The sequence below is a fragment of the Chryseobacterium gossypii genome (assembly GCF_041361455.1).
GTDB classification, from domain to species: domain Bacteria; phylum Bacteroidota; class Bacteroidia; order Flavobacteriales; family Weeksellaceae; genus Chryseobacterium; species Chryseobacterium gossypii.
This window is the reverse complement of sequence record NZ_JBGCUR010000008.1, coordinates 1-57,671: the sequence shown is the minus strand read 5'-3', so window position 1 is coordinate 57,671 and position 57,671 is coordinate 1. Positions and strand designations below refer to the sequence as shown.

Below are 57,671 nucleotides of genomic sequence, written 5' to 3'. Positions count from 1 at the left end.
TTAACATGAATGGAAAGGCTTTCTGCATAATCGTTCGGGGTTTTCAGCTTCAAGTAGGCTTCAGGACTGTCAATGGGGAACTGTCTTTCCAGCAATTCCATGAATAGTGCGGCAATTCTTTGTGAAGCATTCTGATAGGGCTCAAAAGTCTCCGCGGGCTGCATTTTCATGGTTTCATGGATCAGAAGATACAGATAGGTCCGGAGCATGTCATACTTATGGATATAATCTGACTGAATCTCAGTCATCATTTTCATAAAAATTCCGGAAATCACTTCCTGCTGGATGTCATCTACAAAGAACACCGGAGTTCCGCCGATTTTAAAAAGCATTGAATCCTGAAGATTCCCCATGCGGCTCCCGTTTTGCAGAAACTGATCCGTAAAAAGGCAGAACCATCCTTTCTGGTTTTCATTCACAGATTCCCAGGAATAGGGGATCATGGGATTTGAAAACAACAACGCAGGTCTGTCCACATAGATCCATTTATTGGCATAATGAAGCTTTCCCTCCCCTATAATCAGCGAAATCTTATAATAATCCCTTCTGCTGTATGGGGTAACGGCAGAACAGTTGTCACGGGAAAAAACATTAAAATGGCCTACCCCGGGGGTTTTGATGCATTGTAATCCTTCTCTCAGAGCATTACGTTTATAAAATTCATTTATTGTTTCACTTGATTCCATAATTCAAAATTATAAAATTCAAACATAATATCATTCAATAAATAACAATAATAGATAAAAAAGTGGCTGGCCTTGCGGCCAGCCACTCCGAAGATTGAATATATAGTTGATAATTGGTCTAATGGCGGTGTTCCTTTCCGTGATTTACCTTATAAACCTTGGATTTTTTATATTTTTTGTCGTTGTTTTTATTCCTGTTATAGTAAGCTACAGGATTCTGGCCTTTATAATATTTATTTTTAAATTTTAAATATTTTTCTCTTCCCAAGATCCTTTCAAGCTCCACATATCGGTCGGTTCGCCATCTGTCCGGATTATGAGCATATACCCTGTTCCAGGAATCATAATCACGGTATCTGTCGTTAAGGGCATAAATCTGATTGGCCTGTGCAGTTGAAAGCAAAAGATCTGCCACTACGGTCTGCCAATTGATATCGGTAATGCTCCTTCTGTAATCATTGTAATATTCTGACTGTGCATAGCTCATACTAAATGCGCTAACAAGCATGGTCACTAATAATATTTTTTTCATTGTATGCTCTTTTAAGATTCGTTGGAATATCAGAGTCAATTTGAATGCCAAATTGATTACCCTATTCCCAAACTTTGTTAAAAGCCCGTAACAGGCTGGAAATCTTTAAAATTATTTTTATATTTATAATCCAGATCTATTGTAATGGAGATCATTATTATCATCATATTGCTTATTCTGCTTAACGGTTTTTTCTCAATGTCTGAGATGGCTCTGGTCTCATCAAAAAGTTTCAGGCTTGAAAGTGAAAGAAGAAAAGGAAATCCCAATGCAAAAAAAGCGATGGAGCTTTCCGAGAATCCTAATAAGTTTCTTTCGACCGTACAGATCGGAATAACCTTAATCGGTATTCTTCTTGGGATCTTTTCCGGAGACCAGCTGACAGCCGGTCTGGCCGGCCATATTTCCAAGATCGAAGTGATATCCGAGTATTCAAAAGCGATCGCTTCTTTCATCATTGTAGTAATCATCACGTTCCTGTCCATTATTTTCGGTGAACTGATCCCTAAAAGGCTGGGCCTGAGGTTTCCTGAAAAGATAGCCATGTATATTGCCAGGCCCATGTACTGGCTCTCGGTCCTGGCATCTCCTTTTGTATGGCTTTTGACCGCTACCAATGAAGGAATACTAAAGCTGTTCGGAATAAAACACGGAGAAAAAGAGATCGTAACCGAAGAGGAAATAAAATCCATCATCAAAGAAGGCAAGGAAGAGGGAGTGATTGAGGCCAAGGAGCATGATGTCTTAAGAAACGCTTTTGAGCTTACGGACAGGAGGGTAAGCTCTATGGCAACCCACCGGTCGAAAATCATTTATGTGGATGCTGATGACAGCTATACCGCCGTAAAGGAAAAGATCAGAAACAGCTCCTTTTCCACTTACCCCGTTACCGACGGGAACAATCTTGACAATATCATCGGAATTGTAAAAATGCGGGATTTGTTTGATCTTGACCAGCATCATTTTAATCTGAGGGAGCATTTGCGGAAAGCTATTTTTGTAAGTGAAAATTCTTTTGTTTACCCTTTGATGGAAAGTTTTCAGAACAACAAATCGCATATTGCGGTGGTCATAGATGAATACGGCACTACCAAAGGGATCATCACACTGAACGACATTCTGAATGATCTGGTAGGAAATATTCCCGATGATTTCAACACGGAGCCTGATATCATCAAAAGGGATGACAGCTCCTGGCTGGTTGACGGCAAATGCTCCATTCACCACTTTAAAAAGTACTTCAATCTGGAAATCTCTGAAGAAATTGAAAAACGGTACATCAGTGTTTCAGGCCTTTTCATTCATGAGAGAGATGTTGTGCCCCAGACAGGGGATAAAGTAAAAATAGGAGATCTGATCCTTGAAATTGTGGATAAAGACGGGAACCGGATCGATAAAATCATAGTGACCCGGGAAAGGGATGAAAACGGAACCGGATCCGTTTAATTTTTAATGCACGTTCCTGATCCCCGGAAACAGTAAAAAATTATCAGTATTCCTGAAAGTTACACTTTATATCATTATAATTTGTAATTTTAAGATGGGAAAATTCTCGACTATTTTTTAATCAACCAAATCTCAATATCATGGAAAATATAAAATTTGAAATATCTCCATACCAGGATGAGTTGCAGATACTAATTGATGGAAAAAAAGCCGGTTATATGTCCATAGAGGTTGACGGAAGGCAATTAATCGTATATTATACGAAACTCGATAAAGAGCATGAAGGCCACGGATACGCCAAAATGCTTCTTGATGAGCTGGTACGCTATGCAGAAGAAAAAGACCTGCTCGTAGATCCGGAATGTGATTTTGTAAGACAGCAGTTTGAAAATCATCCCGCAAGGTACAGGAATATCTGGCACGCTTAGTATCATTAATTTTTCCACCAGTTCCCGAACCGGCTATCCGTCTTATTCAGATCTACAGGTTCCCCGATCATGGGTGTAAGAATATTAAGATCCCTGCCTTTTCCGAGGCTTGTTACCTTTTCCAATGGCTCGTTCCAGGCATGAAGAGCGAGAGCGAATTTTGAGGAATGGACCGGGATAATATTTTTTGCCCGGACATCTATACTGGCCTGGATAACGTCTTCCGGAAGGGCATGAATGTACCTCCACGCCTGATTATACTGCCCGTTCTCAATAATAGCGAAATCAAAAGGTCCATATTGGTCACCTATCATCTTAAAGTGGGAATCATAGCCGCTGTCCCCTCCCAGAAATATTTTTTTCGTAGGGGTTTGTAACACATAAGAGGTCCAGAGTGTTCCGTTTCTTCTGATTTTTCTGCCTGAAAAATGTCGAGCCGGGGTATAAACAATGGTAATATCATTTTTCAGGTGAATTGCTGCTCCCCATTCTTCTTCGATCAGCTGGTCTTCGCGGTAGCCCCACCTTTCGAGATGGGCTCCTACTCCCAACGGTAAAATTACTTTTCCTACTTTGCCTTTAAGAGCCTTTACCGTAGGATAGTCCAGATGGTCATAATGATCATGGGTTATTATAAGATAATCCAGGGTGGGAATGTCTTCAGGTTTAAAGATATCTGCCCCTTTAAAAGCCTTATTAAAAAATTTAAAGGGAGAACCATACCCGCTTAAGACCGGATCTACCAGAAACGAAATCCCGTCAGTCTGAATATAATACGAAGAGTGCCCCATCCAGACAAAAACATCCTGATCTTTCGGAATGCTTTTCAGGTTGGTATGTATGGAAGGTATATTTCCGGGAGGCTTTAGCAGGGGATCTTTTTTACCAAAAAAGAAGTCAAATACTACTTTTGACATGCTATAACCTTCAGCAATTGCAGGTGTATAACTGATGTTTTGAAATTGCTTCCCTTTATAATGGCTGGACCGCCTCATACGCTCCAGTCTTTTTCCTTTTGGCTCCGCACCGAAAACTTCCATACCGGTAATGATATAATAGCCAAGGATCCCCAAAATAGCTATCGTAATAATAAAGTAGATCATTTGCATTTCTGTAAATAGGCTTCAAATGTATTAACTTTTACGATAAAAACCGAAATCTAAATAATCCAACTGGTATTTTTTTAACTAAAATTATAATGCCTTCTGAATAATTTATTATTACTTTCATCACGGATAATTATAAACTTTATAATTTAGCATTTTTAAATTCACAACTTGAAAAATTATTATTTTTTATTATTATTCATCTTATCATTAGTCTCGTGTACCTCGATCAGGCAACATAACGAGCAGAGATCCTCCTGTATACCTCCTGAAAAGCTGAAGCAGGATATTGATTATGCTTATGCCAAGCTGAAAGAAATGCATCCAAACTTGTACTGGTATATCTCCAGGAAAGATCTGGACCATAAATTCGACAGCCTTAAGCAAACGATTAACAGCCCGCTTACCCCTCTTGAATTTTATTTTAAACTACAACCGGTAATTGCTTCTATCCGGGAGGGCCATCTCGCTTTAAGAATCCCGAGGAGAAAATTCACAAAAAAGGAGATCAAGTCATTTGAGCACAAAAAGGGGATGTTCAGCCGTTTTGAATATTATGTCGAAGGAGATCATTTATATATCATTGAAAATAAAGATCATATTGAGAATATAAATCCCGGCACGGAAGTTTTATCCATTAATGATGTTCCTGTTTCAGAATACATCCGGAAATACCGCAGATTGATCAGCAGCGACGGCTTCAACACCACATTCCAACCTTATTTCCTGAAGGATATGTTCTTTAATTTCTATACCGCAGAGAGCGGTTTTGCAGACAGCGCCAAGATTGAAACCGTCTATAATGGAATGAAAAAGACCTATACCTTAAAGAGGGAATGTAAATCTGAAAATGATATCAAAAAAGATAAGAAACAGGAAAAAAGGACATTGGAAAAAAAGGTAAAGGATTACGTTGCCTACACCGATTCCTATAACCGGAATTTCAAATTCCTGGATAAAGACAGCAGTGTAGCCTATCTGCAGGTGAAAAGCTTTTCACGCGATTATTCTAATAAATTTTATAAGGAAGCTTTCGCCAGGATAAAAAAGGCAGGATCTTCTTATCTCATCATAGATGTACGAAACAACTATGGCGGCTCGCTGTATGAAATCAACAAACTGTATTCTTACCTCGTTTCGGAGCCTTACGTCCTGATCAAACCCTCTCAGCTCACCTCCAGAGTTACCCCGCTGAAAACCAACTATTTCAGAAAAAGCAATCCCCTGCAATATGTCTTTAAAAGCCTTACTTTCCCTACCTATTTCCTGGCCCAGACCTTCAGCACCTATAAAAAGGACGGAAAGGTCTATTACAGAATGAAAGCCGATAAGCCTACAAAGCCAAATAAAAACGCTTTTCACGGAAAGGTCTTTGTACTGATTAATGGCGGAAGCTTTTCGGCGTCTTCAATCATCACGGCTAAGCTGAAAAACGATAAAAGGGCTATTCTTGTTGGCGAGGAAACGGGAGGAGCCAATAACGGAACTGTAGCCGGGTTCTACTCTTACCAGAAGCTGCCTAACTCAAAAATAAGCCTGCCTATCGGGTTACTCCTCGTTCAGCCTAATATTACTTTTTCAAATACACAGAAGGGAGTTATTCCGGATGTGAATATTCCCGAAAGTATGCTGGACATCACGAATAAAAAAGATCCGCAGCTGGATTGGATCATGGCTGAGATTAAAAGGGAAAAAGAAATCTCCAAAGACCATAACAACCTTTAATCTGATATGTGAAAACCTGACAAGAAATCTCATCAGGTTTCAATTTTTTGTTTTTTTTAGCTCCACTATTTCTTGAATCGTATTTCCGAAATAATATTTATATAGCTAATAAAAAATAAATGTTATAAAGCTTTTGTTCAAAAAATAAAATAACCGGAAGAAAAGTTCTCTTCCGGTTATTATGATTCGTGTATTTCACTTTTACTCTACCACTATTTTTTTAGATACAGTAGTTTCTTCAGAACTAATCTTTAATAAATAAACTCCTTTTTGAATATTATCAATATAGATTTTGTTTTTCCCTTTATTAAGCTTTCTTTACCTTTTACCAATCTTCCTGAAGTATCATATATTTCAACAGTAGCATTATTTCTATCATTTTCTATTGTCAATATTCCGTTTTTAACAGGGTTCGGATATACTTTAAACTGATCATGACTAACGGTGGTACTTTCTTGTGTTGATAGTATACCATTCCCAATTCCCACAGCATACCAAGCATTTAGATTCTGTGCCTGTTCATTACTTGTTGCCCCATAAAGATCCGTAACAGCTTGTTGGGTAGCATTGTAAGCATCCATATAAGTGGTATTCGGAGTCATGTAATTCATAAAGGCTCTATAGATGATTTTTTCAGCTTTTTCAATGGTAATCCCTGAAACATTGTAGGCATTTCCAATATCATTAGTTCCTGAGCCCCCTTGTGAAAGGAGATAGAACCATAATTTCCCACTCCGCTATTAATATGAACCCCTCCGTTATCGTTAGCTTCGGTGTATGGGCCTGCCGTATCAGCCCAATATGTTCCCTGATAGGTGTCCGGCTGAGGACTTCCAACTAAAGAGTGAGCGCTATTAGGATCAGACATACTTCTCATCAGAAAAACAATTGCGGTATTCAGCGCTGTTCTGTACAGCCATGTTGAGAAATCACTTCTCTTTTGAAAGTCATCGTATGACTTCCAGGCCTGGTAAATGATCTCCTGGTAAAGATCATTCTGATCATCCTTATTATTTATATACATTTTAGAGATCTTAAAAACCACACCTTTGCGCTTTTCAATTTTCTCCAAAAATTCCTTTTCTGATGAAGACATGGTACAGAAAGCTTGCAGCTTTTGAAACTGCTAATAATACAAAATATTCAATTTCCAGGTACCAAAATTAGAAATTCCCTAAAAAACACAGACATTTTTTAAGGAATTTTATTTTATGTTAAATGTAAAAGTTAAAAAACTAAAATAATCGGTACTTAGAAACTCAAATCGTGATCTATGACAAGGTTTAAATAAATGAAAACAATATTTCTAATTCTGCTTATTATAGTTTAGTGAGCTTAGAGGTTTCGGCGGGCTTTCAGCCCGCCGAAACCTATTTCGTAAAATCTTCCAGAAGATTTTCGATTTGATTAATATATTTTCCGTAAAACTTTTTGAACCACCAGCTCCCGACAAGATACAATAATGACAGCCCAAGCAAAAGTGTTCCAATGAGAATAACAGCTATTTCAAAATTTCCAAAAGGTTTTGGCCGTGGAATAAATTCCAAAACGATAATCAGCTCACAAATCAGGAAAGGCACAAAGCTTACATAAAATGATATGTAATATTGCTTATTCAGGTTCAACTGATGAAGCAGGTCTTTAAGGGCATCATAGGTTTTAAGCATGGGGCTTCCCATATCTTTATACAGCTTAAAAAACTTGCTGAAGAAAAACAGCGTCACCACTACCATAGAGGTAATCAGCATGGTTATATAAAACTTAAACTTAAAAGGTGCCGCACATACTCCGATCAGGATAAACGCAAAAATTAATATTACTATCGTCGACCATAATTCCATCCGCATGTTTTTCCGTATTTTTTCCAGCGGAAGATTGATTTTATTTTTCTGCTCTATATTTATTTCAGGTGTTTCTTCAAAAAAATCATCTTCACTCCAGGTATTTTTCAGTTCATCTATATTCATTGCTGCTGTTTTTTATTATTGTTATTTTGAGCTCAGGATGTCTTTCAGCTTATTTTTGGCGCGGTTCATTTTCACTCTTACGTTTCCTTCGGAGATCCCCATCTGTTCTGCAATTTCCTTTCCTGAAAAATCTTCCAGGTAGTAAAAAATAAAAGCTTTGTCAATGGGATTCAGCTGATGAATAGCCTTATACATCTTTGTTAATTTTTCTTCTTTTTCATGGTCATATTCTTCCTGGGCAATTTTATAATCCTGAAAGCTTTCATTACCGATAAAGCTTCTTTTCTTTTCAGATTTTAAAAACACAATGGCCGTATTCAGGGCAATTCTGTACAGCCAGGTGGAAAATTCACTTTGCCCTTTAAAGCCCGGATAAGCTTTCCATACCTGATATGTGATCTCCTGGAAGAGATCATCCCGGTCGTCTTTATTATCCATGTACATTTTAGAAATCTTGAAAATGATTCCTTTATGCTTTTCAATTTTATCTAAAAATTCCTGTTCCGTTGAGACCATGGTATTGCACTCTAAAGAGTTAGTTAAGTTTCTGAAAAATTGTTACAGTATTATTGAAATTTATTTTATACTTTTGTTTTAACATAAAGACTAAGATTTTTAATTAATTTCAATATATACATTAAAATTTTTAATATTTAATTGATATATGCTGAAAAATATACAAACTTTCTCTAGCGCTTCAACTTATTTTACAGATTGTACTTCAAAATCTAAATAAACTTCTTTTTTATGAAAAAAAATGCTTTTTTCATCGCTTTGGCGATAAGTCTGAATTGTTCCTGGATAAATGCTCAAACCGGCAACGTAGGAATTAATACCACATCTCCGGGAAGCAGCCTTACTGTGAATGGATCATTTGCCGCAAAGTATAAAACGGTGACTACCAGCGGCTCAGTAGATGCCAGTGACTATTATATTGCATATAACGGTACTGGCAACGGGACTTTAACTTTACCTACGGCAATAGGTGGGGATGGAAACTTTGCCGGTCGTACCTATCATTTTAAAAATACAGGAACCGGAATTCTTACAATAGCAGCCGGTGGAAGTGAACTGATAGACAACCAGAACGGCTCCGGTGTTTCTTCCATTGATATCCCTTCAGGTTATTATGCATTCCTTGTTAATAAAGGAACGCTTTCAGGAACAACATGGGAGCTTGTGCTGTTTTCAAGCTCAAACAGCATGCCAGCGGTTACGCAAACCTACCTCTTTTCTTCAGCCCAACAGAATGCGGTTAAACAGAACTGTACTGCTACAACAGGAGCAGCATGGGTTAAAACAGAGATCAAATATCCACAGGGTATGGCCATAAATACAGCAAACGGACTAGATCTTTTAACGGGAAGGTTTACAGCACCTACAGCAGGTTATTATATGATATATGGCTCCGCTCAGTTTGATAACTCTGAGGTTCCGGGAGCTCCAGCTTTTGCATGGTGTGTACTGTATCTTGTGAAGAACTTCGCAACAACTCCCAATGATCAGTTGGTGCAGAATTTCCATACCAATCCGGGAATTTTTGCGTCAGGAATTGTTTCTGCAGTGGTTCATTTGAACGCTGGTGAAACTGTGAGCATGGCTTCAGCAGCACAGCTAAACAATCTGGGCACTCAATATCAGGTGACCGCTACTTCTATCTACGGATATAAAATAGCGAATTGATCTCTGTAATTTGTCTTTAGAAATCATAGCAGATTTTTAGTTTAAATATTTAAATTCATATCTTAAATACAAACTAAAATCTGCTATTTTATTTTTCAGTTTCTTATCGAACTCATACTAAGAGGCTGTTTATTTTCCTGTTTTGAAGAGAATATTTTCTCTTACGCTCTTTCAGATTCAGTGTTTTCTTTATATATTGCCATTGGCTTTCAGTTAAATCAGTTGGATACATTTTCTTTTTTTTCAAATATCCAACCTCTGAAAGCTTTAACAAAATTCTCACTAAAATTTAAACAGGCTTTTAATTATGAATAATCAAAGTAAGCTACAACCGGATAATACCGCCGTCAGAACCGCTTTATGGAGAGCTTTACACGTTCAGGCAGATTCAGCCCCGTATATTCTTCAGGATGAGGTTGGATTAGAACTTATCTCACCTGAAAAGGGCTGGCAGGAACGCCCCGATATGAAATATACAAAAAGGCTAAGGGCTTCTGTTGTCGCCCGCTCCCGCTTTATTGAAGACCTGATCATCAGGGAAAGCCGGAAAGGAACACGGCAGTATGTTATTCTCGGAGCCGGGCTGGACACTTTTGCGCAACGCAGACCTGATATTGCTTCCCAACTCCAGGTTCTTTGAAATAGATCGCCGGAAACCCTGGCCTGGAAACAGAAACGGCTTACGGAAACAGGATTGGGACATCCTGATTATCTACATTTTGTCTCTGTGGACTTTGAGGTTTCCTTCTGGTGGGATGAACTGCTGAAAGCCGGGTTTGACCTTAATAAGCCTGCTGTGATTGCCTGTACAGGCGTTACATTATATCTTACCAGGGAAGCTATTGCCACCACTTTAAAACAAATGGCAACACTAGCCCCGGGTTCAAAGCTTGCTATGTCTTTCTACCTGCCCATAGAGCTGCTTGATGAAGAAGACCAGCCTATGCAACAAATTGCTGAAAAAGGCGCCCGTGAAGCGGGAACACCGTTCGTAAGCTTTTTTACTTCGGCTGAAGTGCTGGCATTGGCTCACGAAGCAGGGTTTGGACAGGCGGAAACAATTTCCACCAAAGATATGAAGTCACTTTATTTTTCAGACAGGGCCGATGGATTGGTACCGGCAAGCGGTGAAGTTTTTTTACTGGCCGGGACATAGCATCATAAGCACTTCTTCTGCTTATTTTAAACATTTGATTACTTTCTGCTTTTAGGAAGAACAGCAGCAGGTACTTTAAAAACAGCAGCCAGTACCATAATCAAGCATATAATATTAATCAGTACGGCTATTGTAAAAGCGGTATGATAATGCTGTAGCAAAGGCTTTTCCCCAAGAAAATAATAAAAGGCACCTCCTACTGCTACAATCCCAATGATCGCTGCAATCTGCTGAAAGGTATTATAGACTCCGGAGGCGTTTCCAACCAGCTTTTCAGACATTCCTGAAAGGGCAATATTGGCAAGAGAAGGGATTACAGAGCCCACTCCAACTCCATGGAAAAACAGCAGTACATAAAACAGGTAAACCCCAGTACGGCTATTGAAAAAAATAATCTGAAGAATTAAAATCAGTACAATAAGGCATAACCCTGCCATCAGGGCTTTTTTCCCATATTTCAAGATGAGTTTTACCGAAAAAGCTGAAGCCAGTATAAATCCTAAACCTTGAAATACAATTACTTCACCTGCTTTTAGAGGGCTCATCTTTAATCCGTCCTGAAAAAACAGGGACAGGATATAGAAATAAGAATCCAGCATGATAAAAAAGAAAGAAACGGCAATAATCCCCAGATTGAAATTTTCATAATAAAACAATTCAAGATCAATAAGATATGTTTTTTTATTTTTTAATTTAAATTGCTGATTTTTTATAAAGTAAATCAAAATACAGATTGAAATAATAACCAATACTATATTCCGAACTGAAAAACCTTCTTTCTCAGAAGCTGTAAGAGCATATGTTATACTGAAAAGCCCAGCTGATAATAAAAGAACGCCTTCCATATCAAAAGATTTCTTTGTACCCGCTTTAGATTCTTCCAGTTTCCAAAGACTGAAAAAAACGGCGGCCAGGCATATAGGAATATTAATCAAAAAAATAAACCGCCACGCTTCATCAAAAACCGTCATTGATGAAAAATACCCGCCCAGAAACTGCCCCAGAATTGTTCCGGCTCCAATGGTTATTCCATACCAGCCCATTGCTTTAGTACGCTGTTCATGCTGGGGAAACAGAATCTGAATCATTGAAAGTACCTGAGGAGCCATCAGCGCCGCACTTATTCCCTGCACCAGTCTTGATACCAACAACTGAACTGCTCCTTGTGAAATCCCACAGGTTATGGAACTTATCATAAAAAATACCAATCCGAGAATGAAGATTTTTTTCCTTCCGTATATATCCCCTAAACGCCCGCCCGTAATAAGAAAAGAAGCAAACCCGATAAGATAGGCTGCTATCATCAATTGCATTTCTCCATTAGAAGCATGAATATCACGCTGTATGGAAGGTATGGATACATTGATGATAAAAATATCCATGATCGTCAGAAGCTGTCCAGATAATATAACAAATAGTTTCAGATAGTTATGTTTCATTTTTATATAGATATATCTATTTATAAATTCACAAAAAAAATTAAGGTAATAAACCCTGGATTATTTTTTTTATTTGGTCAAAGGAATCATCTTTTTTACTAATGGTGGAGGTTACCACAGCACCTTCTATCAGTAAAAATATATTTTCGGTAATTATCTCAGGATCCGGAAGCTGGTGTAGCTCACCGTATTCTTTTACAATAGTATTAATAACTGCTTTCTGCTTGTCCTTATGATTTTTGGCAAAACCTGATACTGCTGTATTTCCATCCCCTGTTTCAGAGACAATTTTAATGAAATGGCAGCCTGCAAACTTTGAAGACTGCTGAAGTTTCTTACGGTAATCAATGATTGCAGATATCTTTTCCCTGGGATCTGATATATGAGCAATACTTTTTTCAAAACCTTCGAACCAATCCTGTTCTTCCTTGATTAAATATGCCTGAAGAAGGTCATTTTTGGATGCAAAATGATTATACAGTGAACCAATAGCAATATCAGCTTCTGCAATAATCTGATTGATTCCGGTAGAATTATATCCCTGCTTATAAAATAATTCCGAAGCTACCCTAATGATTCTGTCGCGTACTTTTTCCTTTTTCATTCTGAAAATTTTATCAAAGTTAAACAAAAAATAGAGAAGTCTATCTATTTTTGATACTTTTTAATTTATGAGGCTGTTTAAATTTTCTTCAATAAAAGTTTTATAGCGGATAAGCTGACCATATTTTCAGATGTTTCCATTAAGAGCTCATAGTTTCTGCAAAACCTTCTATCGTTATCAAAACAGGAAAATCAATCCATATTTTATAAACCGGTTTAAATTCTGTTTTTCGACCATCAGACCGCATAACGACTTGTATGAGATCCCAAATTTTCTTTTTACCGCTTCTATTATTTCTCCTCTATAACCATCATTTAGCAAGGGTAACCTTTTACAGGACTTAGAAAATAAGACAAGGTTCTCAGTAGCAAATCTACAGCCTTACTGTCATGGATACTACTGGCCACTGTGACCATGACAGCTAAAAAGGAATCCTTCTTATCTACTACTACATGACCAGGCAGCATACGCCATTGGCTTTCAGTTAAATCAGTTGGATACATTGTCTTTTTTTTCAAATATCCAACCCCTGAAAGCCTTTAACAAAATTTCCCACTAAAATTTAAACAGGCTCTAAGTGATAAAAATCCGGCAGGATTCCGTCGGCAACATTATTTAAATTAAAAAATATAGTCTGTGCTCAGGAAATTAGAATCATGGTCACGGACAATTGTATTCAACAGATTTTTATTGGACTCCGTTAATTTCGAAGCCACCAGGGAACGGATTGAGAACGAACGAAGGGCATCAAAAACAGAAAGCGTTCCTTCTGCACTATCCTTTCTTCCGGTAAACGGAAAGACATCCGGCCCTCTCTGTGCCTGGCAATTGATGTTGACACGGCTCACAAGGTTTACGAACGGATCTATCAGCTTTGAAACTTCCAAAGGATCTTCACTGAAAATGCTTACCTGCATGCCATGATCAGCATTTACCTGATAATCGATGGGCTCATCAATATTTTCAAAAGGCACCACAGGAATTACGGGCCCGAACTGCTCTTCATGATACAGCTTCATATCATTGTTTACAGGATAAACCACCGCGGGGAATACAAAAGATCCTTCCGTATACCCTCCGTTTTCATTCAGTACTTTCGCGCCTTTTGCCAATGCATCATCAATACATTCTTTGAGGTAAGGAGGCTTATTTACTTCGGGAAGCGGGGTGATCTTCACATCTTTTTCCCATGGAAGGCCTGCCTTCATGGCAGAAACAGCAGCCGATAACTTTTGGGTAAATTCTTCGGCAACATCCTTTTGAACGAATATCAGCTTAAGTGCCGTACAACGCTGGCCGTTAAAAGAAAGCGAGCCCAGGATACATTCGCTCACCGCTATATCCAGATTGGCATTTTTAGTAACAATAGCGGCATTTTTGGCATCCAGGCTCAGAATGGCTCTCAGCCTGTTAACTTTAGGATGCAGCTTCTTCAATCCGTTGGCCACTTTACTGGATCCTATAAAGGCCAGCACATTCACTTTTCCGCTTTCCATTATCGGTGTAATGATTTCCGAACCTTTTCCATACAGGGTATTCACTGTTCCTTTCGGAAATGCTTCCTTAAATGCACTCAATAAAGGATAATGAGCCAGCACTCCATGCTTGGGCAGCTTGAACAAAATGGTATTCCCCATGATCAGGGCAGGGATCAGCGTGGTGAAGATCTCATTCAAAGGATAGTTGAACGGCCCCATGCTTAGCACCACTCCCAGCGGAGCCCTTCTGATCTGGGCAATAGTACCTTCCGCCTGCTGAAAACGTGAGGACTCACGATCCAGATCTTTTAAAGCATCAATGGTTTGGTTGATATAATCTACCGTACGGTCAAATTCCTTGGTGGAATCGGCCAGTGTTTTCCCGATCTCCCACATCAGCAGTTTAATGACCAGATCACGTTGCCGGATCATCAGGTACACAAATTTCTGCATACATTTGATACGTTCTTCCACAGACATGGTAGGCCATTCTCCGAGTCCGTTGTCGTATGCTTTAACACAGGCATCGAGAACCTTCATTGCTTCTTCGGGGCCGATATTCGGGATGCTTCCCAATAGTTTTCTTTCCAGACCATTCTCTGTCGGGATGCAGACCGGTGAATAGATATTCTGTACTTCTCCGTTCCACTCTACCAGTTCACCGTTCAGCAGGTAAACTCTCTGATGGATTTCGGGAACCTTGTATTCTTCGGGGATGTCATTTTCGCTTTTAAATATTTCCTGGAAGGGCTTTGCTGAATTCATAGAACCTTGTTTATTTTTAATGTTAAAATTGATTTTAAAGAATAAAGGTAGAGGTTAAAATTGATTTCCGGAACAGTCTGTCAATAGATTTGCTCTATTTAAAAGCTATTTAAATTTGTTAAACTTTATAATTCAGATTGAATAATAAATGCTTCTTAATTAAAATTAATCCCGGTTACCGGAAAAAAGAATAATTTTACTGAAAATAAAATTCATGTATTCAAAATTAATTTTCAGCACACTGATCTTTTTTTCAGCTTTTGTTTTCGCACAAAACTCCGAAACGGCCAATACGGTTTTAATGGGAGGAAAACCGGTACATACTTATGCTAAGCTGCCGCCGGTAAATAAGCCTGCTCCGAAATTCTCCCTTACGGATGTTACCATGAAAGAGCAGACTTTAGATTCTTACAAAGGAAAATTTCTGATTCTTAATATCTTCCCGAGTGTGGATACGGGAGTTTGTTCGGCTTCTGTACGCCACTTCAATGAAGATGCAGCCAATATTCCGAATACTGTTGTTCTTTGCATTTCCAAAGATTTGCCTTTTGCCCAGAAAAGATTCTGCGGTGCGGAAGGCATCAAGAATGTAGTGATGCTTTCGGACTTCCGTTCAGATTTCGGGAAAACTTATGGTGTGGAAATCACGGATTCTGCAATGAAAGGCCTTTTGAGCAGAGCCGTTGTGGTGATTGATCCTTCCGGAAAGATTGTTTATGAAGAGCAGGTGGATGATATTTCCCATGAGCCTGATTATGAAGCGGCGATTAAAGCTGTTAAAAATTAGCCTTTACTATTTTTAAACGTAATGCTTCACCGCTGTCATACGGGCTTACGAAGCATACTATCCGAAGCCCGGAAAGAATCATTAAAGGGTGATAAAAACGGACAATTAATATTTTTTTTGAGTAATATTTTGCATATTTGTAGAAAATACGGTCATGCAAAAAGAAAAACTACGTAACGTAAGAAAAAGAAAAGGCATCACACAACAGCAGATTGCAGATATCATCGCTACCGATGTTTCTAACTACAGCAGAAAAGAAAGCGGAGATGTAGCCATCCGAAAAGAAGAATGGGAAAAAATCGCCCAATTTCTGGAAGTTCCCGTAGAAGAAATTTATGAAGAAGAGGAGGTTAAACAAATTAATAACTTTGATAATATTACATCCAGCAATAGTTTTGGTGTAAATAATGGTATTTTACATTTTCATGTCCCTGAATATCTTTTGGAAAGCCAAAGAGAATATATAGAGCTTCTGAAAAAAGAAAACCAAAGGTTGCAGGAGGAATTGAATGCGTATAAAAATAAATAGAAAAGCTGCATAACCTTTCGTGAAATTAGCAATAAAGTTGTCATTCCGCCGAATCTGAACACGGTTGAGATGCTTTATGCTTGACAAGCTTTATGTCTATTAAATAAAAAAACTCAGCATGATGCTGAGTTTTTATTGTTTTTAAGACTTTTTAAAGATTATTTTAGATGAAGTTTGATTGTGGTTTTCCGTAAGTGTGAGTAATTTTATTTTTATACATTTGGAAAAACTATAACTAGAAGTTACATGAATAGAAATTCTACTTGTTATTTAATAAAGAAAACTAAATCAATAACATTTACTGAAAAAATAAATCTATTTTCAATACTTGATTTTATCAGTGCTATAAGATATTCAATAAAATTAGAATATAAAGAACTTACAATTGATTTTAGAAAAGTAAAAAAAGTATTTCCTAATGGAATGCTGCCAATTATTTGTACTATAGATAAATTACGAGATTCAGGCATTAAATTTTATATAAAATTACCAATAAATGATGAGGTTAGAAGAATGTTTAGAAGTGTTAATTGGGCATTTTATTTGGCTCCTGAACAATATGATAAATCAGAATCGATTTATGATAGACACTTGGTAACGCGAAGATTTGAAAATGCACAAGAGCAGAAGAGTGTAGTTGATGATTTTATGGATGTTGTATTAAGAAATCTTCAAGTTCCAAAAGATATATTATCCGGGTTAGAGTGGTCAATAAATGAAATCACAGACAATGTTTTAAATCATTCAAACTCAAAATTTGGTGGGTATATACAAGCAAGCACGCAAACAAAAGAAAGAAAAGTTGTTTTTGCAGTTGCAGATTCAGGAAGAGGAATTCTAGCATCAATGAAAGAAGGATATCCTGACTTGCGAACTGATTTAGATGCAATTGGAGAAGCTATTAAGTTTGGAGTTACAAGAAATCCAGAATTTGGTCAGGGTAATGGTTTAGCTGGTACGTTAAGAGTGACAACACAAACAAAAGGATCTATAGAAATTTTAAGTGGCTATGGTCGTTTAAAAGTAACAGATATAGAAACAACGAGAAGAAAAAATAGATTTATTTACAATGGAACAATGGTTAGTGGAGAAATTAATCTTGTTGATGATTTCTCTATTTCAAAAGCTTTAGATTTTGATGGTACTGGTAAGGAATATATTCCAAGTAATATAATTGATTATAAATATGAAGATCCAAATAAAGACATTTTAAGATTAATAATGAAGGAAGAAACTACAGGGTTTGGTTCAAGAAAGTCTGGTTTACAAATCCGAACAAAGTTAAAAAACTTAATGGATGCAAAAAAAGGACTTCCATTAATTATTAATTGGGAAGGTGTTCCTGTTATCTCAAGTAGTTTTGCTGATGAAATGATTGGTAAATTATTTTTAGAAATGGGCGCAATGTCATTTTCGTCTATTATTCGTAATATTAATATGGAACCTTTAATTACAAATTTATTGGATAAAGCTGTATCTCAAAGATTGACTCAAGCAATTGATGAATAAATAAAAATACCTGTCTCACAGAAGTTTTTTATCTATCTAAAAAGTTTTAAAACAAACTGTCATCCGCAAATTTGGCAAGCGTATTTCACATATATATATATATATTTAGGACAATCGTAAAAAGAACATTTGTATAAGTTACCAAAATTTGGTAACTTTGAATACAGTAATTAAAAATCCAATATAATGGGACGAAATACATCGGTTTCTCTGGGAGATTATTTTGAGAATTTTGTAGACAGTAAAGTCTCTGAAGGGAGATTCAAGAATGCAAGCGAGGTTATTCGTGCCGGGTTAAGACTTTTAGAGGAAGAGGAAAACAAAATCCGGTTTCTAAAGAATGCTATTCAGGAAGGCATTGATTCCGGTTTTGCAAAAGATTTTACGCCTCAAAAACATCTTGAGGCTTTAAAAGCCAAAATGAATGGCTAAGTATTTTTTCACTAATAAGGCAGTTGAAGACTTAGCTAAAATCTATGAATACACCTACGAATTCTGGTCAGAAAACCAAGCCGATAAGTACTATCTGGAAATAATAAGCTTCTGTGAAATGTTGTCTGAGAATCCCCATATCGGAAAAAACTATCCTGAAATAGATTCAAATATCTGGGGATTTCTGGCTCATAAGCATATTATATTCTACAGAATTATAAGCCCGGTTGAAATTGAGATTACAAGGATTCTCGGAGCAGAAACAGATTTAAAAAATAGAATAAGAGAATAAAAAAAACCTGCCTCACAGCAGGTTTTTTCATATCTAAAAAGCTTTAAAACAAACTCTCATCCACAAAATTCGGCAGCGTCACTTTCAGCTTCGGTTCCACTTCCATCGCTCTTTTAATGGCGAAAATAGCCCCTTCATTTCTTGCCCAGCTTCTTCTGGAGATTCCGTTGTTCACATCCCAGAACAGCATAGATTTCAGTCTTCTGTCTGCATCATCACTTCCATCCAGTAGCATTCCGAAACCACCATTGATCACTTCTCCCCAGCCTACTCCGCCACCATTGTGGATGGAAACCCAGGTTGCCCCGCGGAAGCTGTCCCCGATCACGTTATGAATCGCCATATCGGCTGTAAACCTTGAACCGTCATAAATATTGGAAGTTTCCCTGTACGGCGAATCGGTCCCGGAAACATCATGGTGGTCCCTTCCCAATACCACCGGCCCGATTTCTCCGTTCCTGATGGCTTTGTTGAAAGCTTCGGCAATTTTCATTCTTCCTTCCGCATCTGCATATAAGATCCTTGCCTGTGAACCCACCACCAGCTTATTTTCCTGCGCCCCTTTGATCCACTGGATATTGTCTTTCATCTGCTGCTGGATCTCCTCCGGCGAATTTCGCTGGATTTCCTCTAAAACAGCACATGCGATATCATCCGTTCTCTGCAGGTCCTCCGGCTTCCCGCTGGTACACACCCAACGGAACGGCCCGAAGCCATAATCAAAGCACATAGGCCCCATGATATCCTGAACATAGCTTGGGTATCTGAACTCCCTACCGAGCTCAGGATTTTCCGCCATTACATCTGCTCCGGCCCTTGAGGCTTCCAGCAGAAAAGCGTTTCCGTAATCAAAAAAATAGGTTCCTTTTTCCGTATGCTTATTGATGGCTGCAGCATGTCTTCTCAGACTTTCCTGAACTTTTTCCCTGAACAGCTCAGGGTCTTCCGCCATCATACGATTGGATTCCTCAAAACTCTGCCCTACAGGGTAGTATCCTCCCGCCCATGGATTATGCAGAGACGTCTGGTCTGAACCGATATCAATCTTTAAATTTTCCTGATCAAATTTCTCCCAGACCTCTACCACATTCCCAAGATAAGCCAGAGAGACTGTTTCTTTATTTTGCAGGGCCGTTTTTACCCTTTCCACCAGCTGATCCAGGTTTTCATGGATTTCATTCACCCACTTCTGGTCATGCCGGATCTTGGTGATCTTCGGATTCACTTCCGCGCAAACGGTAACACAGCCTGCAATATTCCCTGCTTTCGGCTGGGCGCCGCTCATTCCGCCTAACCCTGATGTTACGAAAAGTCCGCCTTTCGGTTCTTTTTTGATTTTCCTGAAAGCATTCAGAACCGTGATGGTAGTTCCATGAACAATCCCCTGAGGGCCGATGTACATATAGCTTCCTGCTGTCATCTGCCCGTATTGCGTTACGCCTAATGCGTTGAATTTTTCCCAGTCATCAGGCTTTGAATAGTTCGGGATCATCATTCCGTTCGTTACCACTACTCTTGGTGCATCTTTGTGGGACGGAAACAACCCCATCGGATGTCCTGAATACATCACCAGCGTCTGCTCATCCGTCATTTCAGACAGATACTTCATGGTCAGCAGGTACTGTGCCCAGTTTTGGAAAACCGCTCCATTTCCTCCATAGGTGATCAGCTCATGCGGGTGTTGGGCCACTGCATAATCGAGATTATTCTGGATCATCAGCATAATGGCTTTTGCCTGTTCAGATCTTCCCGGATAGTCGGAGATCGGTCTTGCCTTCATCTCATAATCCGGACGGAAGCGGTACATATAAATTCTTCCGTAATCTTCAAGCTCCTGCTTAAATTCAGGCAATAATTCCGCATGGAATTTCGGGTCAAAATAACGTAAAGCGTTTTTTAATGCCAGCTTTTTCTCTTCTTCACCTAAAATCTCCTTACGCTTCGGCGCATGATTGATGTTGGTATCATATGGTTTCGGTTGTGGTAATTTGCTTGGAATACCTTGTTGTATCTGTTCCTGGAATGTCATTTCTAATTTAAAAATTTAACTCAATTCAAAGTCTTAAAGATATTCAAATTGGAAAATATAATGCAAACAAAAAAAAATCCTCCGGTAAGAGAATTTTTTACAAGGCAAGATGCTTAAGACTAATCGATCAGATCCGTGTTCTCTTCTTCATGATCATCTTCATTATCACTGAGGCTCCAATAGTTGTTTTCTTCATCCTCGGTCCCTATTTCTTCCATTTCATCATCATCTTCCGTTCCGGGAATATCCAGGCCTTTATCTATTTTATCGTCTTCGATAATCTCTTCTTCAACAGGCCTTCCGTCTCCATCCAAAGGAATATGCTTTTCCTGTTCAAAAATATCCTCATTAGGGCTGTATTCTCTTTGCTCCAGTCTTCTGTCCTGTTCTTGCGGGCTGTTTTCGGGTATCATAATTATTGGTATTTGATGTTTAAGTGATCTGATCAAAAATAATTCCAACCTGGTCACAAAATTAAAAGATCAAAAACCTCACTCCTGAAAAGAAGTGAGGTTCTTCTAACTTTAATATTAAAAATTATCAATTCTTTCCGTTCTTATGGTCTTTGTTTTTCTCCCAGGCCTCGGAAGCCATTTCCTGGATTTCCTCCCAGACATCTTTTGCAGATTTCTGCGCCTGAGCCATGAACCCCTGTTTGGTAGCCTCCTGGTTCCTGCTTTTCATATCATTGATATAATCCTTCACCTGCTGGGAATAGCTCTCTACACTATAACCAGGGTTATTATGAAGGTTTTTCTGAATATTACTGAAATCGTGTGATACTTTAAACCTATTCGTATCCATAATAATAAAGTTTAAATATTAAGTATGGAAAATGCTTCAATTATCATTCCGAAGCTCACTTAAAATGTATTAAAAATCAGAATGATTTGCTTAATGAAAACTTAAAATACGCGGATGTAATATCCGAAGGTCATTGATTGGTATTTCCCAGCATGGGAACAAATTTATAGGCCCCAAATTCCTCCTTTTCAAATTCGGTCTGGGAAATCTTCGTAAACCTGTATAAAACCTGTTCATCAGCAGGGCCCAGCGGGATAACCATTTTGCCACCCACTTTCAGCTGCTTTAATAATTCGGTCGGTAAAACCGACGCCCCGCAGGTCACAATGATCTTATCGAAGGGAGCAAATGTAGGAAGTCCGGCAAAACCGTCCCCAAAGCTCTGAAATTTCGGGTATAAATGAAGCTCCCTGAATTTTTTCTTTGAGAAATCAAACAGATCCTTTTGCCTTTCAACCGTATATACCTGTGCCTTCATTGCCAGAAGAACAGCAGTCTGGTAGCCGCAGCCTGTACCAATCTCAAGAACTTTTTCCCCGGGCTGCACCTGTAAAAGCTCCGTCTGCTCTGCTACCGTTGAGGGATGGGAGATGGTCTGGTGGGCCAGGATGGGGAAAGCCCGGTCTTCATAAGCGAAATCTTCAAAAATGCTTTCTATAAACAGGTGTCTCGGAACCTCATTCATTGCCGAAAGTACATTTTCATCAGAGATCCCTATCCTTTGCCGGAGATAATCAACCAAAATCTTTCTTTTTCCTTTATGTACAAACAAATCCTGCATGTCACAAAAATAACAAATTAGCTGTTAGATTTTAAATGTTAAATAAAAGAATTATCCACAAAAATCCGACTTCAGCATTTAAAATCTAACATCTTTCTTATCTTTACAAAAATTAAAAAACTATGTTGAAAGCAGGTTTGGTAGGGGCCGGACATCTGGGAAAAATACATTTAAGGCTTCTGGATCAGTCAGATAAATATGAATTGGTAGGTTTCTACGATAAGGATGCAGAAAACGGCAAAAAACTGGAAGCTGAATTTGGCTATAAATATTTTAAGAATTTTGATGATCTGCTGGACCGGATCGATATGCTGGATATTGTAACGCCCACCGTTTATCATTACGATTTTGCACTAAAAGCCATTGAAAAAGGGCTGCATTTCTTTATTGAAAAACCGGTGACCCAAACATTGCAACAGGCTGAAGAGATTCTTTATAAATGCCGTGAAAACAATATAAAAGCGCAGGTAGGGCATGTTGAGAGATACAACCCGGCGTTCATTGCCACAAAAGAATATATCAAAGACCCGATGTTCATTGAGATTCACAGGCTGGCAGAGTTTAACCCGCGGGGAACCGATGTCTCTGTAGTGCTCGATCTGATGATTCATGATCTTGATATCCTGCTGAGTATCGTAAAGTCTAAAGTAAAAAACATTCATGCAAGCGGTGTTTGTGTTGTCAGCAAAACCCCGGATATCGCCAATGCCAGAATTGAATTTGAAAACGGCTGCGTTGCCAATCTTACCACCTCCAGGATTTCTATGAAAGCTATGAGGAAAAGCCGTTTCTTCCAGAAAGACGCCTATATCTCCGTTGACTTCCTTGAGAAAAAAGCCGAGGTCATCAGAATGAAAGAGGCTCCGGAAAATCCTACTCCTTTTGACATAATCATTGAAAACGCCGAAGGAGAGAAAAACCAGATCCTGTTTGAATATCCGGATATTCGGCCTAATAACGCAATTCTGGACGAATTAAATTCTTTTGCCGATGCCATTACGGAAAACAAAACTGTGGAAGTTTCGCTGGAAGACGGAACGGAGGCCCTGAAAGTTGCCCTGGAAATCATGACACTGATCAGTTAATTTAAAGCCGGTCTGCTAAGCTTATAAACCCTATTTCTGCTGTGACAGCTGAAACAGAAACGGCTGCCACAGTAAGAAAGACAGGAGGATCTGATCTAATCATCCCATACCAGATTGTTTCTGATGATCTTTAAAATTTCATTGGCTTCTGATCCATTTTCTATAAAACGAAATTAAAGATTTAACAACAGAAAGTGGCTACAGAAACAAAAAAAGCAATATATTTGGAAACAATTCAATAACAGTTGAAAGAATTTATTTTATATATAAATGGGTTTCCACCCCAAACCAACGGCATCAATGTGAATGAACTGCACATGGATACCACCGTCAGCTACAATTAATCCCTAAAAAATAATCATTTATAATCCAAACAACTATGAAAAGAGCCATTCTATTATCCGCTTTTTTATTGTCTCAATTTGGGACATCACAGCTTTTAAAAACCAGTGGTCAGAAAATTGTTAACGATAAAGGCGAAAATATCCAGCTAAGAGGACTCGGTTTGGGAGGATGGATGCTGCAGGAAGGCTATATGCTGAAAACAGCAGATTTTGCCGGCCCACAATATAAGATCAAACAGAAAATTGCAGAACTGATTGGTGAAGACGGGATGAATGAGTTTTATAAAGCTTACCTGAAAAATGGGATCACCAGGCAGGACATTGACTTTCTAGCCAAATCTGGTTTTAATTCCATAAGGTTGCCGATGCATTATAACCTTTATACTTTGCCTATCGAAAAAGAGCCGGTGAAAGGCCAGAATACCTGGCTGGAAGAAGGCTTCAAAATGACGGATGACCTCCTGAAATGGTGTGCAGCCAATAAGATGTACCTGATCCTGGATCTGCATGCGGCACCAGGCGGACAGGGAAATGATGTCAATATTTCGGATAATGACAAGTCCAAGCCTTCGCTTTGGGAAAGTGAGGAAAATCAGAAAAAAACTGTTGCACTCTGGAGAAAGCTTGCGGAACGGTACAAAGATGAGCCGTGGATCGGCGGGTATGATCTGATCAATGAGCCGAACATTAATTTCACAGGAAAGAATCCAAACGGTACGGACGAAACATCCAACGCACCGCTCTGGAAATTACAGAAAGAGATTACGGAAGCCATCCGGCAAGTGGATAAAAAACACATCATCATTATCGAAGGCAACGGCTGGGGAAATAATTATAACGGGCTGATCCCTCTCTGGGATAATAATATGGTATTCAGCTTCCATAAATACTGGAATTATAATAATGATGAGACCTTGAAGTTTGCCCTGGACCTGAGGCAGCAACACAATGTCCCTATCTGGCTGGGTGAGACGGGAGAAAATTCCAATGTATGGTTTACGGAACTGATCCAGCTCCTGAATAAGCATAACATAGGATATGCTTTCTGGCCAATGAAAAAGATAGACAATATTGCAGGAATCGCGAATGTAAAAATCACTCCGGAATACCAGAAGCTGCTGGATTACTGGAAAAACGGGGGTGAAAAACCATCCAGGGAATTTGCCTACCGGGCCCTGATGAAAATTGCAGACAACTATAAATTCAACAATGTTGAAATTAAAAACGATGTGATCGATGCCATGTTCAGGCAGGTAACGGATGATTCTACAAAGCCATTCAGGAACCACCAGGCCCCGGGAAGGATATTTGCCACCGAATATGATCTGGGAAGAATGGGCTCTGCTTATGAAGATAAAGATTATATCAACCTTTGGGTAAGCGACCCTAAAAAAAGGTCTGAATGGAATTCCGGAAACCAGATGAGAAATGACGGCGTGGATATCTATACATGTAATGATAATATTACCAACCGGTATTATGTAGGAAAAACCGAAGCCGGTGAATGGCTCCAGTATACCATAAACTCAAAAGCTGATAAAAGCTATGTTTTCGATGTCAGGTATGCAGGTACCGAAGCTTCACGAATAAGGATAGAGGATGCTTCAGGAAAGCAGCTGGCCAATGTTCAGCTGGCAGCCACGGGAGGAAATGAAAACTGGAAAACTACTGCTGTGAAAGGAGTTCACTTAAAAAAAGGTGAGAACAAGATCAGGATCTTTTTTGAAAATGGCGGTATCAATCTAAATTATTTTGAATTAAAATAATAAATATCTTAAATTGCAAATCCCTTTTAAAGCTTAAAAGGGATTTATTTTTAATCTTACGTCATGAAAAAATTAGGGTTGGTTTTCATTTTTATTTCCGCGTTGCTGTGCGCACAAAATTCTGTTCTGGAGCAAAAAATCAATTCCGTTATCAGAGGTAAGAAAGCTACGGTGGGCGTTTCTGTCCTGGGATTTGAGGATCAGACGGCCTACCATAAGAACGGTGACAAAAAACTGCCGATGCAAAGTGTTTTCAAATTTCATATTGCCTGTGCCGTTCTGGATCTTGCAGACCGGGGGAAGCTTTCTTTAGATCAGAAGATCCCACTCAGGAAATCCGATCTGCTGGAAAACACATGGTCTCCGCTCCGGGACCAGTATCCTGACGGCAATACAGAGATCCCGTTGAGTGAGATCATTGATTTTACGGTAGCCCGGAGTGATAACAATGGATGTGATATATTATTAAGGCTAATCGGAGGTCCCTCAGCCGTCCAGAATTTCATGGATTCTAAAGGGGTGAAAGGTTTCCAGATAAAATTTAATGAAGAAGACATGCACAAAGACTGGAATGCCCAGTATGAAAACTACAGCACAACGAAGTCGGCAACTGATGTACTGAAGAAATTTTATGACGGAAAACTGCTTTCCCGGGAGTCTACCGATTATCTGATGAAAGTGATGCTGGGAACCAAAACAGGAACCAACAAAATCACAGAACAGCTGCCAAAAGGCACTCCGGTAGCCCACAAGACCGGATCTTCAGGCAAAAATAAGGAAGGGCTCACAGGGGCGGAAAATGATATGGGGATCATCACCTTACCTGATGGCAGGCATTATGCATTAGCCATACTCGTAAGTAATTCTACGGAAACAGATGCCGTAAACTGCAAAATGATCTCTGATATTTCCAGAATGGTCTGGGAGTATTTTAATAAATAAAATTTAAAGCTTAATTTTAAACACCATAAAAAAACAACTGATATGAAAAAAATAGCCGTACTGTTGAGCCTGTTTAGTTTCACATTATTTTTCTCGCAAGAGAGTCAGAATTATGTGCGGATAAGTTATTCGAGTATTTGTTGCGGAACTCCCTCTGCGGAGCCTGTAATGAGTTACCTGGACCAGTTCCAGAAGAAAAACAGGATCAGGTCATTTGAAGTATACAGGGAAAGCGGTTTGGGAAGAGAAGGTGAATTCAACCTGTATATCGGGACAGACAAGCTTTCAAAGAGACAGAAAAGTAATTTTATCAAAGGGCTCAAAGATGCCGTTTCTTCCCAGAATGCCAAAAGGAACCGAAAGAATGCCGGCACTGTAAATTTTGATGAAACCGTAGTGGTGACCAAAGCAGATTTAAGTAATGTAAAAAATCTAACTGTCTATAAAAATAATTTAATTAAATAAGGAAAAATGATCAAGAACATTGTAGTTATCGGAGCAGGAACCATGGGAAATGGTATCGCCCATACTTTTGCACAAAGCGGATTTAAAGTAAACCTTGTAGATGTGTCCCAGGAAGCTTTGGACAGGGGTTTAAAAACCATTACCACCAATCTTGACAGAATAATTGCAAAGGGAAACCTTACTGAAGAACAGAAAGCAGAGACTTTAGGAAATATTACCACTTTCACCGCACTTAAAGATGCCGTAACGGCGGCTGACCTGATTGTAGAAGCGGCTACTGAAAACCAGGAGCTGAAACTCAAAATCTTCAGCCAGATGGATGAATTTTCACCTGAAAGCTGCATCCTGGCCACCAATACCTCTTCCATCTCCATTACCCGCATTGCTTCAGCCACAAAAAGGCCGGACAAGGTGATTGGTATGCACTTCATGAATCCGGTACCTATTATGAAGCTTGTGGAGATCATCAAAGGATATTCCACCTCTAAAGAAACTTTTGATGCTATTTATGAGATGAGCAAAACATTAGGGAAAGTTCCTGTGGAAGTCAATGATTATCCGGGATTTGTAGCCAACAGGATCCTGATGCCTATGATCAACGAATCTATTGAGACCCTTTACAACGGTGTTGCCGGAGTAGAAGAAATAGATACGGTAATGAAACTGGGAATGGCCCATCCAATGGGGCCGCTTCAGCTGGCAGATTTCATCGGTCTGGATGTTTGCCTGGCGATCCTGAATGTAATGTACGACGGCTTCAAGAATCCTAAATACGCACCGAACCCGCTGTTAGTGAATATGGTAATGGCAGGTAAACTGGGAGTAAAATCAGGAGAAGGCTTTTATGACTACTCTGAAAGTAAAAAAGCGGAGAAGGTATCAAAAATGTTTATGAAATAAAAAATGTACAGTCATGAGGCGTGATCTATACATTGGGTGACCAGTATGTAGCCATTCCTTACCGGCACAGCCTTAATGAAAATTAAAGAAAAATATATCAGGATATCATTGGTCATCATTACGGTAATGATGACCATTTTACGTTTTTTACTGAACGAAAAAGGAAGGGTGACCCCGGATTCCATCCGGTACATGAGGTTTGCCCATGGACTTCCTGTTATTGATAATACCACTACTCCGCTCGGCTATCCTGTTGCCATCAGGCTTCTTACTTATTTGGGTCCGGATGAGTTCTGGAGCAGCAAGATCATCGGTATCTGTTCTTTTTTCATGATCATCTTTTGGGCCCGGAAAAGGAACTTTTATTACAGAGAATCTATCGTGACCGGTGCCTTATTCAGTTTTTTGTCTATATTTTCAGCCACTTTAAGCGAAGCGCTCATTCTTCCGTTTGTTTTTTTCTTCTTTTATATCGCAGCTCTGGTGATCAGGGAAGATCTAAAAGGCCGGAAGGCTTTCCTATACCTTTCCCTTATTTTAATCCTGTTGTACAATATAAGGTACAGTGCGCTATTCTTCATAGGTGCTGCCGGGCTTTTCGGGCTTTTACACGTCAGGAAGAAATATTCCCTTGTACTGCTATTTTCAGCAGCAACCGCAGGCCTGTATGTAGTTGCATATAAATTATTCTTCATCGACCATTTTAATGAAGATTATATCAGGAATGCCCTGGAAACCGGATTGCATCCTACATCACAATTACTGACAGAACTGTTCCAGGCCTTATGCACTACCTTCAATCCTTTTATTCATATGGCCAGCCCCGGTGGCGGAATGATCAATTATGCTATTTACGGCTTAGGGCTTTTTAATATTATCCTGATGGTTTTCACGTTTATCCGATACAGGCTCTCAGATTCTGAATCCTTCTTTGTATTTACGGGAGTGGCCGGCATATTGTGTATGTTTTTTATTCAGTACTTCTACTCTCTTGATCCTTTGGATTACAGATTGCTGGCACCTTTCAGCTTCCCTTTATGGCTGGTATATTTCAGGAAACTTTTCTTTCTTTTTAAGGCGAAGGTCTATATTATCGCGGCTTTAAGTTTATTATCCGGCCTATGCTTCACCTGGCTGTCAAAAGGAAGCTATCTTGAAAACAGAAAACGGATCACCCGGTTCTTAAAATCTGAGAACCTGGACAAGGCGGCGCTGAAGTTTTATTGGGAGCCTTCAGGTGATTCTGATAAAATGCAGGTTTCCGAGCTGGTAAGCACCGTAAATCCACAGATAATTTTCACCAGGAACCCAAAAGACACTTTACAGAAAACGACGCTTACCGGCTACAAAGTTTTGCAAAAAATTAAAATCGACAAGAACAAATATCAATAATTTTATTATCTTTGATTAAAGTTAAAACATTAAAAAAATGAAATTACCAAAGTTTTTATTAGCAGATAATTCGGAATTTCCAGAAGATCTATTCGTTGTTCACACTGAATATCCAAGATTTATCTTAAATGTGGAAGAGGAAGAAGTTGAGTGGCTGGATGATCTTGAAGGTGACGATGAAGAAACGATGGCAGATGAAGCTACTAAAGTGGTAGAGGCCGCATTCAAATGGTGTGACGAAGAGCTGGCTAAATACGACGAGGAAGATGAAGATTAAATAACAAACCAATATAAAAAAGGAACTCAGCTGAGTTCCTTTATTTTTTATTCCGCCTTATTGAATTTCAATAACAGGAGATTGTCTTTATACAGCTCCAGGGTATTTCCGGAAATCACGTATTTGTTCGCCTTTTCCATCATATCCATAAAGTTTTTTTCCACTCCCATATTATCACACATCATTTTTGTAGACCCCATCTGTCCTGCTGAAAAGCTCCCTGTGGATGCATCTATTTTCGCAGTCCCGAAATAATTGTTGCACCCCGCATTTCCGTTGATTTTATCTCCCTCAATCGTCAGTGTAGGCACTTTACCTTTTACATTATCTGCGAGGGTCCATTTGGTATTTGCCAATGAAGGCTGTGATTTTCCGACCTTAGAAACAGAGCCCGTTGCACCGCACGAGGCCAGTACAACTGCTGCACATATACTTAGGAAAAGATTTTTCATTTTTAATTTTTTTTATCTACCAAATGTACGGAAATTATATTATTTATCATGGTACTGCCTGCATCAAAAAAATCATTTTCCACGGTAAGACGCCCGGTATCACGGTTTTTACGGATTTTCAGGAAATTGCAGCAGGGATCTCTAAAATAAAGCAGGATAAGAGCTTCCGTTCTTATCCTGCTTTCTAAATTATTTATTGCTTAATTATGACCTTAATTCCGCATTGAATTCCTTCTGGAAAGATTTGATAAGGGAATCCATTGCTTCGGTTATTTCCTTCTCTTCCAGCGTTTTCTCCTCATTGAGAAGCTCAAAGCTCATGGCATAGGACTTCTTCCCTTCAGGAAGATTTTTCCCCTCGTATACATCAAATAAATTAATGCTTTTGATAAACGGGGATTTATTTTTCCTGGCCGTCTGATACAGATCCTGGTAATTAACGTTTTTATCGATCAGCAAGGCCAGATCTCGTCTGGTTTTATTGAATTTAGGGATATCCCTAAATTTCAGCTCATTTCCGGAACGTAATTCCTGAGCCAGTTCCAGCTCAATCTCAGCATAAAAACACTCCTGCTCTATATCGAAATCTTTCAGCAGGGCAGGTGAAACCTTTCCTATTTTCACCAGGGTTTTCCCATTTACCTCATAAGCCAGCACATCAGAGAATCTTTCGTCAGATATTGCAACCTCTTTATAATCGACAGCTAATTTTTCCAGCAATACTTTCACATATCCTTTCAGATTATAGAAGCTGGTAGCTGATTTCGGCTGTAACCAGTTTTCCGCAACATCTCTTCCGGACACAAGGATCGCCAGCTGCTTCCTCTCTTCATAGCGGTCTTTTTTATGGTAAATTTTACCAAATTCAAAAAATTTGATGTCCTGGTTTTTCCTGTTGATATTATAGATTGCATTCTGAAGGAGACCTTCCAAGAGGGATTTTCTCATGAAGGCAAGGTCGCTGCTCAGGGGATTTAACAGTTTTACGGCCCCGGTCTCGTCTTTTACCGAAGTGAGTGAATTGTTCATCACCTCATTGAAACCTAAGCCCTGTAAGGTTCTTGCCCAGCTGTTTTCCAATTCGTCCTGATCATTGGCATTTAATTTTACAGGAGTGAAAGAGATCTTTTGTGGCGCATCAATCTTGTTATACCCGTAAATCCTCAGGATTTCTTCAATAACGTCAATTTCCCGCGTCACATCGGCCCTGTATGCAGGAACAGAGATCTCAAAACCATTCTGGATCTCGTTTAATACCTGGATATCAAGGGCTTTTAAAATTTCTTTCACCTTCTCTCTGTGAATCTTGGTCCCCAGGATTTGCTCAATTCTGGAGAATCTTATGATCACATAATTATCTTCTATTTTCTTTGGGTATTCCTCCAGCAACTCGCCTACCAATTTTCCGCCGGCCAATTCCTGGATCATCTTAATCGCATGTGTGATCGCCGTTCTGGTAATATTCGGATCCACACCTCTTTCAAATCTGAAGGAGGCATCGGTATTCAGCCCATGGTACTTGGCCGCTTTTCTTATGGCCACAGGGTTAAAATAAGCGCTTTCCAGGAAGATGGTGGTTGTTTCATCAGACACTCCGGAATGGGCACCGCCGAAAACTCCGGCAATACACATTGGGGTATCCTTCCCGTCCTTGATCATAAGCTCTGACCCGTTCAGGATTCTTTCAACCCCATCAAGAGTCATGAATTTGGTCCCTTGTTTTACAACGCCCACCTTCACTTTTTTATCTGCAATCTTGTCGGCATCAAAAGCATGAAGCGGCTGGCCATAGCCATGAAGAATATAGTTTGTAATATCTACGATATTGTTGATAGGGCTTAGTCCGATAGCTTTCAGCCTGTCTTTCAGCCATGCCGGGGATTCGGCTACCTTTACCTCTTCCATTACGGCTCCTATATATCTGGGGCATAGTTCTGCGTCTTCAACCTCCAGGGTAAAGCTGTGTGCCCCTTCATTATTCAAAGATTGTGAAGATATTTTCTCAAATTCGGATTTCTGCTTATTGGTTGACAGGTAGGCATATAGATCTCTTGCAACACCGTAATGAGACATGGCATCCGTTCTGTTCGGGGTTAAACCGATCTCAAAGATTTCATCGTTCGTCAATTCAAAATAATCTGCAAACTTCTTCCCTACTTCATATTTTGTCTCATCCAAAACCATAATTCCGCCATGATCATCACTAAGGCCCAGCTCATCTTCTGCACAGATCATTCCCTGTGAAACCTCGCCCCTGATCTTTGCCTCCTTGATCTCAAAGAAGTTTCCGGTCTTATCATAAATTTTAGTTCCCACCACAGCTACCGGAACAGTTTGCCCTGCTTCCACATTCGGAGCCCCGCAAACTATATGCAATACTTTACCATTTCCTATATCTACAGTGGTTTTCTTTAATTTATCCGCATTGGGGTGTTTTTCGCAGGTCAGTACTTTACCTACAATAATCCCTTCCAGGCTACCTTTTATGCTTTCAAATTTTTCTATCCCTTCAACTTCAAGACCTATGTCCGTAAGGAATTCACCGATTCTTTCAGTCTTCAATTCCGTTTTGATATAGTCTTTCAGCCAGTTATTTGATATTTTCATTTATTGAATTTTGAAAATTTATTTGAATTTTTGAGTCTACAAATGTCGTATTTTTTTAAGAAATACAGAAATTTAGGAGTGACTTTAAGACATCTTCCCTTCAACAGACCGGTTCAAAATGATCTATTTTAGGATTCGCACCGATGAAGGTTTTAAATTTCATGCCTCCTCATAAGCCTACTAAATAAAAAGAGGCTTTGAAAATCAAAACCTCTCTATTTTTTATTGTAATATTATAATCCGATGACCGGCATTGATAACATTAAAATATTCTCGTTTTCTTCCAGACCGTCAAGAGGTTCAATGATTCCCGGTCTGTTGGGCTGGGACATCTTCATGGTAATGTCATCAGAACCCAGGATCGTAAGCATTTCGGTCAGAAACTTAGAACTGAATCCGATATTGATATCTTCCCCGTTGTAATCGCAAGGGATCTGCATATCTGCTTTGTTTGCATACTCAGTATCCTCTGCATGAAGGTGAAGAATATTCCCGGAAAGCTTAAACCGTACCTGATTGGTAGATTTATTGGACATGATAGATGCTCTCTTGATCGCTCCCAGTAAAAGGTTTCTGTTGATCGTCAGTACATTCGGGTTCTCTTTCGGGATCACCGCTGTATAGTTCGGATATTTTCCATCGATCAGCCTGCAGATCCATACATGCTTGCCAAAGGTAAATTTGGCCATGTTCTCATTAAAATCGATCGTAACGTCGTCATTAGAACTGGCCAGTATATTTTTGAAGATATTCAAAGGTTTTTTAGGCATGATGAATTCCATTGGTTCGGCATTCATCAGGTCTGTTCTTTTGTAAACCACCAATCTGTGGGAATCTGTAGAAACGAAATTAGTTTCATTTTCTCCAAACTGGAACAGCACTCCCGTCATCACCGGGCGCAGAGAGTCGTTACTGGTTGCAAAAAGGGTATTGGTAAGCGCTTCAGACAGCACTCCTGCGGGCATGGTAACGCTCTGGGAGGCATCAAATTCAGGCAATTCAGGATAGTCATCAGCATTATCCAAAGCTACCGCAAAGTTATCTTTTTCATCTAAAATCTCAAGCTGGCTCCCGGTTCCTTCCGCATTATCCTTTACAGAAAAGGTCAAAGGCTGTTCACCATAAGTTTTGATAAAATCTTGAAAAATTTTAGCAGGAACAGCAAATTTGCCTGAGTCCTCCGACTTTACTTCCAGGGAAGTCACAAGAGTCGTCTCTCCATCAGATGCTGTAATGGTAACATTATTTTCATTTAACTCAAAAAGATAGTTTTCTAAAATAGGTCTCGATTGAGAGCTTGATATTACGCCACTTACAGTTTGCAAAGCCTTCTGCAGTTCACCACTTGAAATAATAAATTTCATAGATTTAAAAATAAGTTTTTACAAATATAATAAATAGATACAAGAAAGAAAAAAATAATCCCCAGTAGTTTTTAACAAACATCATCTGTCTGTTTCAAAATCCGGCATCTCCAAAATCCGGTGATCGTCTGCCGTCAAAATACTTTTATATATTTGCAAAAAAACATCATGCGAAAACCTCCTGTTTATAAAAGTTTCCGGAACGCTTTCCGGGGCGTTTTCCTGATGGCCAGAAATGAAAGGAATTTTCAGATTGAGCTTCTCGCCCTTTTTACCAATTTCTTTTTAATTTTTTACCTGAATCTTTCGCTCACAGACGCAGCTCTCATCCTTATTGTTTCCTTCGGGGTATTAAGTGCCGAAATCTTTAATACCGCTATTGAAAAGGTCTGTGACATCATTCAGCCTGAATTTGACAGGAGGATCGGTTTTATCAAGGATATTTCCGCAGGGGCCGTCCTGCTCATGGCCGTTGTCTCAGTTGCCGCAGGGATTTTGGTGTATGGTAAATATCTTCTTCCACAGCCATAAGATTTCCGCAAGCACAGTCTGATATGCCTGCCGGATCTTATGTATGCATTTCATTTATCCGGATTCAAGACTGTTTTTTGGTCCAAATACCTGCAGAATAAAAAGTAAGCCATAAGGAACAGCTGAAACCATTCAAAATCCAGCTTAAACCGTGTCATTGCCGCCTGCCCTATCATATAAGGAACCGTAAAATTAATGAACAGCATGATGGAAAAAACAAACAACCCCCAGTTTCTTTTCCTGTAAAGATACCCAAGGGATAAGACGGAAAAAAGGTTAAGAATCACTACATAGATCTTGCGCCCCAGTACTATTGCCAGGGAATCGTCATAAAAATACCTGGAGGGTACATACCATAGCATCAAGGCATTGGCAGCCGCCTTTTTGACGGCAATGCAGGGATCCTTTTTTATAATGTCCCGGACCTCTTTTTCATAGATCTTTTCCATTGTAAACTCATCTGTTTTGGTTCTCATCCTCCGGATTTCTGTTCCTTTCTGCAATGATATTTTCTGTAATGGTTTAAAGATCTGCACTTCATGGAAATACCCAAAGTGTATATTCTGCCAGACAGGAGTCTTAGAGATTATGACTCTGTCAAAAACCAGATAATTACGGATGACCCACGGGGAATATAAAATCCCTGTAAGCCCTGCCATAAGGATCAGTTGCTTTAATGTAACCTTCCTGAAAAGAAGCAGGGAAAATATAAGGAGCAGGGAAAAGGGTACAGCAACGACCTGACTCAGGAACAGCATTGCTGCGCTTGCAGCAAGCAATATGATCCTGATAGGGGAATATCCCTTCTTCCAGATCAGAAAAAAGCAGTATAGGAAAGTTAAAAAGATGAAAATAAAAACATTGGTGATCTCAAGTGTATTGGAGTATAAAAAATAGGCCGGTGAAAAAATAAACAAATAGCCGGTAATGATCCCTATTTTCTTTTTATCAAATATTCCGGTGATAAGGATGAACATCAGTGGTATGAAAAAATAAATGATATGCTGTGAAATAATGACAGCTGCTTTTGCATTTTCTCCAAAAAAGTATATAAAGAACGCTAAAAAGAACGGATATAAAGGGAGCTTGTATGCCGTAGGCCCCACATTGATAAATTCGGCATAGGTACCGTATTTTACCAGATTGTTGGCAATATCCCAGTCCTCAAACGTGAGTCCGTTAAAACCACTTTTATAGGAGTAGCCTATTTTTGCGATAAAAACCAATAAGTTAAAAAAGATAAAAACCCTGTATTGTAGTAAGAAGTCGATTATTTTTTTCATAATGGGATCCTAATAAATCTTTCATCAGCATCATCAAGCCTGCTTTATTTCAATTGGCCATATTTCAATCCAGAATAAGTGTAATATTTTTATGTGATTCCATGATCTCAACCAAAATATCGAACAGCGTCTGACCTTCTCCTGAAATAAGCTCATCCAGCTTTTGTGCCACCAGCTCCACATTAAAGGGCTTTCCCTGCCTGATCTTGTTTTCATAAAATTCACGGGTGGCCTGCAGGCCCAGATCTTCTTTTGATTTCCGGTGATTTCTCCAGATGATTTCTATCTCCTCTCCGTTTTCAAATACTCCGAAGCCTCCGTAAAGGATGTCATTAAAGCCGTCTAAAGTGCCGACCTTCCAGCCGGCATCCTTCATCAGGATTCGGGAAATCTCTTCATAAAAACCCTGCAAATCTGAAAAATGACCGCCATGGATAGCGATCATTTTCCTGTTGTCTTTATTTGAAGTATTCAACACCGTTTCTGAATATATTGTGGTAATTCACTGTCGGTATATTTTTCATAAGGCCTTCTGCAAAACGTTCCGGATGACCCATTCTACCAAAGATTTTTCCGCATGGGCTGGTGACTCCTTCTATTCCGAACAATGAATTATTCGGGTTGAATGGCATCCCATGGGCGATATTTCCATCGAAGTCGATATACTGGGTCGCTATCTGCCCATTCTCATACAGCTTCCTGATCTCCGCTTCCGAAGCCATAAAACGGCCTTCACCGTGGGAGATCGGAATAGTGAATACCTGATCTTTCATACCTTTTAACCAAGGTGACTCGTCATTTACAACTTTCACATTCACCATCTGGGAAATATGTCTTCTGATCGCATTGTGGGCTAAGGTTGGCGAGTTTTCATCCAGATCTTTGATCCTTCCGTAAGGCAGCAATCCTGATTTCACCAAAGCCTGGAAACCATTGCAGATACCTATGATCATGCCGTCCCTGTCCAATAATTCGTGAACGGCATTCTTCATCTTTTCGTTTTTCAAAACGTTTACGATAAATTTTGCGGAACCATCCGGCTCGTCCCCTGCCGAGAAGCCCCCTGAGAAAGCCAGGATCTGGGACGTTCTGATCTCTTCCACCCACGCATCAATGCTTTCTTCCAATAATTGGTGATTGATATTTTTCAAAGGCAGGCTGCTGATGACAGCGCCTTCTTTTTGGAATGCGTTCAACGTTTCATACTCACAGTTGGTTCCCGGGAATACCGGCGCGAATACTTTTGGCTTAGCAATTCCGTGTTTTTTTATAGTAATATTTCTTGGGTTGACTGAGTTTAACTTCTCATCAATTTCAACCGTAATTTTTTCTTTTTCAACCGTCGGGAAAAGGTTTTCAAAAGTGCCTGTGTTTGCTTCTAAAAGCTTGCTGATCATTATCGGCTGATTATTGATCGTTAAAACTTCATCTGCCACTACGGTACCGATCAACTGAAGATCCGCAGAGCTTAATTCTTCTTTGGACTCGATGATTAAGCTACCGATATTTTTCGTTAATAAAACCTTTTCATCAACCGTAATTTCAGCACCCAGCCTGTTTCCGAAGCTCATTTTTGCCAGAGCAACCGCAACACCGCCTTCCTTAATTGTTTTCACAGAGACAATTTTTCCGGCTTTAATATTTTTGAAAATAAACTCGTAAATTCCTTTCAAAGCATCATAATCCGGAAGTCCGTTTTCCTGGGCAATGTGATTGAAGAAATAGATTTTATTTCCTTCGTTTTTAAATTCAGGAGAGATAATATTTTTCTTTTCCCCGTTCGCACAGGCAAAAGAAATTAATGTAGGTGGAACATTCAGATCCTGATAGGTTCCACTCATTGAATCTTTACCTCCGATGGCTGCCAGACCAAAATTAATCTGAGCGTTATAAGCTCCTAAAAGGGAAGCTAAAGGTTTGCCCCATTTTTCAGGATTCTGGCCTAATTTTTCAAAATATTCCTGGAAACTGAATCTGATGTTTTTGTAATCGCCACCCATTGCAACGATTTTCGCTACACTTTCAACCACAGCATAAGCCGCTCCCAGAAGTGAGTTTTGCTTTGAAATTTCCGCATCAAATCCCCAGCTTGCCAAAGAAACTGTCTCAATATTTTTCGCTCCGATAATCGGTAATGTCTGAACGCTTCCTTCCATAAGGGTCTGCTGGTATTTTCCGCCCAAAGGCATCGCAACCGTAGTCGCACCGATTGAAGAATCGAACATTTCCAGCAATCCTTTTTGAGAGGCCACATTTTTATCACTTAAAATCTTTAAGAAATTCTCTTCATTGAATGCTTGAGTTTCTTCTTTTATTTCATTAAGGTGAGTGATTTTAACCTCCTGGCTTTTTGAACAGCCGTTCGTATTTAAGAATTCTCTTGAAAGGTCAACAATCTTGTCCCCCTTCCAGAACATCTGCATTCTTCCGGAATCCGTCACTTTAGCCACCTCAACGGCAACGATATTTTCAGCTTCACAGAATTTGATGAACTGTTCTTTATCTTTCGGATCAACTACCACTGCCATTCTTTCCTGAGATTCGGAGATGGCAAGCTCGGTTCCGTTTAATCCTTCATATTTTAAAGGTAAGACATCTAAATTAATTTCCAAAGAATCGGCAATTTCACCGATAGCTACAGAAACACCGCCTGCTCCGAAATCATTCGATTTTTTAATCAGCCTCGTCACTTCAGGGTTCCTGAATAGTCTCTGGATTTTACGCTCTTCAACCGCATTTCCTTTCTGAACTTCAGAGCTCATCGTGTGAATCGAAGTTTCGTCCTGCTCTTTTGAGCTTCCGCTTGCGCCACCAACACCGTCACGGCCGGTTGCACCACCTAAAATGATAATAGAATCGCCACTTGCAGGCTTTTCACGTCTCACCCAGTCTACAGGAACGGCACCAGCAACGAAACCAACCTCCATTCTTTTCGCTTTGTAGCCTTCATCGTAGATTTCGGAAACCATTGTAGTCGCCAGACCGATCTGGTTACCGTAAGAAGAATATCCGTTGGCAGCCTGTTTTGTGATTGTTTTTTGCGGTAACTTCCCCGGCAATGTATTTTCAATCGGTTCCAAAACATCAGCAGCCCCAGTTAGCCTCATCGCCTGGAAAACGAAAGACCGTCCGGATAAGGGGTCTCTGATGGCCCCTCCCAAACATGTTGAAGCACCTCCGAAAGGTTCGATTTCCGTCGGATGATTATGGGTTTCATTTTTGAATAATAGGTACCATGGCTCTTTTTTACCGTCGTATTCGGCTTCTATTTGGATGGTACAGGCGTTGATCTCATCCGAAACCACCAGGTTCTCCAAATTGCCTGTTTTATGGAAATATCTTCCGCAAACGGTCGCCAGATCCATTAAGGAGATCGGCTTCAGTTCACGGCCTAAGAATTTTCTTTTTTCGATATAATCATTGAAAATGGTTTCCAATGTATGCTTGAATTTTCCTTCAAATTCAATATTGGATAATTCCGTTTCAAATGTTGTGTGACGGCAGTGGTCACTCCAATATGTGTCTAAAACTTTCAGTTCTGTTTCCGTAGGATTTCTGTTCTCCGATTTAAAATATTCCTGAATGAACTTCAGATCATCCAACCCTAATGCAAAACCGTGATTGTTAAAAAATTCTTCAAGCTGAGCAGCATCAAAATCAATGAAATTCTCATGGATAATAACTTTCGACGGTGCTTCTTCCGCAGGAATATCCAAAATTGATAAATCTTTCTCCTGAGATTCCACTTTATTAATAAGAAGGTCTTTGATTTTTGCCAGATCAGCTTCGGAAACGCCTTCAAACTCGATCAGCTTTCCACTTCTTACTTTAGATTTTTCATTTTCAGTCAGTAAAGCGATGCACTGCTGTGCCGAATCCGCACGCTGATCGTATTGCCCTGGTAAAAATTCCATAGCAAAATGGATCCCCTTCGCCGGATTTTCTTCATGCAGGATATCGGTAACCGGATCCACGAAAGTGCTGTTGACCACCTTTCCGAATTCACCGTCATTTAGCCCGAATATATCGTAAATGTTATACACCTTTACATTCTGGACCGACGGAGCTACCGCTTTTACTTCATCAAAAATTTTTGGACTTTCAACATCGAAAATTCCTCTTTTTTCTACGAAAATTCTTTTGTTTTGAGACATTAGATGTCAGATATTAAAATATTATTAGACTTATTTGCTTAATTTATTCGGATTATCCGGGTGTGTTTTCTGAAAATTCCAGGCTTCTTCCATTTCTTTTTTGAGCCATTTTTCAAAAGGGATCTTTTCTTCCTCATCATCCAGTGCAAAAATATTTTTGCCGTCTTCTGATATCAGGAATTTAAAATCATATGATAATCCTGCTTCCACTTTTCTGTAATCATAGGTATTAACCTGATAAAAAGGAAAGTTTTCTTTTGGCCTTTCCACGATCTCAAAGAATAGTTTCTTTTCATCATCAGATAATTTTGTGAAATGATTTACATAATACAATTCTGAAAGCTTTTTATTTTGTTTTTCGAAAAATTGAAGAACAGTCTTCTCTTTTTCATTATAATTAAAAGGATACGGATAATATTTTCCGTTAACCTCAACAGCATTTCCAGATTTTGAAACCGGCTTTACAGTTTCACCTTTGAAATTCATCACGCCCCAGGTTCCGCCTACTATTGCTTTGTGTTCATCTTCCGTTTTTTCCCGATCGCAGCCATCACAAAACGCGGCATAGCCATAGTTAAAAGGTGAAGCAAAATCATGTTCTGGTTTAATGATAACCGTTCCGTTTCTGTCTACAAAGCCAACCTTTCCGTTTTTGACAAATCTTCTTACGCCTTCCGAGAAATAATCTGCCCCGTTATCGTAAAAGAAAGGTCTATAAAGAAAATTTCCTTTTCTGTCGTAGACATATCCCCATTCATTTTTCCCGGGCTTTTCACCGTTTTTATCCCCATCAAAATAGATCGTTTCTCCTTTTACCACTTCGCCGTCTTTCAAATATGAAAAAACTTTAAACTGGGCAGGAACGATGATCTTCCCGTCCTGATCTTTCACTCCAACCAAAGAATCTTTTGATTTAAAATACATTAGCGCTTCTTTTCCCTGAGAAAAAGAAAGTACTGGTATCAATAAAATGGTCAAAAGTGTTTTCTTCATGATCGGGTTAAAAAAATATGCAGCCGAAAAGACTGCATACTGTTTATACTTTAAGATCAGCCTCTAATCCTATCAGATCCTTGTTCGCATCAATAATCGGCTGAACCTCATTTTTGATAAATTCTTCCGTTTGAATTGGCGCAAAACCAATGAAATTTTTAGGATCGAGAACTTCTTTTAGTTTTGATTTATCCAGTTTTAAGGAATCGTCATTTAAGATTCTCTCAATCAGGTCATTTTCTTTACCTTCCACTTTTACCTGTTTGGAAGCTTCCATGGAATGAACTCTGATCACCTCGTGGATCTCCTGGCGGTCACCACCTGCTTTTACCTCTTCCATGATAATATATTCCGTCGCCATGAAAGGCAGCTCCTCCATAATATGTTTGTTGATTCTGTTCGGGTATACCACGATTCCGTTCATAATATTGTTCCAGATCAATAGAATCGCATCAACCGCTAAAAACGCTTGCGGGATCGTTAATCTCTTGTTGGCAGAATCATCCAGGGTTCTTTCAAACCATTGTGTGGAAGCTACCATTGCTGAACTTGTCGTTAAAGACATTACGTATTTTGCCAGGGCTCCGATTCTTTCGCTTCTCATTGGGTTACGCTTGTAAGCCATTGCTGATGAACCGATCTGGTTTTTCTCGAATGGCTCTTCAATTTCCTTAAGGTTTTGAAGTAAACGCAAGTCGTTGGTAAATTTATGTGCTGACTGAGCGATATTTCCTAATAAGGCAACCACTTTAGCATCGATCTTCCTGTCGTAGGTCTGTCCGGAAACTCCGAAAACCTTCTCGAAGCCGAACCTTTTGGAAAGTTCTTTATCCAGGTGTTTTACCTTGGAATAATCACCGTTGAAAAGCTCAAGAAAACTTGCAGCAGTTCCTGTTGTCCCTTTTACTCCCCTGAATCTCAGGGTTTCTAAAAAGAAATCCAGCTCTTCGATATCAAGAACCAGACTTTGCAGCCAAAGGGTTGCTCTTTTTCCAACAGTCGTCAGCTGGGCCGGCTGGAAATGCGTAAAACCTAAAGTCGGTAAATCTTTATATTGAATAGCGAAATCCGCCAGGCTTTTGATAACGTTAACCAACTTTTTCTTTAAAATTAAAAGACCATCACGAATCTGGATCAAATCCGTATTGTCTCCTACAAACGCGGAAGTAGCACCCAGGTGGATGATCCCTTTTGCTGAAGGTGCTACATCACCATATGTATGAACATGAGCCATTACATCATGACGAAACTTTTTCTCATACTCCGCCGCCTTATCGTAATCAATATTTTCAACATTAGCTTTTAATTCTGCGATTTGCTCGTCTGTAATTTCAAGCCCAAGATCTTTTTCGATTTCAGCAAGTGCGATCCAAAGCTTTCTCCAGGTACGGAATTTATTGTTATGAGAGAAGTTAAATAACATTTCTTCACTGGAGTAGCGCTCTTCCAATGGATTTTTGTAGGAATTCATTCTTTTCTTTTACTTTTAGATATGCAAAAATACGGTTTTTCGGTGAGAGATAAAAATCGGAATCGATCTTTTGACCCTGTTATTTTTGTTTTTTAGCGGCGATTAAAATTTCTGAAAATGATGTGCTCAATATGGCTTCAAAACAGGTATCTCTACATAGCTGTCATTGTACCATCTGATCTCCAGAGGCTCTGCAGCATCCTTCACGGTTTCCGTACTTACCTCTTTACCTGTTCCGTAATTGAGCTGGGAGAAAGGGTTTTTATTGACGTTGACAGCAACAACGATCCTGCTTCCTTTACGAAGCTGCCTGCTTACCAGATGGGTATTGGTAAACGGCACCGTGGTTTTCCTGCCGGGTATCAGAAGGCTTCTTTTTGTAATATCTTCCGCATAGCTGGCTCTTCCGATATAATAAGACAGATGGAAATATTTGCCCTCGGGAGTTAGCTCATACAATGTAACACCCAGGTCCACATCTTTTTTGTTAATCCTGATGCGGAGCTTCCCAGAGAAGGATCCATTGACAATCATAGCCTGCTTCAAAGGATCACTGATGAAAACAAAGCCGTTGTTTTCATTAATTTCATCTTTTTCCAGAGGATCCGGATAATAGTCATTATTGCTGGTTTCACGGTCAGCGAAATCTACCGTTTGAATGAGACAGGTATCTTTCCCGGATAGCTGCGGATCGAGAAAATAATGAGCATCCTTGATGTTTGGGGAAAGATAAAATTTCAGCAGATCATTATGCATATTTTCAAAAGAAGAAGCACTCCTCCATTCGTTAGCCCCCATTACTTCATAATTGATCTTATCTTTGAGGACAGCCGGCCTTTGTCCATTTTTTAATATATAATCGAACCATTCGTAGGTGATCTTCTTTATATCAAAAAGTGAAATACTATCTACCTGGTAGCCGTTAACCATTTTTTCTCCTCCCAGCTGTGTCCCGAAATGGCTGTATGGCCCCATGATGAGATACCAGGGCGTACCGGGGTTGTATTTTTGAAGTTCCTTAAGATAGTAAAGGCCTGAATTTTGAGAATCATTATAATAACCGTCAAAAGCAAGGACGGGAATATTGATGTTTTTGAAATCTTCTTTGTAGGGTGCCATTTTTTGCCAATATTCATCAAAATCCGGGTGAGAGATCCATCTCTGGAACCATTTGTTAGGGGCCCCGTCAATACTGTCCATTGTTTTGTAGGCCGCTCCGCTTTCCCACCATTTGAACATCATTTTTCTGAACCGTTGCCTGTCATTTCCCGTCTCGTTATCCAGATATTTGTTGTTTCCTACATAAAATGCCCATTCATAATTGGGGTTTATAAAAATGTTGTTTTCCATGGGTAACCCCATCCCTGGTCTGTTGGCCACATACGGAACAATGGTCTTTAAGGCCGGATGTACTGTTTTGCAGGCTGCCCATTGGGTAAAGCCGTTGTAGCTTCCGCCATACATTCCCACACTTCCATTACACCACTTTTGCCTGCTGATCCAGTCGATAACGTCATAGCTATCCTGCGCATCAAATTCATAAGGGTAAATATCATTCGGGCTGAATCTTTTGCCCCGCGTATAGGCAATAACTCCCACATAGCCCCTGTCGGCAGCGTCTTTAAGGCTACGGAGATCTCTTCCTGTATCACGTACATAAATGGTAAACTGAAAAATCACCGGGAGAGGATACCTGACATCTTTTTTCTTAACCACCATTGCCGAGATCATTGCCCCATCCCGCATTCTTATCATCACACTGTCCTGAATATCATATGGGTTTCCGTGATCTTCCATACGGGTTTGCCTGGTCTGCTGGCTATAAGCTGCGACAGGAACACATAAAAAAAGGATAAGCAGATATCTGATCATTGTCTTTGGTTTACATTAGAATCTACTTATTTTAACAATCAATAAACCTCTATTATTACATAGGGCTAAAAAAAGAGCCGTTCTTTTGAGCGGCTCTTTTCAAAAACTTAATTTATTGATAGATTACTATATTATCTTTTTTAAGCTGATAGCCTGTTTTTTTGTCAGGCACCAGTGTATAGCCTCCATTTTTCCATATTTTCTTTTTTCCTTTCCTGTTAAGGATAAGGCTTCCCGAGTTTTGTTCAGGAAGGAAAACTTCAGCTTTTTTCATGTCTTCGCTAAAAATAACCGCTGTCATGGAAGTGGAACTTCCTTTCGGGTTCACTTCTTTCAGCTGTATTTTCTGCTCAAACAGTCTCACACAATCATTTTTAACCTGGGAATAAGTATAGCCAGCTGAGCCTATACAACCATGAGCATCCCTGTCGCCGCCCAATACAGGTGTTTGTTGTGCGAATATCAGAGAACTGAGGAACATTGTGCTTAGTAAAATTGTTTTTTTCATTTTTTGTATTTTAAGTTAGAGCAATATAACTAAAATTGTGCCAAAAATTAAAAAGCCATTCTTTGAATGGCTTTTTATAACTATTTTGTCCAGTTGACTTTGGTATGTTTTAAATCCTGGGAATTGGTTCCGATCATAATATCAAATTCTCCCGGCTCCCAATCGTACTTCAGCTCATTGTTATAGAATTTAAGGCTTTCCGGAGTGATGTTGAAAGTAACTTTTTTAGATTCTCCTTTTTTCAGAAATATTTTCTGAAATCCTTTTAATTCCTTTACCGGCCTTGTGATGCTTCCTACCATATCCCTGATATACAATTGTACTACCTCGGCGCCGTCATAATTTCCTGTATTCGTTACTGTAACCGAAGCCTGAACAGTCTGGTTTCCTTTTGGGTTCGGGTTAGAAACCGAAATATCGGAATAACTGAATTTCGTATAGCTCAACCCAAAACCAAACGGATATAATGGGGTGTTACACTCATCCATATAATTGGATCGGAATCTTTCGTACTCGCACTTGTCTACCTTATCCTGGCTGAGCGGGCGCCCTGTATTTTTAGCATTGTAATAAATAGGGACCTGTCCCAGACTTCTGGGGAACGTCATAGGAAGCTTTCCTGAAGGGTTAACTTTCCCGAACAGCACATCTGCAATTGCATTTCCCGCTTCCGAGCCTGCAAACCATGCATTCAGAATGGCATCAGGAGCATCTTTTACATTGGTCAGGGCTAAAGGACGTCCCGTGAAGAGTACCACGGCGATAGGTTTTCCGGTCTTCTTCAGCTCATTGAGCAGATCCACCTGGGATTGTGGAATGGTAATTTCCGTTCTTGAAGAAGACTCTCCGCTCATTTCCGCGGATTCTCCTATAGCCAGAATGATCACATCCGCTTTATTGGCCACATCTACGGCTTCTTTTAAAAGCTCTTCTTTTGAACGGTTATCCCTGCCCGTTTTCTTTCCATGGGCTGCATAGATCTCCTCCAATTTGGCATCATAATCTATATTGGCTCCTTTGGCTGAAATAAATTTAACATCCTTCCCATAATTAGCCTGAAGCCCCTGCATCAAATTAACGGCTTTATCGTGCTTCGCCGCAACACTCCATGTTCCGGCCATGTTTAAGGAATTGTTCACCAATGGCCCGATCACCGCCACAGTTCCTGATTTCTTCAGAGGAAGAACCTGGTTTTCATTTTTCAATAATACCATAGACTGGGCCGCTACATTTCTGGCAATATTACGGTTTTCCATATTATAAACTTCTTTAGCCGCCAGCTTGGCATCACCATAGCGGTAAGGATCATCGAATAGCCCCAGGTCATATTTAGCTTCAAGGATTCTTCTGGTAGCCGCATCTATTTCCGCCTGGGTGATTTTCCCTTCCTGTAAAGATTTCTTAAGGGTTGTCAGGAATCCTTCACCAACCATATCCATATCTATACCGGCTTTCAATGCTAATGCGGAGACCTGCTGAAGATCTCCCATTCCGTGGTCAACCATTTCATTAATGCCAGTATAGTCTGTAACTACAAATCCCCTGAAGCCCCACATTTTCCTTAAAACATCTGTCTGGAGCCATCTATTCCCCGTTGCAGGGATTCCGTCCACTTCATTAAAGGAAGCCATTACGGAGGCTACCCCTGCATCCACAGCCGCTTTATAGGGAGGAAAATATTCGTTGAACATTCTAACGTGGCTCATGTCCACCGTGTTATAATCTCTTCCTGCTTCGGCAGCACCATATAAGGCAAAATGCTTGACACAGGCTAAAATGGTATTACTTAGAGAAAGGTCTTTCCCCTGATATCCGTAAACCATATTTTTGGCGATTTCACTACCCAGATAGGGATCTTCTCCTGATCCTTCGGACACCCTTCCCCATCTTGGCTCACGAGAGATATCCACCATCGGAGAAAAGGTCCAGTTGATCCCATCGGAAGAGGCTTCCTTAGCCGCTACTCTGGCCGACTGCTGTACCAGATTCATATCCCATGAGGCCGCTAAGCCCAGAGGGATAGGAAAAGTGGTTTCATAGCCGTGGATTACATCCATCCCGAAAATCAAAGGGATTTTAAGACGGCTGTTTTCTACGGCAACTTTTTGCACGGCCCTGATCTTATCAGCACCTTTTATATTGAATAGTCCACCGACCAACCCCTGCTCAACCTTTTTCCCGATGTCCGAGCTTTTAGCCAGTCCGGTAGTGAAATCTCCCGAACTTGGCAGGTTCAGCTGGCCAATTTTTTCATCCAATGTCATTTTGGACAAAAGGTTATCTACGAAAGCTTTCTTTTTAGCCTGGTACTGAGCCGTCTGGTAAGACTGAACGGGTTTCGTTATCATCTCCTGTGCTGAAAACACGGGCGAAAGTGCTAAAGCTGCAATTACAATTAACTTTTTACTCATTACTTCTTCATTTTTTAAGGAATTCATGAATCTTCGATTTCTGAATCAAGATTCTTACATATAGTTTTTAACTTTTCTCAAACAACATTCAAATTTCCTACATAAACAGCTAAGTTCACGAAAAATTTTAAAACTGTTATTAATTTTTATTTAATTCTTTCTTCTGAGACAGCATCCATTCATATAATTTCGGATCCGAATAAGTGGAATCCCAGGAATTATGGTTGTCATCAGGGAAGATCGTTAAAGTCACTGCCGGATTAATCTTTTTCACTGCCTGATACATATTGATGGAATTTATGGGTGATACTATATCATCATTTCCACCGTGAAAAATTTTAATCGGCAAATTTTTATACTGGTCAACATTAGCTTCCATCACCCTATCCGCAGGGGCACAGACCGGCACTACGGCGGCAAACATTTCGGGATGCTCCATCGCCAGCTTCCAGGTACCCCAGCCTCCCATCGAAAGGCCTGTAAGATAGATCCTTGATGCATCGATCCTGTATTTTTTCTGAATATCTTTTATCAAATGGTAAACTGTAACCGTATCCCACCACATGTTGGCAGGACATTGGGGCGCCAGGATCGCAACAGGCTCTTTTATCAGGTTTTTATAGGTAAAGGGGCTGTGTGCCTTCACCATTTCAAGATTATTTCCCCTCTCCCCGGAACCGTGAAGAAAAACGATCAAAGGAATGTTCCCATTGGTTTTTTGGGGATAATCCAAAATGTATGAGATTTTTTCCTGTCTCTTAATCTCTTTATTCAATTCTGCTTTTATCTCCTGAGCATGCAGACGGAAGAAAAGCGGAAGGAATAAGAGCGGTAAATATTTTAGCTTCATTTGAAATTATATTTTGAATAGGCTTACTTTATTCCGTATTTAGCTGACTGGAAGCTCAATTTCTTCAGTCCCTGCTGAATTTCGGGAGCATTCATAAATAGCTTCCACAAAAATCCTGTCCTGTAGTTTTCAATCATCGGAGCAATTGTTCCCTGGTCTATGGCCAGATATCTCGGGGTAAACCAGTTATCATAATTGATCGACGTTGCATCATACGGTCCGGCAGAACCAATAAACTCCGGTTTTTGGGTATAGATAAATCTTAAGAAGTCCATAGATTCTTTCGGAGTATAAGGGAAACTGCTCAAAGCTGCGGTCGGGGTAATAATCCCGTGATCGTTCTGCGGAAAATGGGCATTGTAGCCTGTGCTTCCATCCTGATTTCTTGAATAACTGGCTGTAAGGCCCCAATAGTTCGGTCCGTAACCTTTCCATTTCTTCGGATTTTCAACACAGTACTTATAATCAATAAAAACCTGGTTTTTATTTAATTCAAAATAGTTTTTCACCAGTTTATCGGATAATCCTGTAGGATCCAGACCAATATATGAATAATGTGCCCAAAATAGCGGTCCTCCATACTCCTGTGCTCCATTGTGCTTTACATATAAAGGCAAACCGTATTTGGTCTTATCAGTAAGAATATTTCCGTTTCTGGCCCACCCTTTATAATAGGTTTCCGCATCAACAGGATAGGTTGGTGAGGAAGCCGCCAGAATGTAGGTGATCAGGCATTCATTATACCCTTCCAAGGGAAAGTTCATTTCCCACTGGTATTCCGGTGACCAATGCCAGTATAGTACTTTTTCGCCTCCTTTGGTATACCAGTTCCATTGAATTCCCTTCCATAATTCATCACATTTTTTTGCCAAAGCTTTTTCTTCTGCATTTCCATTTTTAAAATACTCCCGGACCATTAAGATCCCTGATGTTAAAAATGCAGTCTCCACCAGATCACCTCCATTGTCTTTTTTCCCGAAAGGGACCGTTTTACCCGTCTCTCCATTGATCCAGTGTGACCATGCGCCTTTATGACGGTCTGCCCTGGCAAGGAAATCCATGATATGAGTAAGCCTTTTTACCGCTTCTTCTCTCGGAACAAATCCTCTTTCCACACCTACGAGGATTGTTGCCAGCCCAAATCCTGAGCCTCCCGTGGTTACTACATGCTTATCATTTTCCGGGTAAATATTGTCTTCATGATAGCGTTCTCTTCCCATCATGGAATGGGGCTCCGCAAAATCCCAAAAATACTTTAAGGCATCTTTCTGAACCTTGTCCATAAGCTGCTCATCCGTTATATTACTTTTTATTATTTTATTTTGAGCAACCTCCTGTTTTGAAGTGGGGGCGTTTTTGCAGGAAAAGGCAGCCAATGATACTGCAATAACAGACACTATAATCCTGTTCATTGTTTTATTTTTAATTGGGTTCTAAAAGAAGAGGAGAACTTTCATTCTCCTCTAAAGTTATTTATTGATTAATAGCCGGGGTTTTGTGCCGATAAACCTCCTGCTTCGCTAATAAAGTCCTGAGGAAGCGGGAATAATTCGTGCTTACCCGCAACGAAATTTTTTCCGTCTGCTGCCATCGCAGCTTGTGCCTGTCCCGTTCTAATAAGATCAAACCATCTGTCATGCTCAAAAGCGAGTTCAAGTCTTCTTTCTTTCCAGATAGCGGTTCTTAAAGCAGATTGGGTAGAGGCATTTGTATCCGCGATTCCTGCTCTTTGTCTTACCTGATTCAATAAAGGAATAGCAGCGCTTGTTTGCCCCAATTCATTAAGAGCTTCTGCTTTGATCAATAAAATCTCCGCATATCTTAAGTAACGAATATTGACATCTGTTGAAGCCTGATCTCTATAATTAGATGAATATGCTTTATAATTATAAAATTTATTTTCTACATTAGGACCAACATGATATCCATCATATAAGGTCATATCTCTATGAATAATCGTTGCATCTCTTCTTTCGGTGTCACCTTCAGCCGTGTAAGCATCATATAATCCCTGGGTAGGAGTTGCAAATCCCCATCCCCATCCAGTAGTTCCTCTTGCTCCCTGTACCTGACTGTATTGCTGAATGGCTCTTCCGGCAGTACCTCCACTACCATTGATTTCGAAGATAGATTCTGCATTATTTTCTCCGGAAACTTTATAAATATCCTGGAAATTAGGAGTCAGGGAATAGCCGGTAACTTTATTACACTCATCTACTGCCAGCTGCCACTTTTTCTGATATAAATAAACTTTTGCCAACAGAGCATGGGCAGCCCCTACGGATGCTCTTCCCACATTGTTCCCTGTATAGGTTGACCTATCAGGCAGAACTTCGATCGCATCTCTGAGATCTTGTTCAATAAATGCATAAATTTCTTCTTTGCTTTTTCGTGTAAGAGTCATTATTCTATCCTCTTCCACACCTGAAACAGGCACGTGATCCACCAAAGGTACTCCTCCAAATGAACGGACTAAAGTAAAATACATAAATGCCCGCAAAAATTTAGCCTCTCCGATCAGTCTTTCTCTTAGCTCAGGATCTGCCTTGTCTAATTGCGGAATATATTTCAATGCCTGGTTACATCTGTTAATACCCTGATAATTGGCCGCAAACAACTCTTTAAACGAAGGAGTAGACGGGGTAAAATTCAATGCATCCAATATATCTTTATCAGATCCTGTATCTCCAGGGCTGGAACCTTTATCCGCATCATCTGAAACAATAGAAGTAACACCAATCCATGCAAATGTACTCATATTCCAATCTAAGAATTTTGCATAAATGGCAGTTACAAAGCTATTAGCTCCTTCATTATTATTATAAATTTCAATTGCTGATTCTGGAATGGCTTCAGTAGGAGATACATCAATAAAGTCATCACTACAACTCTGATTTATAGCACCTAAAATTAAAATTGCTGCTGCTATGATATATTTTTTATTCATTTTTTAAAAATTAAGGTTAACACCAAATACAAAAGATCTTAAAGTAGGATAGGAATCCAATTCTACACCAGCTAATTTATAAGGATCTCCTTCAGCTGTAGGATCTGCAGGGTTATATCCTGATAATTCTGATGAGTATCCTGAATATTTCTGAAAAACAATTGGATTAATAGCGCTTACATACAGCTTGATCGATTTAAAATATTCGGTAATATTTTTAAAGGTATATCCCACAGAGATATTATTAATTCTAAAATAATCACCGCTTTCTAAAAAGAATGTAGAGGCAATAGGAATAGCTGTACCAGGAGCCGGGTTCGCTGCATTAGGATTAGAAGATGTCCAGAAGTCATTTGCTACTGATGCTTCAATATTTTCTCCACTGATTCTCTGGGCTTTTTTACCGTTATAAATTTTAAAGCCAAAAGCACCGTATCCATTTAAAGCAAAATCCCAGTTTTTGTAAGTCATAGAAATATTAACACCCAAAGTTGATTTTGGAATGTAAGAATCAAAATAGCGTCTGTCTCCGGCATCTGCACTTCCTGTTATACCATTCCCGTTCAAATCTTTAAATTTCATATTTCCATCAGCATCGTATCCGTCAAATTCCCATAAATAGAAGCTACCTAAAGCTTGCCCTACCGTTGTTGCATTAAAGAGTTTTGTCCATTGTCCATTACCTAAGCTACCTCCGGAAATTTGCGAAATAGGTTTTGATAAATCTACATTGGTTAATCTATTTCTATTATATGAATAATTTGCTCCTACGGAATAAGAAAAGTCTTCTCCTACTTTGTCTGACCAGTTAAGGCTTACTTCTGCTCCTTTATTCACAACACTTCCCATGTGAGAATAATTGACCTCAGAAATTCCTGTTGCCAGATATGGCGTAACTGCAAGAATAATATTCTTGGTTTTTCTGTTGTATACATCTAAGCTACCGGTTAATCTGTTATTTAAAATACCGAAATCCAACCCTAAAGAAGATTCTTCTGTAACTTCCCAGCCTAAATCCGGATCATAGCCTTTATTAACAGTAACCCCATTGCTAACAGGAGAATTTCCAAAAGCATAATTATATGCAGATCCGGATAATAATGGTAAATAATTCAATGGTACATTTTGATTACCAATTCTACCCCAGCCTCCTCTTAATTTTAATGTATTAAAGAATCCGTCCTTCAGAAAATCTTCTTCAGAAATCACCCATCCGGCGCCAAAAGACGGGAACGTTCCCCACTTCTGACCTGCTGCAAACTGAGAAGATCCATCACGTCTTATGGTACCGCTTAATAAATAGCGGTTCATAAATTTATACTGTAATCTTCCAAAATATGAGATCGTTGTATTTCTGTTTCCTTTTTTTGATTCAATAGCTTTAGTATCATTATCACTATACAGGTTACCATAGTAGTCTACCCCCGTAAGATCCCAGAAGCTTTGATCTAGCGGTAAATTTTTCCTGTTTACGATCAATGTTTCCAGACCATTTTTCACAGAAGCTTCTGTACCAATAACCACCTCTATATCATGATTATCAATTTTCTTCGTATAGGTTAAATAATTACTCAATAACCAATTATAGAAGTTTTCATTTTTATTAGTTAACCTATTATTAGGTAAATCGCCAGGATAATTAGCCTCCAGTCTGGTAGGGTCATTTCCTAACCATATAGCTTTAGAATTTATAAAATTGTAGTATTTATAAGTATTATACTCTCCATTAAATTGAGAAGTAAATCTCAGATCCTTATAAATATCTACATCTAATTTTAAACCTCCTTGCAGCAAGAAGTTTTTACCTCTCTGGTTATCATAAAACAACTGCATAACCGGGTTTCCTATATCATTGAATCTCCCGCCGGCATAGCTGATATTCCCATTATTATCGTAGATAGATTGTCCAAATTGTCCGCTGGGATAATAAACGGGAACGAGAGGAGATTGCTTGTAAGCGGTGGTAAACACGCCTAATGACTTCGGCGTATCATTAGTGAAGGTTAAACTTAAATTTTGGGCCAATCTAATACCTTTGGCAATTCTATATTCATTATTTGATCTTACAGTAGTCCTATTATAGTTTGTTCCGTTTAGGATGGATTGTTCATCATAATTACTGAAACTCAGGAAATATTTTACGGCTTCTGAAGACCCAGATATAGAAAGATTATGCTGGTTGTATATGCCTGTTCTGGTAATTTCATCAAACCAGTTTGTATTATATGGTTGATTCGGATTCAGTAACACAGCATTAGGGTTACCACTATTTTGTAAACCGATATTGTTATAGTTCACAAATTCGGAAGCATTAGCCATTTTAACCTTTTTCAATGGATTTCTGATACCAATCAACCCATCGTATTCAACGTTAAGCTTTCCTCTTCCTGATTTAGTTGTAATAATGATTACACCATTCGCAGCTCTGTTACCATAGATAGCTAAAGCGGCCGCATCTTTAAGAACGTCATAGGTCAAAATATCATTACTATTGATATTATTGATATTATTCGTAAACATTCCGTCTACCACATAAAGCGGTGTTCTTCCTCCCAGTACAGTTCCTAGCCCTCTGATGGTCACTGTCGGTGTAGATCCCGGCATATCAGATGCCATTACCTGTACCCCTGCAGCCTTACCCTGTATGGCCTGTGATGCGTTGAGCACCTTGGTCCGTGTAACTTCTTCGGCACTTATGGAGCTGATAGATGTAGTATTATCTACCTTCTTTCGACTACCATACCCGATCATCACTACCTCTTCTATCTTCTGCTCCTTGGTTGCAGTATCCTGAGGTGTAGTCTGTGCATTGACGTTCATACCGAAGTACAAAACTGCAATGAGACATGAATACTTTAAATCACGTTGTTTCATATAGTTTTATTTATTTTGTACAATCATTTCGAATATAAATCCGCTCTAACGCCTTTTACCAGAGGATTTTCATAATTCTCAAAAAAAGACATTAGTCAAAATTATAAAAATATCTCCAACAATGTTAATTTAACTTAAACTTTTTAGTATTCTGTTAAATAAAATATTTTACAATAATCACAACGTTTAATGCCTTTATTAACAAAAATATCATAATAAAAAAATAAAAATTAATACTATAATCATAAAAAGCATTATAAGTACAATAATATTAAATCAGTAACATCTGTCAATATTTCTCTGTTTGATTTCCGTCGGTGTATACCATTCACTTTATTGATAAAATTTGTCAAACCAATAATAGTCGTTAAATTTGGCGCACAATTTGAGTAATAAGTTATCATGAAAAAATATATTATAGCCGCTGCCTTGATAATAGGCACAGGAGCAGTGATCAATACCGCAATACATTCCTGTACTTCTCTTGCCACTACCGATCTGGGATTATCCGTGATCAAAAGGATACTTTTGAACGGAATTGATAAAGGAATGGGAATTTATGGAAATAAAGAGGCCTTTCTGCAAAATAATTTAGTCGATAAAGCGTTACCTACACAATTAAGGGATATCAATTCAACACTGGAAAAGATAGCTCCCTCATTAGTGGCCAAGGAAAGGGATTATATTGCACAGGCAGCAGCCTATACGGTGAACATCTCCAGACCTATTCTGGAAAATGCGGTGAATAGCCTGAATGCACAGGATGTTACAAGAATTATCCAGGGAACTACGGCCACACAGATTTTGAAAGAGAAAACTTCACAGCAGCTGATCGCCGCTATAGCACCGAAAGTTGATGAAAAGCTGAATCAATACGGTATCGTGAAAACCATCAATACGGCTTTATCGGGGAGCAATCTGCTGGGAAGCTTACTGGGAGGTAATAATTCTTCCGTCAATTCAGGCGGCTTAAGCAGATTAGCCTCTGAACAGCTGGTGAACGGGCTGTTCAATATTATTGAAGATTATGAGCATCAAAACTCCAAATCCCTCCTGGGGCCACTTGGAAAATAGAAAAAAAACGTTATATTTATATGTAATAACATAAAAATTGTAGATGGATATACTTCAAGGAAATCAGCATGCTAGCCCCGAAGATTTTTACAATTCTCTGAGGGCTAAACTGGAAGATCACCATGATTTTCCGGAAGATTATTTGTTTAAATTTATTATCCCGACAGACCAGGCTAAACTTACCGAGATTTACAAGGTTTTTGACGGCATTAAATTTACATTAGGAAACCGCGAGAGCAAAAACGGAAAATATACGGCCTGCAATATTAACGCATTTGTATTAGATGCCAATCAGGTGGTACATATCTATAAAGAAGTCGCAAAAATAGAAGGTGTGATTCTTCTGTAAAAATAAAGTCAGCGTAAATGCTGACTTTTTTATTGGATATTCATTGATTACTTTTCAATAAAATATTTCACATTCTCAATAGGTCTTCCCAGCATGGCCACTGAGCCTTTTATCAGGATCGGACGCTGGATCAGGGAAGGATTTTCAGACAGTATCTTTATCCATTCCTCTTCTGAATAATTCTTATCCGCAAATTTTTCCTGGTAGAGTTTCTCTGTTTTCCGGATAATGTGAAAAACGCTCTGGTTAAGCTTCTTCAGAACGGTCTTAATCTCAAGAACACTCAACGGATCTTCCATGATGTTGATCATTTCAAATGGCACCCCGTTCTCATCCAGATATTCCAGAACAGCATTTGATTTTGAACAATTTCCATTATGTAAGACCTTTACCAGCATTTTGATTTTTTTTATCTATTCTTAACAAATTTAGAAAGAAACCAGGTTACAAGAACTTTAATTTATAATAAATAATTGTTAAAAAAGCCCGTAGAGCTCAGCTTCAATCTTTTCAAGGATATATCCGAAATCTTCAGGTTTTTCCACAAAATCCAGATCATCAACTTCAATGATCAAAAGCTTTCCTTCCGTATAGTTAGAGATCCATTTCTCATATTTCTGATTCAGTTTGGAAAGGTATTCAATGCTGATGGAAGCCTCATACTCGCGGCCTCTTTTGTAGATTTTTTTAACCAGGTTAGGGACGTCGGATTTCAGGTAAATTAATAAGTCCGGTGCGGAAATGAAGGATTTCATCAGGTTGAACACAGAAGCATAATTATTAAAATCTCTGTCTGAAAGTAACCCCATGTCATTCAGGTTTTCGGCAAAGATATGAGCGTCTTCATAGATCGTACGATCCTGGATAATATTTTTTCCGCTTTCCCTGATCTCCTTTACCTGACGGAACCTGCTCCCCAGAAAGTAGATCTGTAAAGCGAAACTCCATTTGCTCATATCGGCATAGAAATCCTCGAGATAAGGATTATGATCTACATCTTCAAACTGTGCGTCCCATCCGTAATGCTTGGCAAGCATCGTTGTCAGCGTGGTTTTTCCTGCTCCAATATTTCCTGTAACAGCAATATGCATATTTTCCCCTAGTGTTTATTGAATTATATCAAACTTAAATCCCAACAGCCTGAATTTGCGAAGTTTCTTCGATTAGCTTTTCTAAAGTATTGTCCTCTGTTTTTTCCAAAGACTTTTCCTCAGATGTTTCCTCCGTTTTACGGGCAGGCTCCTCATTTTCAACGGGCTGTTCCGTTGGCTGCCCTGCCGTTTCCAGGCCGGTCTCAGCTGTTGTTGATTCTTTGTTTTTCTTATTTTTTTCGAGGTTGTAAAGATAAAGGTTGTTGGCTTTGATTTCAAAATAAGAAACGATGTTTTTATCCACAATCTGAGCGTCAGGATCATTAAAGATCTCCACCATTTCTTTTTCCGGAATGTATTGCAGGATGGAATGGTCTGTGATCACCAGTATGGACTCATTCTCCCTCCTGAAGCGCTTGCCGTTATCCACCGGTGCTTCAAAGAGCTTCTCAAATTTCAGGCTATAAACCCTGATGTGTTTTTTGGTGAGGATATAGATCTTATTCTCATATACCAGAAGATCCATAAGATCATCAAAACTGGCATCGAAGGGGTAAGAATTGATGGTGGTCTCATTTCTGAAATTGTACTGGATCAGCCGCTTCGAGCTTTCATCCAACAGCCATAGCTGCTGCAGATCTTCCGCATAAGCCATTTTGATGAAGCCAAACTTCTGTTTAAAATCTATCTTCTGGATCTCGTTGAGGTTCTGGTCTACGAATTTCATTTCCTGGGCATTTTCTGAAAATAAAGGAACACTCAAAGGATTTTGTACAGATTGTACTTTATAAGGTACGGTAAGCATCATTTTCCCGATCTGTTTTCCCAATGAGTCATATTTTGTAAAGCTGAAGTCCTTGTTTTTATAAATGTACAGATTGCCGTAATCATCCGCAAGCATATCATTCACCTCCTTAAGCTTCAGGGTGTCTAAGGGAAGTTTCTTCTGTGCAGACAATGAACAGAAAATAAAAGTAAATAATATCAGATACAATAATTTCAAAGTTCTTATAATATCCGGGGAATCCCGGCAATTTACATGTTTTATTTTATTATGGTGGATATTGTTTTAATTTTTTTACTGTTTGATCACGACCTCATAAATCTTGGGCCAGTTTTTACCGGTTACCAGCATATTTTCACCCTTAAAGGCAATTCCGTTCAAAGTATGCTCACGGTCTTCTTTGGTATTTTCATCGGTGATCTTTGTAAAGTCCAATCTGGCGGTTACGGCTCCCGTTTCAGGATCAATCTTCAGGATAATAGGCTTATGCCATACATTGGCGTAGATAAAGTCGTTATGATATTCCAGTTCATTGAGCTGATCATACACTTCCGTATTTCCGGCCACCGATATCGTTCTTATTATCTTTGAAGGGTCTTTCGGGTCCAGGAAGTATAGCTGCTTACTGCCATCGGAAGCGATGAGATGCTTTCCGTCATAGGTTAGCCCCCAGCCTTCTCCCAATACATTCGGGTAAGCAAACTCGG

General features: G+C 39.3%; 52 protein-coding genes and 3 pseudogenes (1 of these 55 running past the window's edge). 21 read left to right on the top strand and 34 right to left on the bottom strand.

The window, feature by feature from the left end; all coding sequences use genetic code 11:
- Positions 1 to 686, bottom strand: partial view of a helix-turn-helix domain-containing protein gene (locus tag ABMQ40_RS06675; RefSeq protein WP_370897811.1) — the 5' portion only. The gene continues 220 nt to the left of window position 1, outside the view; 686 of the gene's 906 nt are visible here — the first part of the coding sequence; the start codon lies at positions 684 to 686; its stop codon lies off the left edge, out of view.
- A 118-nt stretch (positions 687 to 804) separates the two neighbouring features.
- Positions 805 to 1,218, bottom strand: a complete 414-nt coding sequence (locus ABMQ40_RS06670) for a hypothetical protein (protein ID WP_370897809.1) — start codon at positions 1,216 to 1,218, stop codon at positions 805 to 807.
- A 144-nt stretch (positions 1,219 to 1,362) separates the two neighbouring features.
- Between ABMQ40_RS06670 and ABMQ40_RS06665 the strand changes: the two genes are divergently transcribed.
- Both ABMQ40_RS06665 and ABMQ40_RS06660 read left to right on the top strand, forming a co-directional pair.
- The gene (locus ABMQ40_RS06665) at positions 1,363 to 2,664 is read left to right on the top strand and encodes a hemolysin family protein (protein ID WP_370897807.1); all 1,302 of its coding nucleotides are present in this window, start codon (positions 1,363 to 1,365) and stop codon (positions 2,662 to 2,664) included.
- 140 nt (positions 2,665 to 2,804) lie between these two features.
- Positions 2,805 to 3,092, top strand: a complete 288-nt coding sequence (locus ABMQ40_RS06660; RefSeq protein WP_370897805.1) for a GNAT family N-acetyltransferase — start codon at positions 2,805 to 2,807, stop codon at positions 3,090 to 3,092.
- Between the two features lie 5 nt (positions 3,093 to 3,097).
- Here ABMQ40_RS06660 and ABMQ40_RS06655 read toward each other — a convergent pair whose 3' ends face one another.
- Complete coding sequence (locus ABMQ40_RS06655; RefSeq protein WP_370897803.1) at positions 3,098 to 4,195, bottom strand: MBL fold metallo-hydrolase; 1,098 nt, start codon at positions 4,193 to 4,195, stop codon at positions 3,098 to 3,100.
- Between the two features lie 174 nt (positions 4,196 to 4,369).
- Between ABMQ40_RS06655 and ABMQ40_RS06650 the strand changes: the two genes are divergently transcribed.
- Positions 4,370 to 5,923 (top strand): S41 family peptidase, encoded by a 1,554-nt coding sequence (locus ABMQ40_RS06650; RefSeq protein WP_370897801.1) that lies wholly within the window; start codon positions 4,370 to 4,372, stop codon positions 5,921 to 5,923.
- A 201-nt stretch (positions 5,924 to 6,124) separates the two neighbouring features.
- Here the strand turns inward: ABMQ40_RS06650 and ABMQ40_RS06645 are convergent, their stop codons facing one another.
- From ABMQ40_RS06645 to ABMQ40_RS06625, 5 genes and pseudogenes are all read right to left on the bottom strand, one after another.
- The gene (locus tag ABMQ40_RS06645) at positions 6,125 to 6,199 is read right to left on the bottom strand and encodes a T9SS type A sorting domain-containing protein (RefSeq protein WP_370897927.1); all 75 of its coding nucleotides are present in this window, start codon (positions 6,197 to 6,199) and stop codon (positions 6,125 to 6,127) included.
- Positions 6,188 to 6,791, bottom strand: a pseudogene (locus ABMQ40_RS06640) (M4 family metallopeptidase); the annotation flags it as partial. The pseudogene ABMQ40_RS06640 and the gene ABMQ40_RS06645, both read right to left, overlap by 12 nt.
- Positions 6,771 to 7,019, bottom strand: a pseudogene (locus tag ABMQ40_RS06635) (RNA polymerase sigma factor); the annotation flags it as partial. The pseudogenes ABMQ40_RS06640 and ABMQ40_RS06635, both read right to left, overlap by 21 nt.
- A gap of 274 nt (positions 7,020 to 7,293) precedes the next feature.
- Positions 7,294 to 7,890 (bottom strand): hypothetical protein, encoded by a 597-nt coding sequence (locus ABMQ40_RS06630; protein ID WP_370897799.1) that lies wholly within the window; start codon positions 7,888 to 7,890, stop codon positions 7,294 to 7,296.
- A 21-nt stretch (positions 7,891 to 7,911) separates the two neighbouring features.
- On the bottom strand, positions 7,912 to 8,406 hold the full coding sequence (locus tag ABMQ40_RS06625; RefSeq protein ID WP_370897797.1) for an RNA polymerase sigma factor: 495 nt from the start codon (positions 8,404 to 8,406) through the stop codon (positions 7,912 to 7,914).
- 231 nt (positions 8,407 to 8,637) lie between these two features.
- On the opposite strand from ABMQ40_RS06625, the gene ABMQ40_RS06620 reads away from it, so the two are divergent.
- Together ABMQ40_RS06620 and ABMQ40_RS06615 are read left to right on the top strand one after the other, a co-directional pair.
- Entirely contained in the window at positions 8,638 to 9,573 is a 936-nt protein-coding gene (locus ABMQ40_RS06620) for a hypothetical protein (protein ID WP_370897796.1), read from the top strand.
- Between the two features lie 307 nt (positions 9,574 to 9,880).
- Positions 9,881 to 10,729: pseudogene (locus ABMQ40_RS06615) on the top strand (class I SAM-dependent methyltransferase).
- 38 nt (positions 10,730 to 10,767) lie between these two features.
- Here ABMQ40_RS06615 and ABMQ40_RS06610 read toward each other — a convergent pair.
- The 3 genes from ABMQ40_RS06610 to ABMQ40_RS06600 all read right to left on the bottom strand — a co-directional run bounded on the left by ABMQ40_RS06610 (position 10,768) and on the right by ABMQ40_RS06600 (position 15,015).
- Positions 10,768 to 12,168 (bottom strand): MFS transporter, encoded by a 1,401-nt coding sequence (locus ABMQ40_RS06610; protein ID WP_370897794.1) that lies wholly within the window; start codon positions 12,166 to 12,168, stop codon positions 10,768 to 10,770.
- A gap of 40 nt (positions 12,169 to 12,208) precedes the next feature.
- Positions 12,209 to 12,772, bottom strand: a complete 564-nt coding sequence (locus tag ABMQ40_RS06605; RefSeq protein ID WP_370897792.1) for a TetR/AcrR family transcriptional regulator — start codon at positions 12,770 to 12,772, stop codon at positions 12,209 to 12,211.
- Positions 12,773 to 13,392: 620 nt separating this feature from the next.
- On the bottom strand, positions 13,393 to 15,015 hold the full coding sequence (locus ABMQ40_RS06600) for an NADP-dependent glyceraldehyde-3-phosphate dehydrogenase (protein WP_370897790.1): 1,623 nt from the start codon (positions 15,013 to 15,015) through the stop codon (positions 13,393 to 13,395).
- A gap of 214 nt (positions 15,016 to 15,229) precedes the next feature.
- Between ABMQ40_RS06600 and tpx the strand changes: the two genes are divergently transcribed.
- From tpx to ABMQ40_RS06575, 5 genes are all read left to right on the top strand, one after another.
- Complete coding sequence (tpx, locus tag ABMQ40_RS06595; protein ID WP_370897788.1) at positions 15,230 to 15,802, top strand: thiol peroxidase; 573 nt, start codon at positions 15,230 to 15,232, stop codon at positions 15,800 to 15,802.
- A 154-nt stretch (positions 15,803 to 15,956) separates the two neighbouring features.
- On the top strand, positions 15,957 to 16,331 hold the full coding sequence (locus ABMQ40_RS06590; protein WP_370897786.1) for a helix-turn-helix domain-containing protein: 375 nt from the start codon (positions 15,957 to 15,959) through the stop codon (positions 16,329 to 16,331).
- Between the two features lie 246 nt (positions 16,332 to 16,577).
- Positions 16,578 to 17,840: an STAS-like domain-containing protein gene (locus ABMQ40_RS06585; protein ID WP_370897784.1), complete on the top strand. Its 1,263-nt coding sequence runs from the start codon at positions 16,578 to 16,580 to the stop codon at positions 17,838 to 17,840.
- Between the two features lie 186 nt (positions 17,841 to 18,026).
- Positions 18,027 to 18,272, top strand: a complete 246-nt coding sequence (locus ABMQ40_RS06580; protein ID WP_370897782.1) for a type II toxin-antitoxin system ParD family antitoxin — start codon at positions 18,027 to 18,029, stop codon at positions 18,270 to 18,272.
- Positions 18,265 to 18,564 carry a type II toxin-antitoxin system RelE/ParE family toxin gene (locus tag ABMQ40_RS06575; RefSeq protein WP_370897780.1) on the top strand — a complete coding sequence of 100 codons (300 nt, stop codon included), beginning with the start codon at positions 18,265 to 18,267 and terminating at the stop codon, positions 18,562 to 18,564. The genes ABMQ40_RS06580 and ABMQ40_RS06575 overlap by 8 nt, the downstream gene beginning before the upstream one ends.
- A 43-nt stretch (positions 18,565 to 18,607) precedes the next feature.
- Here the strand turns inward: ABMQ40_RS06575 and hutU are convergent, their stop codons facing one another.
- The 4 genes from hutU to ABMQ40_RS06555 form a co-directional block, all read right to left on the bottom strand.
- Entirely contained in the window at positions 18,608 to 20,593 is a 1,986-nt protein-coding gene (gene hutU / locus ABMQ40_RS06570; RefSeq protein ID WP_370897778.1) for a urocanate hydratase, read from the bottom strand.
- Positions 20,594 to 20,712: 119 nt separating this feature from the next.
- Complete coding sequence (locus ABMQ40_RS06565) at positions 20,713 to 21,006, bottom strand: hypothetical protein (protein ID WP_370897776.1); 294 nt, start codon at positions 21,004 to 21,006, stop codon at positions 20,713 to 20,715.
- A 127-nt stretch (positions 21,007 to 21,133) separates the two neighbouring features.
- Positions 21,134 to 21,397 carry a prevent-host-death protein gene (locus ABMQ40_RS06560; RefSeq protein WP_370897774.1) on the bottom strand — a complete coding sequence of 88 codons (264 nt, stop codon included), beginning with the start codon at positions 21,395 to 21,397 and terminating at the stop codon, positions 21,134 to 21,136.
- A 130-nt stretch (positions 21,398 to 21,527) separates the two neighbouring features.
- Positions 21,528 to 22,178, bottom strand: a complete 651-nt coding sequence (locus tag ABMQ40_RS06555) for a protein-L-isoaspartate(D-aspartate) O-methyltransferase (protein WP_370897772.1) — start codon at positions 22,176 to 22,178, stop codon at positions 21,528 to 21,530.
- A 122-nt stretch (positions 22,179 to 22,300) separates the two neighbouring features.
- Here ABMQ40_RS06555 and ABMQ40_RS06550 point away from each other — a divergent pair, with 122 nt between their 5' ends.
- From ABMQ40_RS06550 to ABMQ40_RS06520, 7 genes are all read left to right on the top strand, one after another.
- Positions 22,301 to 23,263: a Gfo/Idh/MocA family protein gene (locus tag ABMQ40_RS06550; RefSeq protein ID WP_370897770.1), complete on the top strand. Its 963-nt coding sequence runs from the start codon at positions 22,301 to 22,303 to the stop codon at positions 23,261 to 23,263.
- 379 nt (positions 23,264 to 23,642) lie between these two features.
- Positions 23,643 to 25,373 carry a cellulase family glycosylhydrolase gene (locus ABMQ40_RS06545; protein ID WP_370897768.1) on the top strand — a complete coding sequence of 577 codons (1,731 nt, stop codon included), beginning with the start codon at positions 23,643 to 23,645 and terminating at the stop codon, positions 25,371 to 25,373.
- Positions 25,374 to 25,436: 63 nt separating this feature from the next.
- Positions 25,437 to 26,315, top strand: coding sequence for a CGA/CIA family class A beta-lactamase (gene bla-A / locus ABMQ40_RS06540; RefSeq protein WP_370897766.1), 879 nt, complete (start codon positions 25,437 to 25,439; stop codon positions 26,313 to 26,315).
- Between the two features lie 42 nt (positions 26,316 to 26,357).
- Entirely contained in the window at positions 26,358 to 26,780 is a 423-nt protein-coding gene (locus ABMQ40_RS06535; RefSeq protein WP_370897764.1) for a hypothetical protein, read from the top strand.
- Between the two features lie 9 nt (positions 26,781 to 26,789).
- Positions 26,790 to 27,680 (top strand): 3-hydroxybutyryl-CoA dehydrogenase, encoded by an 891-nt coding sequence (locus ABMQ40_RS06530; RefSeq protein ID WP_370897926.1) that lies wholly within the window; start codon positions 26,790 to 26,792, stop codon positions 27,678 to 27,680.
- 75 nt (positions 27,681 to 27,755) lie between these two features.
- Complete coding sequence (locus tag ABMQ40_RS06525) at positions 27,756 to 29,072, top strand: hypothetical protein (protein ID WP_370897762.1); 1,317 nt, start codon at positions 27,756 to 27,758, stop codon at positions 29,070 to 29,072.
- Positions 29,073 to 29,109: 37 nt separating this feature from the next.
- Positions 29,110 to 29,349: a DUF8828 family protein gene (locus tag ABMQ40_RS06520; protein WP_108411504.1), complete on the top strand. Its 240-nt coding sequence runs from the start codon at positions 29,110 to 29,112 to the stop codon at positions 29,347 to 29,349.
- A 47-nt stretch (positions 29,350 to 29,396) separates the two neighbouring features.
- Here the strand turns inward: ABMQ40_RS06520 and ABMQ40_RS06515 are convergent, their stop codons facing one another.
- Positions 29,397 to 29,801: an META domain-containing protein gene (locus ABMQ40_RS06515; RefSeq protein ID WP_370897759.1), complete on the bottom strand. Its 405-nt coding sequence runs from the start codon at positions 29,799 to 29,801 to the stop codon at positions 29,397 to 29,399.
- Between the two features lie 23 nt (positions 29,802 to 29,824).
- Here ABMQ40_RS06515 and ABMQ40_RS06510 point away from each other — a divergent pair, with 23 nt between their 5' ends.
- Complete coding sequence (locus ABMQ40_RS06510; protein WP_370897757.1) at positions 29,825 to 29,989, top strand: hypothetical protein; 165 nt, start codon at positions 29,825 to 29,827, stop codon at positions 29,987 to 29,989.
- 16 nt (positions 29,990 to 30,005) lie between these two features.
- Here ABMQ40_RS06510 and pheT read toward each other — a convergent pair whose 3' ends face one another.
- Together pheT and dnaN are read right to left on the bottom strand one after the other, a co-directional pair.
- Complete coding sequence (gene pheT / locus ABMQ40_RS06505; RefSeq protein ID WP_370897755.1) at positions 30,006 to 32,408, bottom strand: phenylalanine--tRNA ligase subunit beta; 2,403 nt, start codon at positions 32,406 to 32,408, stop codon at positions 30,006 to 30,008.
- Between the two features lie 233 nt (positions 32,409 to 32,641).
- Positions 32,642 to 33,772, bottom strand: coding sequence for a DNA polymerase III subunit beta (dnaN, locus tag ABMQ40_RS06500; RefSeq protein WP_370897753.1), 1,131 nt, complete (start codon positions 33,770 to 33,772; stop codon positions 32,642 to 32,644).
- 168 nt (positions 33,773 to 33,940) lie between these two features.
- On the opposite strand from dnaN, the gene ABMQ40_RS06495 reads away from it, so the two are divergent.
- Entirely contained in the window at positions 33,941 to 34,303 is a 363-nt protein-coding gene (locus ABMQ40_RS06495) for a diacylglycerol kinase (RefSeq protein WP_370897751.1), read from the top strand.
- Between the two features lie 50 nt (positions 34,304 to 34,353).
- Here the strand turns inward: ABMQ40_RS06495 and ABMQ40_RS06490 are convergent, their stop codons facing one another.
- The 12 genes from ABMQ40_RS06490 to ABMQ40_RS06435 all read right to left on the bottom strand — a co-directional run bounded on the left by ABMQ40_RS06490 (position 34,354) and on the right by ABMQ40_RS06435 (position 53,666).
- Positions 34,354 to 35,586 (bottom strand): hypothetical protein, encoded by a 1,233-nt coding sequence (locus tag ABMQ40_RS06490; protein ID WP_370897749.1) that lies wholly within the window; start codon positions 35,584 to 35,586, stop codon positions 34,354 to 34,356.
- A gap of 64 nt (positions 35,587 to 35,650) precedes the next feature.
- Positions 35,651 to 36,064 carry a barstar family protein gene (locus tag ABMQ40_RS06485; protein WP_370897747.1) on the bottom strand — a complete coding sequence of 138 codons (414 nt, stop codon included), beginning with the start codon at positions 36,062 to 36,064 and terminating at the stop codon, positions 35,651 to 35,653.
- Positions 36,045 to 39,740 carry a phosphoribosylformylglycinamidine synthase gene (locus tag ABMQ40_RS06480; protein ID WP_370897745.1) on the bottom strand — a complete coding sequence of 1,232 codons (3,696 nt, stop codon included), beginning with the start codon at positions 39,738 to 39,740 and terminating at the stop codon, positions 36,045 to 36,047. Before ABMQ40_RS06480 ends, ABMQ40_RS06485 begins: the two co-directional genes overlap by 20 nt.
- Positions 39,741 to 39,770: 30 nt before the next feature.
- Positions 39,771 to 40,733, bottom strand: a complete 963-nt coding sequence (locus ABMQ40_RS06475) for a WG repeat-containing protein (RefSeq protein ID WP_370897743.1) — start codon at positions 40,731 to 40,733, stop codon at positions 39,771 to 39,773.
- Between the two features lie 43 nt (positions 40,734 to 40,776).
- On the bottom strand, positions 40,777 to 42,204 hold the full coding sequence (gene purB / locus ABMQ40_RS06470) for an adenylosuccinate lyase (RefSeq protein WP_370897741.1): 1,428 nt from the start codon (positions 42,202 to 42,204) through the stop codon (positions 40,777 to 40,779).
- 126 nt (positions 42,205 to 42,330) lie between these two features.
- Complete coding sequence (locus ABMQ40_RS06465; protein WP_370897739.1) at positions 42,331 to 44,076, bottom strand: CocE/NonD family hydrolase; 1,746 nt, start codon at positions 44,074 to 44,076, stop codon at positions 42,331 to 42,333.
- 112 nt (positions 44,077 to 44,188) lie between these two features.
- Complete coding sequence (locus ABMQ40_RS06460) at positions 44,189 to 44,584, bottom strand: hypothetical protein (RefSeq protein ID WP_370897737.1); 396 nt, start codon at positions 44,582 to 44,584, stop codon at positions 44,189 to 44,191.
- Positions 44,585 to 44,664: 80 nt separating this feature from the next.
- Positions 44,665 to 46,995 (bottom strand): beta-glucosidase BglX, encoded by a 2,331-nt coding sequence (gene bglX / locus ABMQ40_RS06455; RefSeq protein WP_370897924.1) that lies wholly within the window; start codon positions 46,993 to 46,995, stop codon positions 44,665 to 44,667.
- 139 nt (positions 46,996 to 47,134) lie between these two features.
- Complete coding sequence (locus ABMQ40_RS06450; protein WP_370897735.1) at positions 47,135 to 47,845, bottom strand: carboxylesterase family protein; 711 nt, start codon at positions 47,843 to 47,845, stop codon at positions 47,135 to 47,137.
- A 23-nt stretch (positions 47,846 to 47,868) separates the two neighbouring features.
- Complete coding sequence (locus ABMQ40_RS06445; RefSeq protein WP_370897733.1) at positions 47,869 to 49,257, bottom strand: glucoamylase family protein; 1,389 nt, start codon at positions 49,255 to 49,257, stop codon at positions 47,869 to 47,871.
- A gap of 68 nt (positions 49,258 to 49,325) precedes the next feature.
- A complete protein-coding gene (locus tag ABMQ40_RS06440; protein ID WP_370897731.1) occupies positions 49,326 to 50,792 on the bottom strand; it encodes a RagB/SusD family nutrient uptake outer membrane protein in 1,467 nt (488 codons plus the stop codon).
- A gap of 3 nt (positions 50,793 to 50,795) precedes the next feature.
- Positions 50,796 to 53,666 (bottom strand): SusC/RagA family TonB-linked outer membrane protein, encoded by a 2,871-nt coding sequence (locus ABMQ40_RS06435; protein WP_370897729.1) that lies wholly within the window; start codon positions 53,664 to 53,666, stop codon positions 50,796 to 50,798.
- 402 nt (positions 53,667 to 54,068) lie between these two features.
- Here ABMQ40_RS06435 and ABMQ40_RS06430 point away from each other — a divergent pair, with 402 nt between their 5' ends.
- Both ABMQ40_RS06430 and ABMQ40_RS06425 read left to right on the top strand, forming a co-directional pair.
- Positions 54,069 to 54,740 carry a DUF4197 family protein gene (locus tag ABMQ40_RS06430; protein WP_370897727.1) on the top strand — a complete coding sequence of 224 codons (672 nt, stop codon included), beginning with the start codon at positions 54,069 to 54,071 and terminating at the stop codon, positions 54,738 to 54,740.
- 43 nt (positions 54,741 to 54,783) lie between these two features.
- Positions 54,784 to 55,089 carry a DUF493 family protein gene (locus ABMQ40_RS06425; protein WP_370897725.1) on the top strand — a complete coding sequence of 102 codons (306 nt, stop codon included), beginning with the start codon at positions 54,784 to 54,786 and terminating at the stop codon, positions 55,087 to 55,089.
- Between the two features lie 47 nt (positions 55,090 to 55,136).
- Here ABMQ40_RS06425 and ABMQ40_RS06420 read toward each other — a convergent pair whose 3' ends face one another.
- The 4 genes from ABMQ40_RS06420 to ABMQ40_RS06405 form a co-directional block, all read right to left on the bottom strand.
- Positions 55,137 to 55,487 (bottom strand): ArsC/Spx/MgsR family protein, encoded by a 351-nt coding sequence (locus tag ABMQ40_RS06420; protein WP_370897723.1) that lies wholly within the window; start codon positions 55,485 to 55,487, stop codon positions 55,137 to 55,139.
- Positions 55,488 to 55,565: 78 nt separating this feature from the next.
- Positions 55,566 to 56,180 carry a deoxynucleoside kinase gene (locus ABMQ40_RS06415; RefSeq protein WP_370897721.1) on the bottom strand — a complete coding sequence of 205 codons (615 nt, stop codon included), beginning with the start codon at positions 56,178 to 56,180 and terminating at the stop codon, positions 55,566 to 55,568.
- A 34-nt stretch (positions 56,181 to 56,214) separates the two neighbouring features.
- Positions 56,215 to 57,138 (bottom strand): hypothetical protein, encoded by a 924-nt coding sequence (locus tag ABMQ40_RS06410; RefSeq protein ID WP_370897719.1) that lies wholly within the window; start codon positions 57,136 to 57,138, stop codon positions 56,215 to 56,217.
- Between the two features lie 120 nt (positions 57,139 to 57,258).
- The coding region (locus tag ABMQ40_RS06405) for a glutaminyl-peptide cyclotransferase (protein WP_370897717.1) at positions 57,259 to 57,671 on the bottom strand (413 nt) is incomplete at its 5' end.

Excerpts from the sequence above, each read along its gene's own strand:
- ABMQ40_RS06480 (WP_370897745.1), bottom strand. The coding sequence starts at position 39,740 with ATGTCTCAAAACAAAAGAATTTTCGTAGAAAAAAGAGGAATTTTCGAT.
- ABMQ40_RS06495 (WP_370897751.1), top strand. The coding sequence starts at position 33,941 with ATGCGAAAACCTCCTGTTTATAAAAGTTTCCGGAACGCTTTCCGGGGC.
- ABMQ40_RS06620 (WP_370897796.1), top strand. The coding sequence starts at position 8,638 with ATGAAAAAAAATGCTTTTTTCATCGCTTTGGCGATAAGTCTGAATTGT.
- ABMQ40_RS06665 (WP_370897807.1), top strand. The coding sequence starts at position 1,363 with ATGGAGATCATTATTATCATCATATTGCTTATTCTGCTTAACGGTTTT.
- ABMQ40_RS06660 (WP_370897805.1), top strand. The coding sequence starts at position 2,805 with ATGGAAAATATAAAATTTGAAATATCTCCATACCAGGATGAGTTGCAG.
- bla-A (WP_370897766.1), top strand. The coding sequence starts at position 25,437 with ATGAAAAAATTAGGGTTGGTTTTCATTTTTATTTCCGCGTTGCTGTGC.
- ABMQ40_RS06555 (WP_370897772.1), bottom strand. The coding sequence starts at position 22,178 with ATGCAGGATTTGTTTGTACATAAAGGAAAAAGAAAGATTTTGGTTGAT.
- ABMQ40_RS06520 (WP_108411504.1), top strand. The coding sequence starts at position 29,110 with ATGAAATTACCAAAGTTTTTATTAGCAGATAATTCGGAATTTCCAGAA.
- ABMQ40_RS06565 (WP_370897776.1), bottom strand. The coding sequence starts at position 21,006 with ATGATACCCGAAAACAGCCCGCAAGAACAGGACAGAAGACTGGAGCAA.
- ABMQ40_RS06445 (WP_370897733.1), bottom strand. The coding sequence starts at position 49,257 with ATGAACAGGATTATAGTGTCTGTTATTGCAGTATCATTGGCTGCCTTT.
- ABMQ40_RS06590 (WP_370897786.1), top strand. The coding sequence starts at position 15,957 with ATGCAAAAAGAAAAACTACGTAACGTAAGAAAAAGAAAAGGCATCACA.
- ABMQ40_RS06450 (WP_370897735.1), bottom strand. The coding sequence starts at position 47,845 with ATGAAGCTAAAATATTTACCGCTCTTATTCCTTCCGCTTTTCTTCCGT.
- tpx (WP_370897788.1), top strand. The coding sequence starts at position 15,230 with ATGTATTCAAAATTAATTTTCAGCACACTGATCTTTTTTTCAGCTTTT.
- ABMQ40_RS06435 (WP_370897729.1), bottom strand. The coding sequence starts at position 53,666 with ATGAAACAACGTGATTTAAAGTATTCATGTCTCATTGCAGTTTTGTAC.
- ABMQ40_RS06415 (WP_370897721.1), bottom strand. The coding sequence starts at position 56,180 with ATGCATATTGCTGTTACAGGAAATATTGGAGCAGGAAAAACCACGCTG.
- ABMQ40_RS06670 (WP_370897809.1), bottom strand. The coding sequence starts at position 1,218 with ATGAAAAAAATATTATTAGTGACCATGCTTGTTAGCGCATTTAGTATG.
- bglX (WP_370897924.1), bottom strand. The coding sequence starts at position 46,995 with ATGAGTAAAAAGTTAATTGTAATTGCAGCTTTAGCACTTTCGCCCGTG.
- ABMQ40_RS06515 (WP_370897759.1), bottom strand. The coding sequence starts at position 29,801 with ATGAAAAATCTTTTCCTAAGTATATGTGCAGCAGTTGTACTGGCCTCG.
- dnaN (WP_370897753.1), bottom strand. The coding sequence starts at position 33,772 with ATGAAATTTATTATTTCAAGTGGTGAACTGCAGAAGGCTTTGCAAACT.
- ABMQ40_RS06430 (WP_370897727.1), top strand. The coding sequence starts at position 54,069 with ATGAAAAAATATATTATAGCCGCTGCCTTGATAATAGGCACAGGAGCA.
- purB (WP_370897741.1), bottom strand. The coding sequence starts at position 42,204 with ATGAATTCCTACAAAAATCCATTGGAAGAGCGCTACTCCAGTGAAGAA.
- ABMQ40_RS06475 (WP_370897743.1), bottom strand. The coding sequence starts at position 40,733 with ATGAAGAAAACACTTTTGACCATTTTATTGATACCAGTACTTTCTTTT.
- ABMQ40_RS06550 (WP_370897770.1), top strand. The coding sequence starts at position 22,301 with ATGTTGAAAGCAGGTTTGGTAGGGGCCGGACATCTGGGAAAAATACAT.
- ABMQ40_RS06510 (WP_370897757.1), top strand. The coding sequence starts at position 29,825 with ATGTACGGAAATTATATTATTTATCATGGTACTGCCTGCATCAAAAAA.
- ABMQ40_RS06610 (WP_370897794.1), bottom strand. The coding sequence starts at position 12,168 with ATGAAACATAACTATCTGAAACTATTTGTTATATTATCTGGACAGCTT.
- ABMQ40_RS06605 (WP_370897792.1), bottom strand. The coding sequence starts at position 12,772 with ATGAAAAAGGAAAAAGTACGCGACAGAATCATTAGGGTAGCTTCGGAA.
- ABMQ40_RS06440 (WP_370897731.1), bottom strand. The coding sequence starts at position 50,792 with ATGAATAAAAAATATATCATAGCAGCAGCAATTTTAATTTTAGGTGCT.
- ABMQ40_RS06575 (WP_370897780.1), top strand. The coding sequence starts at position 18,265 with ATGGCTAAGTATTTTTTCACTAATAAGGCAGTTGAAGACTTAGCTAAA.
- ABMQ40_RS06465 (WP_370897739.1), bottom strand. The coding sequence starts at position 44,076 with ATGATCAGATATCTGCTTATCCTTTTTTTATGTGTTCCTGTCGCAGCT.
- ABMQ40_RS06560 (WP_370897774.1), bottom strand. The coding sequence starts at position 21,397 with ATGGATACGAATAGGTTTAAAGTATCACACGATTTCAGTAATATTCAG.
- ABMQ40_RS06625 (WP_370897797.1), bottom strand. The coding sequence starts at position 8,406 with ATGGTCTCAACGGAACAGGAATTTTTAGATAAAATTGAAAAGCATAAA.
- ABMQ40_RS06600 (WP_370897790.1), bottom strand. The coding sequence starts at position 15,015 with ATGAATTCAGCAAAGCCCTTCCAGGAAATATTTAAAAGCGAAAATGAC.
- ABMQ40_RS06580 (WP_370897782.1), top strand. The coding sequence starts at position 18,027 with ATGGGACGAAATACATCGGTTTCTCTGGGAGATTATTTTGAGAATTTT.
- ABMQ40_RS06490 (WP_370897749.1), bottom strand. The coding sequence starts at position 35,586 with ATGAAAAAAATAATCGACTTCTTACTACAATACAGGGTTTTTATCTTT.
- ABMQ40_RS06420 (WP_370897723.1), bottom strand. The coding sequence starts at position 55,487 with ATGCTGGTAAAGGTCTTACATAATGGAAATTGTTCAAAATCAAATGCT.
- ABMQ40_RS06535 (WP_370897764.1), top strand. The coding sequence starts at position 26,358 with ATGAAAAAAATAGCCGTACTGTTGAGCCTGTTTAGTTTCACATTATTT.
- ABMQ40_RS06655 (WP_370897803.1), bottom strand. The coding sequence starts at position 4,195 with ATGATCTACTTTATTATTACGATAGCTATTTTGGGGATCCTTGGCTAT.
- ABMQ40_RS06545 (WP_370897768.1), top strand. The coding sequence starts at position 23,643 with ATGAAAAGAGCCATTCTATTATCCGCTTTTTTATTGTCTCAATTTGGG.
- pheT (WP_370897755.1), bottom strand. The coding sequence starts at position 32,408 with ATGAAAATATCAAATAACTGGCTGAAAGACTATATCAAAACGGAATTG.
- ABMQ40_RS06525 (WP_370897762.1), top strand. The coding sequence starts at position 27,756 with ATGAAAATTAAAGAAAAATATATCAGGATATCATTGGTCATCATTACG.
- ABMQ40_RS06460 (WP_370897737.1), bottom strand. The coding sequence starts at position 44,584 with ATGAAAAAAACAATTTTACTAAGCACAATGTTCCTCAGTTCTCTGATA.
- hutU (WP_370897778.1), bottom strand. The coding sequence starts at position 20,593 with ATGACATTCCAGGAACAGATACAACAAGGTATTCCAAGCAAATTACCA.
- ABMQ40_RS06585 (WP_370897784.1), top strand. The coding sequence starts at position 16,578 with ATGAATAGAAATTCTACTTGTTATTTAATAAAGAAAACTAAATCAATA.
- ABMQ40_RS06425 (WP_370897725.1), top strand. The coding sequence starts at position 54,784 with ATGGATATACTTCAAGGAAATCAGCATGCTAGCCCCGAAGATTTTTAC.
- ABMQ40_RS06630 (WP_370897799.1), bottom strand. The coding sequence starts at position 7,890 with ATGAATATAGATGAACTGAAAAATACCTGGAGTGAAGATGATTTTTTT.